This window comes from Streptomyces sp. NPDC104581 (assembly GCF_055583685.1).
This window is the reverse complement of sequence record NZ_JBVJNN010000003.1, coordinates 230749-286409: the sequence shown is the minus strand read 5'-3', so window position 1 is coordinate 286409 and position 55661 is coordinate 230749. Positions and strand designations below refer to the sequence as shown.

Sequence of the window (55661 nt, the reverse complement as noted above, 5' to 3'; positions counted from 1 at the left end):
CTCCCCCCCCCCCCCCCCCCCCCCCCCCCCCCCCCCCCCCCCCCCCCCCCCCCCCCCCCCCCCCCCCCCCCCCCCCCCCCCCCCCCCCCCGAGGCCGTACCACCTCCGCGTCAGCCCCCCAGAATCCCCCGCAGGTCGGCCGCGTTCGACTGCGTCACCTTCCACAGCTCCTGCTGCCTGCCGTGCACGTCGGCCACCGATCCGGCGTGGTCGTTCAGCAGCCCCAGCGCCCGCTCCGTCAGCAGGGCGCCGAGGTTCCGGTCGTGGACCGAGACACCCCACTCCGGCCGGTCGATGTCCTTGAGGAAGTACGCCATCTTCGGGTGCGAGATCAGCGAGATGATCGGGGTGCCGCAGCCGAACGGGATCATTCCCGCGTGGCCGCGCATGCCGATGACCAGCTTCGTACGGGCGTAGGTGTCCCGGATCGCGTCGTTGTCGAAGTCGTACATCGGGATGACCGGCAGCGAGATACCATGCTCGCGCCGCAGGTCGAACGCGATCTTCTCGTCGTCCAGCGAGTGCGCCACGCACAGGACCTCGGTGTGCTCGCCCAGTGCCCGTACGGCCTTGGCCGTCTCGGCCAGGAAGTGCGCGTAGTCGTGGCCGAAGCGCAGCCCCGCCCGGTCGTAGGCGGCGTTGATCATGACGGTGTTCTCGCGCTGCCCGGGGGCCGGGTCGGTCCAGCCGTCGACCAGCTGCCGGGTGACCGTGGTCGGGCAGGGCTGGAAGCGCACCTTGTCGTGGAGCGAGGCCGGCAGCAGCGCGCGGACCTTCTCGATCGAGCCGTGGTTGCGGAGCGCGAAGAACGCGCTGCGCTCGACCAGTTGGCGCAGGGACGAGTGGAAGCGCCCGGCCCGGTAGGACTGGCCGTCGAAGGCGTTGAAGCCGACCGCGTACACCACGATCGGCACGTCGATGCCGTTCAGGTTCTCGTCGGGGACGTTCCACTGCCAGGCGCTGTTGCCGTTCGGCGCGGTGTCCGGGATGAAGAGTCCGCCGCCGCCGATGACCAGCCCGCGCCGCTCGTTGACGCGGGCGAGCGCGGCCTTGTCGAAGAGGCGGTGGGCGTGGATCGAGTGCCAGCGGCGCGGCCCCGTCTCGGTGTCGGCGCCGCCGTTCGGGCCGGTGCTGGTGCCGACCGCGAGCCGTACGGACTCCGGCAGGAGCTTGTCACCGGCGTTGCCCTGCTGCGGCATGTAGAAGGCCACATGGGCGAGTTGGTCGCCGGGCGCGCCCTCGCGGGGGGCGGGCAGGTCGTGGTCCCGGGTCCGCAGCCGCATCAGCCGGTTGGACCGGTGCGTGGGGTCGACGGCCAGCCCCTCCATCGCGTACGCGTGCGCCGTCGCGTCGTCGCCATGGATCCAGGCGATCTGCGCGAGCCGCCCGAAGGACGTCGCGGCGCGGCCGGGCGAACCCGCCGCGAGGTGCAGCTGGACCCTGGCCTCGTCGTACCGGGAGACGCTCATCAGCGCGTGTCCCAGCACCTCGTGCGGCCAGGCGTCGTCGACCGGGATGTGCACGCGGGAGAGGATGTCGGCGGCCTCCTGGAAGCCGCCCGCGTTGATGTGCGCGTGCGCGACCTTGCGGGCGCTCTCGACGTCCCCGGTGCGCGCGACGTGCTCGGTGCCGTACTTGACCACCAGGTCGTGGTGCATCGTGCCGGAGACCGCCATGTACGCGGCGTAGAACTCCGCGTCCGACAGCTCGAACTCCCGCCAGCGGTCCTCGGCCTGGGTGTATCCGGCCTCGCCGCCCTGCCACGGCTTGTGGCGACCGGTGAAGTGCAGGATCGCGGTGTCGTCGGGGACCGGCTTGTCGCCGGAGAGCCGGCGCTTGACGAAGTTGTAGCGCGAGTCGAGCTGGACGAAGTCGCCGTCGAGCACCGAGTTGAGGATGCCCTGGTCGTGCTTGTCCAGCTCGTAGTCACCGCTGCGTCCGGTGGCGTCGATCCTCGCGCAGAACTCGTCGCTCAGGTACTCGCGCTGGATGACCAGCAGTCCGCTGTTGAGCTTGTGCTGCCCGTAGAAGAACTGCGGTACGGCGGCGAGACCCTCGCGGAGCCGGAGCAGTTCGGAGAGGTCACCGAGGACCACCATGTCGGTGTCGAGGGTGATGATCGTGTCGTAGTCGCGCAGCCGGAAGACGTCGAGGATGAAGTAGGCCTTGCGGACCAGGTAGTTGTTTTGGTCACCCTTCTCGTAGCTGTCGTAGCGCGCGGCGTCGACGCGGTGGAAGCGGATCCTGGGGTGCAGCGCGCGTATCGAGGCGACCGACTGGGGCCGCAGGTCGTCGTGGAGGACGACGAAGTCCTCGCACACACCCGGGTTGGACAGCGCGAGGCTGCGCAGCAGGGCGAGGAAGCCGGGCAGGTAGTTCTCGTCGACGAAGGACGCGAAGGCGAGACGTCGTTTGCCGGTCAGGGCGTTGGCGGACAGCGGCGCGGTGGCGGCCGCCGCGGCGGCGGGGCCGGCCGGGGCGTGGGGGGTGGCGGTCATCGCAGGGAGATCCTCGTGTCGGTCACGCTCCGGGCGCGTGCCATGACCCACGCCTTTTCGCTGGTGTACTCGTGCACGGACGTGATGGGCATCCGCATCGCCTCCTTGAGGCGGTAGGCACCGCTCTCGTAGAAGTCGAAGCCGATCAGGTCGAGCTTCGGGCTGACGTCCAGGAAGTCCAGCAGCCAGAGCATGTTGAAGCCGCTGGTCGGGATGGCGGGCCACTCCTCGTTGCCGACCCGGCCGATGTTGCGCAGCGGCCAGCGCAGTGACTCGTCGTTGACGTACGTCTGGGCGCCGGGCACGAGCCGGTTGCGCAGCGAGTTCTTCCAGTCGTTGGAGAGCCCGCCGAAGATCAGCCGGGTGGTGACCTGCTGGTCCCAGTTGAAGCCGTGCTTGTGGATGGAGGCGTGGATGTCGGTGCGCCTGCCGGTGGCCGCCGCGTCGATCCGGTACGAGTTGAAGCGGACCACCAGGTCGTAGGCGTCGATCTCGGCCCCGAGCGAACCGCGCCCGACGCTCTGGGAGTTGGCGATCAGACAGATGGACTTGCCCGCGATCTGGTTGCGGAACTCACCGAGGGTCAGCCACCGCACATCGCCGAAGGTGGGGTCGGGGACCGGGCCGCGCTGCCGGCGCAGGCGCATCTCGCCGTAGAGCGCGGCCAGCCGGCGGGTCTCCTCGACCGCTCCGCCGCCCGCGAGCCGCAGGTCGAGGTACTGCCCGATGGAGACCTGGAGGTCCGTCACGGGGCTGCCGTCGCCGCGCATCGCGAGCAGCGCGCCGATCAGCCGCGCCTCGGCGCCGGCGGTGTCTCCCGCCGCGTGCAGTTCGACGCCCTCGGCCCAGATGTCGGTGGCGGGGCCGTCCGCGTACACCGCCGCCTGCGGGCAGCCTCGTTCGAGCAGCCGCAGGATCTCGTCCTGCTTCTCGCCACCGCTGCGCAGTCCGGCGATGCGGGGTGCGACACCGAACCCGTCCTCCTCGGTGAGGGCGAGGTAGCGCTCGTACGCGGCGATGGTCGCCGGCTCGTCGCCCATGGCCTCCAGCGTGCGGGCGCGCAGCCGCCAGCCGGCGCGGGAGTTCTTGCGCTGGGTCAGGACGGCGTCGCTGATGAGCAGCGAGAGCCGCAGCTCGTCGTCGTAGCCGCACTCCAGTGCCTTGTTGCCGACGGCCAGCAGCGCGTCCAGCAGTTCACCGCTCAGCGAGCCGGTGCCCCCGGTGACCACCTTCTTGGCCGCGCGCCGGATGAGCGGCGTCGCGGCGGCGGCGGGGGCGCTGTCGCCGGCTTCGGCGGCGTGGGCGGCCAGTACGAGGCGCAGCTTCTCGGCGAGTTCGGCGCGCTTGCGGTCGAGGCCGGCGACCAGCTTCCCGCTGTGCACGGCGCAGGCACGCAGACACACGTCCAGCTCGGTCGGCGTGACCCGGTCCCCCCGGCCCGGGATCTGCCCCGCCCCGTCGGGAGGCCCGGCCGGGCCGTCCCCGTCGCGCGGCCTGAGCCATCGGTTGCGGACCTTCGTCATGGTGCTCCCAGCGTCTGTCTGCCCCGCGATCAGGTTGCGGGTCGGCGACAGGCTAGGAAACCCGCGCGACGGGAAGGTGAACTGACCGCGTCGGCGGATGGAACGCCGGGAGCCCGAAAAACGGTTGCGGGGGAGGTGCCGTGGTGGGGAGGGTGCGGGGCCGGACCCGCCCCTGCGCGGGTGACCGCGGTCGCCCCGCAGCCGTCCTGGAAGGACTCCCCAGTGTCTCGTCATGACGCCGCATCCGCCCCCGTCACCGTCCGTGAGGTCCCCCTGGCGGACGCCGGCTCCGGTCCGTACGGCATCGCGGCGGGCCCGGACGGCGCGCTCTGGGTGACGCTGGTGCACAGCGGCTCGATCGCCCGCCTCGGACCGGACGGCGGGGTGACCCGGTACGAGGTGGCGGGCCCGGACCCGTCGGCCGCCCGCCCGATGGTGATCACACCGGGCCCGGACGGCGCCCTGTGGTTCACGCTCAACGAGGCGAACGCAGTCGGCCGTCTCACCGTCGACGGGGAGGGCTCGTCGTACGCCGTACCGACGCCCGGCAGCGGGCCGTACGGCATCACGCCCGGACCGGACGGCGCGCTCTGGTTCACCTCGATGAACACCGACCGGATCGACCGTGTCACGGTCGACGGGGTGATCACCGAGTTCCCGCTGCCCGTCGGGGGCGGCTACCCCTCCGCGATCACGGCGGGCCCGGACGGCGCGCTCTGGTTCACGCTCAACCAGGCGAACGCGGTCGGCCGCGTCACCGTGGCCGGGGACGTCACCCTGCACGCCCTGCCGACCCCGGGCGCCGGCCCGGTCGGGATCACGTCCGACGGCGAGGCGCTGTGGTTCGTCGAGATTGTCGCGGGGCAGATCGGCCGGATCTCCGTGACGGGCGGGGTGTCGGAGTTCCCACTGCCGGACCGGGCGGCCAGGCCCCACGCGATCACCGCCGTGGGCGCGGGCGACTGCTGGTTCACGGAGTGGGGCACGGGCCGCGTGGGCCGTGTCACCGGGGAGGGCGGGATCGCGGTGCACGACCTGCCGTCGCCGTCCTCTGAGCCGCACGGCATCACGGTGGGCGCGGACGGCTCGCTGTGGGTGGCGCTGGAGACGGGCGCGGTGGCGCGGGTGGGGAGCTGAGGTCCACCCCGGAGGAACGAGGGCCGGGCCCCGGCTCTACCTCAGGTCGGACGTCCCGGTCATCCCGTGGCCGGACGCCCGCCGGACTTCGCGGTCCTAGTTTGGGAGCACGCCGGAACGCTCCGGAGGGCGCCGGGCCGGTCCCGCCGGCCGCGGGCGCCGCCACCCCGCTCACCGGTTCCGGACCCGCTGACGTCCTTGAGGAGGATGTTCCATGTCCGGAATCTCCGTGCGTGCCGCCCTGGTGTCCCTCGGCGGCGCCGCCGTCGTCGCCGGTGTGGCGGTGGCCGGTATGGCGGCGGCCACCGCGCCCTCCCGGCCGGCGGTGGAGAACGCGTCGGCGCGGTTCGTGGCACCGTCGGGCGACTCGTGGGGCGCGTTCGCCTTCGCCGCGGACGTGGCCGACGACTCGGGCATCGAGAACCTCACGGTGCTGGCGTGGCCGAAGTCCTCGGGCCCCGGCGTGACGGCGGAGGAGATGGAGCACGTCGAGGAGGCCGCGGTCTGCGAGCGCGTCGACGACGAGAAGTCCACGTGCGGCTACACGCTGCGGATCACGGATCGGGAGGCGGCGGAGATGGAGAGGGGCGAGTGGACGGTCTCCGCGCTGCTCACGGCGCGGGACGGCGGGAAGAGGTTCGTGCCCGAGGCCGCGACCGCCACTCTCGACTTCTGACGGGCGGTCACCGCCGGCTGTCCACGCCCGTCGCCGAACGGACGAACCACCCGCGCGAGTTGGCGCGCGGGCACCGCGCCCGGCGGGCCGGCCGTCCGTCGTTCCCCCCGGTGAGGGGCCCGGGCGGCGGCGTTTGGTGCGTCCGAATGAGGTCCTCACGGCACTCGTGGTCGTGGCGCGTCGCTGCCGGGCCCACCCGGTCGGCTGACATTAAGGTGCGAGCGCGGGGAGGGGACCCAGCCGCGTTTCGGCGCACCGGACGACAGCCTAAGAGGACCCATGGCCGTAGAGATTCCACCCCTGATCAAGCCCTCGAATTTCAGGCAACGGGCAACTCTCGGAGGCGAGTGCCTGGCAGAGTTCCTCGGCACGTTCGTACTCATCGCCTTCGGTACCGGTGTCGTGGCGATGGCCGTCGCGGCCCTGCCCGGATCGGGCCGCACGGCGGGACCCACCACCTTCTTCATCAGCTCGGGTGACTGGCTGCTCATCACCTGGGGCTGGGCGATGGCCGTGGTCTTCGGGGTGTACGTCGCCGGCGGTGTCAGCGGGGCGCACATCAACCCGGCGGTGACCCTGGCCTTCGCGGTACGCCGCAAGTTCGCCTGGGCGAAGGTCCTCCCCTACATGGGGTCGCAGCTCGCCGGGGCGTTCGTCGGAGCCGCGCTCGTCTACTGGGTGTACGGCGACGCGATCAACGCCTTCGACGCCGCGATGAAGGGCCCGAAGACCAACGGTCACACGCTCGCGTCGTTCTCCATCTTCGGCACGTTCCCGGCGCCGTACTTCAACGGCGGCATCTGGGGGCCGCTGCTCGACCAGATCGTCGGCACCGCGTTCCTGGTGATGTTCATCGTCGCCGTCGTCGACCTGCGCAACACGGCCGTGAAGGCCAACCTCGGTCCGCTGATCATCGGGTTCGCCGTCGCGGCGATCGGCATGTCCTACGGCGCGAACGCCGGCTACGCGATCAACCCGGCCCGTGACCTCGGCCCGCGCCTGCTCACCTGGGCCGCAGGCTGGGGGGATCTGGCGATGCCCGGCTCGCTGGCCGGGGCGTTCAGCGACTACTGGTGGATCCCCATCGTCGGCCCGCTGATCGGCGGCGTGATCGGTGTGCTGCTGTACGACCTGTTCATCGGCGATGTCCTGCACATCAGGGCGCAGCGCGCCATCCCCCAGGAGGTGGGCGACACCCGGCCCGAGAAGGGCACGGACGAGCCCTAGGTGGTGTCTTCGGAGTCCCGCCCGGCCCGCGCCGCGGGCGGACGGCGCTCCTGTGAAGACACGACCTGGAACGACCACGCCGATCGGGCGGGTACGGACGGGAGGACCCCGTCCGTACCCGCCCGTCGGTCTTGCTAAGGGCTGTCCCGTGATCCCCGGTGGATCAGCGCGTGGCGTCAGATGCGGTGCGTCGCAAGGCGGAGGGTCGTCCTCATACTGGGCGTATGCGGGCGATCCGACAACGCGGCGAGGCGCCGTAGCTGTCGTCGCGCGCCCGCCGGGGATTACGGGACAGCCCTTAGAACACCTCGGCCGGCTCGTACGCGCCCCACACCTCCCGCAGGGCGTCGCACACCTCGCCCACCGTCGCCCGCGCCCCGAGCGCCCGCTTCATCGGGTGGAGCACGTTGTCCGTCTCCCCCTCCGCCGCCCGCCGCAGCTCCGACAGCGCCGCGTCGACCTCACCCTGGTCGCGCTCCGCGCGCAGCGTGGCCAGCCGGGCCGCCTGCCGGGCCTCGATCGCGGGGTCGACGCGCAGCGGTTCGTACGGCTCCTCCTCGTCCAGCCGGTAGCGGTTGACGCCGACGACGACGCGCTCCCCGCTCTCCGTCGCGCGCGCCACGGCGTACGCGCTCCGCTCGATCTCGCCTTTCTGGAAGCCGCGTTCGACGGCCTCGGCCGCGCCGCCGAGTTCCTCGACGCGGGCCATCAGGGCCAGTGCCGCCGCCTCCACGTCGTCCGTCATCCTCTCCACGGCGTACGAGCCGGCGAACGGGTCGACGGTCGCGGTGACATCGGTCTCGTACGCGAGCACCTGCTGGGTACGCAGCGCGAGGCGCGCCGACTTGTCCGTCGGCAGCGCGATCGCCTCGTCGAAGGAGTTCGTGTGCAGCGACTGCGTACCGCCGAGGACGGCGGCCAGCCCCTGCACCGCGACGCGAACGAGGTTCACCTCGGGCTGCTGCGCCGTGAGCTGCACGCCCGCCGTCTGCGTGTGGAAGCGGAGCATCAGTGACCTGGGATTGCGCGCGCCGAATTCCTCGCGCATCACCCTGGCCCAAATGCGGCGCGCGGCACGGAATTTGGCCACTTCTTCGAGAATCGTCGTACGCGCGACGAAGAAGAAGGAGAGCCGGGGCGCGAAGTCGTCCACGTCCATTCCGGCGGCGAGGGCCGTACGGACGTATTCGATACCGTCGGCCAGCGTGAACGCGATCTCCTGCGCGGGTGTCGCCCCGGCCTCCGCCATGTGATAGCCGGAGATCGAGATCGTGTTCCAGCGGGGCAGCTCCGTCCGGCAGTACCGGAAGATGTCCGCGATCAGCCGCAGTGAGGGTTTCGGCGGGAAGATGTAGGTGCCGCGCGCGATGTACTCCTTGAGCACGTCGTTCTGCACGGTGCCGGTGAGCGCCGCCGCGGGTACGCCCCGCTCCTCGGCGACCAGTTGGTAGAGCAGCAGCAGGAGTGCGGCCGGCGCGTTGATCGTCATCGACGTGGAGACCCGGTCGAGCGGGATCCCGTCGAAGAGGATCCGCATGTCGTCGATGGAGTCGATCGCGACGCCGACCCTGCCGACCTCGCCGCTCGCGATCGGCGCGTCGCTGTCGTGGCCCATCTGGGTGGGCAGGTCGAAGGCGACGGAGAGGCCGGTGGTGCCGTGGGCGATCAGCTGCCGGTAACGGGCGTTGGACTCGGCGGCGGTGCCGAAGCCCGCGTACTGGCGCATGGTCCACGGGCGGCCGGTGTACATCGACGGGTACACCCCGCGGGTGTACGGGTACGAGCCCGGGTCGCCGAGCCGCTCGGCCGGGTCCCAGCCGGACAGCGCCGCGGGGCCGTAGACCGGCTCGATCGGCAGACCGCTCTCCGTCCGCCGTACCGCCGCTTGCTCACCGGGCCCCTGCGCCATCCGCTCCGCCTCCGCCGCTCCGCTCGGGGTTGTCGTCGCGTCCATCATGCGGGCGCCGAAGGCACCGCGACATGAGCCTCACGGAGTGTCGGGCCCGCTTCCGGCGGGGATTCGGCGGACCGCTTCCGGTTTCGGCCTTCCGGCTAATGCGTGGTTGCGCGGGACGGCGTCCGTCAGGAAAGCTCATCCGTCGAGACGTGCTTTCCTTTCGCGCCTCCCGGGGTGAAATTCCGCTGCCCGGAAGTTTTTACGCGAAGACCTGCCCGACCCGGGCAACCGGAACGGCTCCTGAGAAGTCTCAGGAGTTGCGTGCCGACTGAACGGACCGGCACGGCCGCTCGACACGACCGTTCTGTACGACCGCCCGGCACGACGACCGTTCGCCGTGCTCGCCGTACTCGCCATCGGACAGCTCAGTGGCAGACAGGGGGACGAAGTTGCCCACATCATCAACGCGACCGGGGACGCGCGCGCGTACGTCCGCACTCCGCGCCGCGGTCGCCACGGGCGCCGTGCTCGCGGTCACCGCCGGCTGTTCGGCGCAGGTGGTGACCGATCCGGCGGGCGCCGCCGACGACAGGAAGGGCAGCGGCGCCGGGGTGCGGATCGAGCCGGCCGCACCCGCGTCCAGCAGCCCCCCGGAGAAACCGGCCGCCGCGTCGAAGCCGCCGGCCACACCGTCCGCGGCGCCGTCGAGAACGGCGGCCGAGAAGCCCGCGCCGCCGAAGCCGGAGATCCTGCTGGCGACCGGCTCCGAGGGCGACCGGGTACGGGAACTCCAGGCCAGGCTCCGCCAGATCGCCCACTTCGACCGCGCCCCCACCGGCTACTACGGCACGGTCACGGCCGAGGCGGTCTCGTCCTTCCAGGCCAAGCGCGGCCTGCCGCGCACCGGCGCGACGGACACCGTCACCTGGGGGCGGCTGCTCGGGATGACGAAGAAGCCGACGCCCGCCCAGCTGCGCCCGCCCGCCGCCGAGAAGCCCAAGCCGCCGAAACCGGACGAGCGGTGCATGACGGGCAGGGTGCTGTGCATCAGCAAGACCAGCCGGTCGCTGTCCTGGATGATCGACGGCAAGGTGATGTCGACGATGGACGTGCGGTTCGGCTCGCAGTACACACCGACGCGCGAGGGCGTGTTCAAGGTGGGCTGGAAGTCCCGGGACCATGTCTCGACGCTGTACGACACCCCGATGCCGTACGCGATGTTCTTCAGCGGCGGCCAGGCGGTGCACTACTCGGCGGACTTCGCGGCCAACGGCTACAGCGGGGCCTCGCACGGATGCGTCAACGTACGTGACAAGAAGAAGATCGCCTCGCTCTTCGACCAGGTGCGGACCGGCGACAAGGTCGTCGTCTACTGGTAGCGGGCCGGCGCGGCGGACCGTCGAAGCGCACCCGTGCGGGAGTTGAGGGGTTTCACGCCAAAACGGGGGCGACCCGGGGGACGGGGTTGACGGCGGGGATGAGAGGCGCGGGCGGGACCGGGGGAACGTATCCCGCCCGCGCCAACTGTGCGTCGAGCCGAAGGTACGGGGGGAACCCCGGCTCTGACGCGGCCGATGACCAGTCGGCTCACTCTCTACTGCGTCGCCGGGTGAAAAAACGTCACACCCGGATCCGAGGGGCCGATCGTGGCCGAAAATCGCGGTCGACTACGGGGCGGAGAGGCCGGGCCCGGAGTCCGGGGCGGGCGTCGGCGCGGGCGGTCCGCCCGCGCCGGTGTCCGGGTCCGGCCCGCTGTCCGGGCCGGGGGCGGAGCCGGTGTCCGCCTCGTCGTCCGCGCCGACGCCGGGCGTCGCCGGGAGCAGGGGCGGCGGGTTCACGTCATCGGTCCCACCGGCGCCACTGGCACCGGAAGTCGGCGGCGGCATCCCGATCGTCTCGCCGTAGTCACCGCCCGGCCATCCGCTCGGCGGCGCCGACGAGCCACCGTTGCCGAAGCCGCCGGTCCCGCCGTTTCCGCCGCCGATCCCACCACCGGTCCCGCCGCCGTGGGGCGGACCTCCCTCGGAGGGGCCGCCGATCTGCGGGCCGTTGCCGCCGCTGTTGCCGTTGCCGGGCGCGCCCTCGTTGTGGCCGTCGTCGCCCGGGTCGTCGACCAGCAGCTGCGCGCAGTAGCGGGTGACGGCGTGCGGCCCCTTGGCCGCGCTCTCCAGGAGCTTCTTCTTTCCGGGGGCGATGGTGCCGTTGCGGTACTCGTGGCACGCCTGGACGAGCTTGGCGTACCACTTCTCGCCGTCGCCGTTCTTCCAGCCGTTGCCCGAGGACGTCTGGCCCTGCTCTCCCTCGCGCCGGTGCGCGGGACCGCCCGCCGTGTCCTCTCCGGTGGCGGAGCCGGAGGCGCCGGGGACCCCGGGGCCCGCGTCCGTACTGCCCGGCAGATCCTCCGGGGTGGCCGGGGGGAGGCTGTCGCTCGGCGTGTCGGACACCAGGGGCGACGGTGTCACCACGCCCGAGACGGAGTTCGTCGGCTGTGGCGAGCTCTCACCGGCGGAGGGTGCGTACAGATAACCGGCTCCGGCGGCCACACCGCTGAGCGCGCATCCGGCCATGGCCGCGGCCAGTCCCAGCCGCAGCGGGCGGCCGAAGCGCGGGACCCGCTCCCCGCCGCGCCCGGAACCGAGCCGTACGGTCCCGATGCCGTCGGCGGGGTCGACGGCCCTGCCCCGGCCGGAGGAAACGGTTCGGCCCGCCGTTCCGACGGACTGCCGGAAGGCGGCGAGCGCGGCGGCCTCACCGGGCAGTTCGCCCGAGGCCCCGGCCCGGTACGCGCCGTTGGCCGTGACCGCCTCGGCCTTCGCGTCGGCCGTCCGTCCCGCGTACGCGGCGTACGCGATCTCCTCCAGCACCCTGGCAAGCCGGTCGGCCTGCGCCTGGGCGTGCATGTCGGCGGTCTCGACCTGCCGGCCGCGCAGCAGAAGCTCCGCGACGCCGTGGTCGAGCCACGTCTCACGCTCGTGCCCCATCACATGTCCTTCTGCGTCCCCGGCGGCGAATGCGTCACACCGGCGGGCTCGGGAGCTCCGGGGTGCCGACCGCGCTGAGGCGGTACGGATCGCAGCTCCAGGCCGTTCGCCGCGCCGCCGCGCGCGGTGCGGTCGGCACTGTCCGGACCCGCCGGTTCCTCACCGTACTCCGGGTCCTCCGGATCGTCCGCGCCGAGGAGCTCGGCCAGCCGCTTGAGGCCGCGGTGCGCCGCCGTCCGTACGGCTCCGGGCCGCTTGCCGAGCGTGCGCGCGGCGCTCTTCGCGTCGAGCCCGACCACGACGCGCAGCACGACGGCCTCGGCCTGGTCCTGCGGCAGTTGGGCGATCAGCGCCATCGTCGAACCGGTCGACAGGGCCTCCATGGCCTCGTCTGCGGTGTCCGAATCGGCCGCCTTGCCCGCCAGCTCCGTCTCGTCGCTCCCGGACGCCGGGCGCCTGCCCCGCATCCGTATGTGGTCCAGGGCGCGGTTCCTGGCTATCCGCGCGGTCCAGCCGCGGAAGCGGTCGGCGTCGCCACTGAAGCGTTCGAGGTCCCTGGCTATCTGAAGCCATGCCTCGGAAGCCACGTCCTCGGCATCAGGCTCGCCGACGAGCGTTCGTATGTAGGCCAACAACCGCGGGTGCACGGCGCGGTACACAGTCCGGAACGCGTCCTCGTTCCCGTCCTGTGCCGCGAGCACCGCGGCGGTGAGCTCCGCGTCGTCCCCCAGCACTCCACTCAACCCGTCCTGAATCGCAGCTGGTCACTGCCGCGCGCCCCCACGCGCTCCTGCACGCTACGGCCTCTCGGATGTCCAAGTCCATAATTTGTACAACCGGCAACAACCTGCCTTCCGGCCTCGGTGTGACAGAAAACGCTCTCCCGGCGCTGACATGAGTACGGGGCCGCGAAGCGTCCCCGCCGGACGGCGACCGGGGCCTCTCCTGTGGGGGGTGGCGGCCCCGGTCGTCCTCTCCACCCCGCCGCCTGAGCAGGAAGGCGCGGAGTGCGGGCCGTTGGACGGCCGACGCGTGACCGGCCCGGCCGGGTGTCCTCCTCCCCGGCCGGTGAGCCCGGGTCACGCCTGTGTGACGTGCGTCACGATCCGGCTCCGATCCTCCGGGACGGTGCCCGACCGTGCCGGGGAGCCGGAAGGCGAGAGCCGGGCTCAGGAATGGGCGACGGCCAGTTTGTAGACGCTCACCTGCCCGTGGTTGGAGCTGCCGCACGGGGAGGAGTTGCCGCAGTTGGCCTGGGTGTAGGCACCGGCCTTGAAGTAGTTCCCGGACGCCGTGTGCGAGATGGTCGTCTGGAGGACGCCGTTGTAGTAGGCCCTGATCTTGCCGCCGCCGACGACGAACTTGCCCTCGTAGACGGTGTTCAGCGCGTAGTCGCCGGTCACCAGCTTGTGGTGGGTGTCGTCGCCCTTGGTGACGTAGAGGCTGGTGCCCTCCAGGCGGAACGTCGTGACGTCGTCGTCGCCGTCGTGGATCTGAGCGCCGACGACGTGCGGCTTGCCGGCGGGGAGCTTGTTGAACGCCTCGCGGAAGGTCAGGGTGTGCGTGCCGGACGTGGCGGACCACGCGGCGTTCGATGTGCCGTCACCGGTCATCTCGCGCAGTTCGGAGCGCGGGTAGCCGGATCCCGACGTGGTCACCCCGTTGACGGCGGCACGGAACTGCACACCGGTGCAGGCGGAGTTCACCCTGAACCACGGGTCCGAGGAGAAGGTGTCCAGCGCCGGCTGCTTGACCTCGGTCGGCGACTCCTCCGCCCCCGTCGGCAGGGTGACCTTCCAGTTGGCCAGGTCGAGCTGTTGGGCGGGGTGGTCGCAGGGGGCGACCGCGGTGGCGGTGCCCGCCGTGACGAGGGAGGCGGCCAGCGCGCAGAGCGTGGCCAGGCCCGTTGCGGTGATCTCGCGAATACGGCTCATGCGTCCAGTATCCGGCCCCAACTCCGTTGCCGGAAGCAGCAGTTGACAGCCACAGCCGTTGTGCGACGTTCCGCCGGGAAGTCCGGGACATCGGCGGGAACGGCACAAGGCCCGGGATTGCGGGCTCTGGTGAGGGGAAGCCGGTGTGCACGAACAGCCCGAACCGCTCCCCACACGATTGAGCTGATGACGCATGACCGACCTCATCCCCCCTCCCGGCGAGAAGACCCGCACCGGCGCGAGGCACACACAGGCCGACGCGATCCGGCCGCCGGCGGGTGAACCCGCCACGCCCCCGCGCAAGACGGTGCTGGAACAGTGGGGCGGCACATCGGGAATGATCTACATGACGCTCCCGGTCGTCGCGTTCGTCGTCGCGAACTCGCTCCTCGGCCTCAACGGCGCCATCGTCACCGCCATCGGCGTCGCGCTGGCCATCACAGCCGTCCGCCTCATCCGCAAGGAGTCCCTCGCCCCCGCCCTCAACGGCCTCTCCGGCGTCGCCGTCGCGGCCGGCATCTCCTGGTGGACCGGATCCGCCAAGGACTACTTCCTGGTGGGCATCTGGCTGAGCCTGGCGGGCGCCGTCCTGTTCGTCGCCTCCGTCCTCGTACGCCGCCCGCTGGCCGGCCTGCTCTGGAACGCCATCAGGGGCCAGGACAACACCTGGCGCGAGGACAAGGTCTCCCGCCGCTACTACGACGTCGCCACCCTCGCCCTGGCCGCCGTCTTCGCCTCCCGCTTCGTCGTCCAGCAGTGGCTCTACGACTCCGACGAGACGGGCTGGCTCGGCTTCGCCAAGATCGCCATGGGCTACCCCCTGCTCGGCCTCGCCCTCCTCGTCGTCGCCTGGGCGGCCCGCCGCTCCAACCAGCGTCTCCAGGCCCTCGCACAGTCGGCGGGCACCGGCCGGCACCACGCCGGGACCGCCGCGAACACCTACCGCTGACAACCGCTCGTGCGTCGCCCCACCGCGCCGGCCGGCCGGCCCCCCGTGGGCCGGTACCGGCCCACGGCGCGGCGGGCGGCCTCACCGCGGCGTGCCACCGCTCCCGCGGGGTGTCCTGGTCACGTGCCCGGTTCCGCCGGACAGGCGCGGTCGCCGGCCGGCCGCTCCCCGGTGGTCAGGAACCCGGTCGTGATGTCCTTGGCGCAGGCGTTGGCGCCGAAGGGGTAGACGCCGTGACCGCCCTGGTCGACCGTCACCATCGCGGCCCGCCGCCCGAAGGCTTCGCGGAGCGTCCGCGCGCCGGACAGCGGGGTCCCCGGGTCCCGCTCGTTCTGGACCATGAGCACATTCGACGGTCCCCGGTCGTCGATCCGCACCGGCGGCTCGATGCCCTGGCGCGGCCAGAACGCGCACGGCGTGATGTTCCCGGTGGACCCGCCCAGCATCGGATACCGTTCCCGGTCGGCCGCGGCGGCACGCCGGTAGTCCCGGACGTCCCGCGGCCAGGAGGAGTCCGCGCAGATGACATGGTGGCGACCGGCCGGGGAGTTGTCGGTGTCACCCGGCTGCGGGCCGATCGGCAGCGGCCTGCCCTGGTCGAGCGCCTGCCAGGCCTTCGCCAGTGTGGGGAGGTTCGCCTCGGCGAAGAGGTACTCCAGCGAGATGCCGCGGAACAGTGTGCCGTCGACGCCGCCGACCGGCTCGGCGTCCAGACGCGCGGCGATCCGCTCGAACGTCTCGGCCACCTGCCGCGGTGTGGTGCCCAGTTCGTAGGCGGGGTGCGCGGCCACGTACGCGGCGAAGTCGGGGAAGCGGTCCGCCAGCCCCCGGGCCAGCGCGCGGAAGGCCGCGACGTCGTAGCCGCCGGCGCCGAGGCTGCTGTCGAGGACGATCCGGTCACCGTTCCGGGGGAACATCGTCGCGTAGACCGCGCCGAGTGAGGTGCCGTAGGAGGCACCGAGGTACGAGAGGCCGGGCTCACCCAGCGCGGCACGGATCCTGTCCATGTCGCGCGCCGTGTTCGCGGTGGTGGTGTGCGGCAGCATCCACGCGCTCCGGGAGGTGGCGCACTGCCGCGCGATCTTCCGCGCGTAGGCGGCCTCCTCCGTGACGTCGGCCGCCGTACGCGCGTAGGCGGGGAAGTTGCCCCGCTTCTGCTGATCCGGCGTCAGGTCGCAGGTGACCGGTGTGCTCTCGCCGACGCCGCGCGGATCGAACCCGATCACGTCGTAGGCGTCGAGCACCTTCCGCGGCAGTCCGGCATCCGCGAGAAGCGCCGGATAGGTGAGCCCGGAGGCACCGGGGCCGCCCGGATTCGTCAGCAGCACGCCACGGCGCTCGGACGGCTTCCCGCTCGCCAGCTTGGAGACCGCGATCCGGATCTTCCGGCCCTCCGGCTTCCGGTAGTCCAGCGGAACCCTGAGCGTGGCGCACTTCAGACGGGCACCGGCCCCCGGTGCCCCGGAGCCCTGGTCCCCCTCCTTCTGGGGGCACGGGCTCCACTTCAGGGAGTCCGACGCGACGGCCTTCTCCGGGGACGGGGAGGTGCAGGCCGCGGTGGTGGCGGCCACGGCGGTGACGGCGAGGATGAGGGACAGGGTCGTCTTCGGCGAGTACGGCATGGCACGAGCCTGGTCCGCCGGCCCGCGCCGCCGCGTCCCCCTGACGGGCGGAACGGACTCCGACCACGGGCGGGGCCGCGATTCGACTCCGGTAGGGGGTGTCTCAGCCTCCGGTCCGAGGTGGCCGGGGTGGTCCGCCGGGGACAATGGCCCGAATGGAGACAGACCCCGCCCCTCGCCTCGCGGCACGTCAGCAGGTCTGGCGACTGGGAGCAGCCGCCGCTCTCGGCGTACCGGTCTGGCTGGCCACCGGCTTGTCGATGCACTACGGGGAGCTGACCGGCTCCCGTTCCTGGTTCCTCATCGGTGACCCGCTGGTGGCTCTCAGCTGTCTGACCGCGCTGTGGTGGCGGCGGCGGTCACCCCTGGCCGTCGCCGTGGCGGTCACGCTCGTCTCGTCCCTCTCGGCCCTCGCCATCGGCGCGGCGGTGCTGGCCCTGACGTCGGTCGCCACCCGGCGCCGCCCGCTGGAGACCGGGGCCGTCGTACTGGCTCATCTCGTCTCGTCCCTGATCGCCCCCGCCGCCTACACGGTCATCGAACAGCCGGGCATGTACTGGGTGGGGTTCGTGTTCCCCCTGCTCACGGCCGGGATCGCGGTGGCCGTGGGCACAGCCGTCGGCGCCCGGCGAGCCGAGGTGCGGTCCCTGCGGGAGCGGGCGGAGAGCGCGGAGCGCGAGCAGGCCGCCCGCGCGGCGCAGGCACGGACCATGGAGCGCAACCGGATCGCCGTCGAGATGCACGACGTACTCGCCCATCGCATCTCCATGGTCGCCATGCAGGCGGGAGTGCTCGGTCACCGCGGCGACCTCACGGCCGAGGACACCGAGGTGCTGATCCGCGGCATCGCCGACAGCTCCCATCAGGCACTGGAGGAACTCCGCGATGTCCTCGGCGTGTTGAGGACGGACTCGGAGCGGCCGGAGGCGGCCCGGCCCTCCCTCGGCCGCGTCGCGGACCTCGTCGGCGACGCCGGCTCCCTCGGGCTGGATGTCACCCTCGTCGACTCCGTGGCGGAAGCGCCCCCGGAGAGCGTCGGCCGGACCTGCTACCGGATCGTCCAGGAAGGGCTGACCAACGCCGCCAAGCACGCCCCGGGCGCACACGTACGCCTCACCCTCGAAGGAAGTCCGGGCCGTACGCTGGACATCAGCGTCCACAACTCGCCCGCCACCGCGCCACCCGTGGAGACACCCGCATCGGGATTCGGTCTCCTCGGCCTCACCGAACGCGTCACCCTGCTCGGAGGGGAACTCGTCCATCACCCCACACCAGGGAACGGATACCTCCTCACCGCACGACTGCCCTGGCCCGGGGCCGGCCACGAGAGGAGCGTCTGAGTGGAGAGCCGGCGGGAGCGGGTGCGGGTCGTCATCGCCGACGACGAGGAACTCGTACGGATGTCACTGCGGCTCATCATCGAAGGCGAACCGGACCTGACCGTCGTGGCGGAGGCCACCGACGGCGACACCGCCGTCGCCGCGGTGGACCGCCACCAGCCGGACGTCGTCCTGATGGACATTCGGATGCCCGGACGTGACGGCATCGACGCGACCCGTCAGCTCCTCGGCCGGCCCGCGCCCCCACGGGTGCTCATGCTGACCACGTTCGACTCCGACGCCCTGGTGATCGGTGCGCTGCGCGCGGGAGCGCTCGGGTTCATCCACAAGGACACCCTGCCTCCGCGGATCCTCGACGCGGTACGAACGGTCGCGGACGGCGGATCCGTCCTCTCCCCCGCTGCCACGGCACGGGTCGTCGCCGCGGCCACCGCGCCGGACTCCCCGCACGTCCGCGGAGCCGCCCGCGAATCGGCCCGGGCCAGGTTGTCCGCGCTGAGCGCACGGGAGAGGGAAACGGCCGGAGCCATCGCGGAAGGTCTGGACAACCGGGACATCGCGCAGCGGCTGGGCATCAGCGTCGCCACCGTCAAGGCGCACACGAGCAGCCTGTTCGCCAAACTGCACGTCCGCAACCGCGTACAGATCGCACTTCTCGTACGCGACGCGGAGCACTAGGGTCCGTCGATCAGCGGGTTCGCGCTCGGCGCGAGACGACGGCGCGGAGCACTCGCCGGCCCTCCGTCGACAGGTCGAGCGCCTGGCGCAGACCCGCCGTGCCGTCCGTCTCGCCCAGGATCTCCAGGATCTGGATCTGGCGCCGCAGTTCACCGGAGACCAGCGGACCGGCGACGAACGGCCCGATGCCGGGCTCGCCGCCGGGTCCGTCGGCCACTCCCGTACGGCAGCGCCGCACCCAGTCGCTGTACGCGCCGCTCTCGACGGTGCCGGGAGCGCCGGTGACCCGGTCGCCCACCACGTCGAACTGCTGGTGGATCTCCAGCGCCACGACCGAGCAGGTGTCGGACCAGCCGCGCAGTGGCTCGGCCGCCCACTCGGAGGGCGCGGCGGCGAGCATCTTCCGTACGAGGACGGCCGTTTCGTCGCTGATGACGGCGGCCTCCATCGCCTCCCTGGCCACCGCGAGCCGCGGGGCCCAGGTCTCCTCCCCGCCGGCGATACCGGACCAGAGGGGGCGCAGCACCTCACCCTCGTCGGCGAGCAGGGGCAGGCAGCGGTCGAGGCAGGCGACCCCGCTCGCGGCGAGTCCCCGTTCATCCGCCCGAACAATCAGTTCCACCAGGCTCATTCACGCCTCCCGTCACGGGCAGAATACTGCTCCTTACAGCGCCCAGCGGCTGGAATACGTCACTGATGGCTCAGACTTGGGGGTCGGTACGCGAGGAAGACCCACGCGGAAGCCGTTATGTCGCGAATGACGGACCGCGCCGATCAAGCCGTGCGCGGTTGACGCCCGCCCCTCACCCGGTCGCCTTGTCGGCCAGCGCCTTGAACTGCGCCCAGGAGAGATCCGGCTTCACCGGGTTCCACACCTTCTGCGACATCGCCGCCAGGGGCAGCCGGATGCCGGCGGCCACCTGGGCCGGTGTCTGCGCGTTCGCGATGTCGCCCCAGACGGCGAACCGCGCGCCGAGGATCTGCTTCGAGTACTTCTCGGGCACGGGTGTCGTCCCGCGCAGCACCAGCGGGGTCCACTGCTCGTAGATCCGCCGGCCGGTGGGGTACACGAAGTCGTTCGGCTGGCCGAGTACGTAGTAGAGGAACTCGTCGTTGAGGTTCACCACGGGACGGCCCTCGCGCAGATAGTCCAGCGGGGGCCGGGCGCCGATCTCCTTGCCGGTCCAGTAGTCGACCTGGAGGTTCCGGTCGGCCTTGACGACGCCCCCGGCGAAGAAGCCGTCGTTCCACGCCTGGATCTCCTTCTTCCGGGGCCGGACCACGGCGGCGCGGTCGTTCATCCAGCCGGTCGCGAGGTCCTGGACCTTGGCGTCGGGGCCGTACTTCTTCCTGGCGGCGGCGGCCAGTTGGGGGAAGGACGCCTGGGGGTCGCTGACCACGAGCGCCTGGTACTCGTCGGCACCGATGTGCCAGTAGGGCCCCGGGAAGAGGGTGTCGTACTCGCGCAGCAGATCGTCCACGATCTTCGCGGCGGCGGGCTGCGAGATGTCGATGGCGCCCCGGGTGGTCTTCCCGTTCACGTCCCGGAGTTGCAGCTCGGGGTGGGGTGCCATGACGGCGCCCAGATGCCCGGGTGAGTCGATCTCGGGGATGATGTCGATGTGCAGCCGCCCGGCGAGCGCGATGATCCCCCGGACCTCGGCCTTGGTGAGGTGCTGCTCGGAGACGATCTCGGGGTGCGTGTCGGAGGCGATACGGAAACCCTGGTCGTCGGAGAAGTGCAGGCCGAGCTGGTTGAGTTTGAGGTCGGCCATCTCGCGCAGCCGGTCCTCGATCCAGCCGGCGGTGTAGTACTTGCGCGCGATGTCCAGATTGAGTCCGCGCTGCGGCCGGTCGGGCCGGTCCTGTACGACGCCCTCGGGTATCGCCCCGTCCGCGCGCACCGACTGCTTGACGGTGCGGGTGCCGTAGAAGACCCCGGCCTCGTCGGGCCCGGCGATCCTGACGCGCCCGTCGCGTGTGGTGAGGGTGTACGACTCGGGGCCCGCCTGCTTGCCCGACTCCAGGGCCAGCTCGATGTCGCCGGCCCCGGCCGCGACGGCGCCCCGGTAGTCGATCTTCAGCTCCTTGGCGAGGAGCTGCCCCTCGTCGGCCAGCTTCCCGCTGTTCTCCGCGATCACGACGGCGCTGTCCCCGGAGGGTCGCCAGCCGGGTCCGCGGGCCGCTTCGAACTTCCGTACGGAGGGCACGACGTCCGGCGCCTCGGACAGCGGGCCGGTGCCCGAGGGGCTGGGTGCGGCCGGGCGGGTGTCGGAGCGGGCCGACGACGCCTCGGACCGGGGGCCGTCCGGCGGTGCGGTGGCCGATCCCGCCGGTGCGCTGTGGTCGGGCGGGGTGGCGTCGGGCCAGGCCACCACCGTGAGGGTGACCGCTGCCGCCACTGTCGCGGCGCCGCCCACCAGTGTCGCTGGGGAGTTCCACCTCATCCGTGATCATCCCTTGCGTGGTGAGAGAGGAAGGAAGTAGGGCGAACGTCCCATGTCCCTGTCCATCGCGCGAGCCGGGGGTGTCCCGTCCGGGTGAAATTCGCGCATCTGTCGGGCACCCGTCACCCGCCGTCGATAGCGTTGTGAAACATCCGTCTCACCCTTGTCTCCCTTCACTTCCGCCACCGCGGCCGGTCGTCTCCGGCCACTCCCGCCAGGAGCCCACGCTGTCCAGCGATTCCCCCGCCGGCCTGGCACGCTTCAACACCGCCCCGGCCGACACCGTCGAGCACGCCCTGCTGGCCTGCTGCCGAAACCGCCGCTGGGCCCGCCGGCTCACCGACCACCGCCCGTACCCGACCGTCGACGCGCTCCTGGCCGCTGCCGACGAGGCGAGCTACGACCTGTCCCGGACGGATCTCACCGAAGCGCTCTCCGACGAGTCGTCGGCCGACCCGCACCACGCGGCGCCGCTCGCCGCCAGGACCGCGCTGCGGGCGGCGCACGCCGCGTACGAGAGCAGTTTCGGCCACGCCTTCGTCATCAGTCTCGACGATTTCCGCCCCGAGGAGCGGCTGAACCAGGTGCTGAGCGGAATCCGTAAGAGGCTCACCCACGATCCCGACGAGGAGCGTGCCGTCGCCGCCGACGAACTGCGCCGCCTCGCCCGCTCCCGGGTCGCGCGTCTCGTGGCCGACGGACCGCCCGCACCCCGTGTTTCGCAGGAATCCGGCGACTCAGGCCGTCCGGATAGCCCGTCCGTGGCTGTTTGACTGCCTGTTTGATCACACCGATGGGCCCCCGGGCGATCGAGCCGACAAAGCGTCGCTACGATGGCCGGGGCCGGTGGACCGTACCCGGCCGGGCGCGACCGACACCACTGTGCTTCATCGAGTAGAAGATGGCGGCCGGCCCCTATCACCGCTCCCGGAGGGCTTTTCCGTGCCGGCTGGAACGCTGTACCGCGGCCGGGAAGGAATGTGGTCATGGGTGGCTCATCGAGTCACCGGCGTCACCATCTTCTTCTTCCTGTTCGTCCATGTGGTGGACACCGCACTCGTCCGCGTCTCCCCCGAGGCCTACGACGACGTCGTGTCGGCCTACAAGACGCCCATCGTCGGCCTGATGGAGTACGGCCTCGTGGCCGCCGTCCTCTTCCACGCTCTCAACGGCCTGCGCGTCATCGCCGTGGACTTCTGGTCCAAGGGCCCGCGCTACCAGAAGCAGATGCTCTGGAGCGTCGTGGGTGTCTGGCTCGTCCTGATGCTGGGCGCCGTCTACCCCGTGCTCGGCCATGCCGCTCGCGAACTCTGGGGGAACTGACCCGATGTCCGCAGACACCACCGCGACCGGTTCCACCGCCGCGATCAGTCCCGTCGAGGGCGTCGGCGTCTACGACGCCGACAACCCGGCGCCGCTCATCGAGCCGCCACGCAAGCGCACCGCGAAGACCCCCAGGTCGACGCGCGGCAACTTCGAGATGGCCGCCTGGCTGTTCATGCGCCTGTCCGGCGTCGTCCTCGTCGTCCTGGTCATCGGCCACCTGCTCATCCAGCTCGTGCTGGACGGCGGCGTCAGCAAGATCGGCTTCGCGTTCGTGGCCGGCCGCTGGGCGTCCCCGTTCTGGCAGGCGTGGGATCTGCTGATGCTGTGGCTGGCGATGCTGCACGGTGCCAACGGCATGCGCACGATCATCAACGACTACGCGGAGCGTGCCAACACGCGCCTGTGGCTCAAGGGTCTGCTGTACACCGCCACGGTGTTCACCGTCCTCCTGGGCACGCTGGTGATCTTCACCTTCGACCCGAACATCCGCTGAAGCCGGGGCTGACGAGAGCAATGAAGATCCATAAGTACGACACCGTCATCGTCGGCGCCGGCGGCGCCGGTATGCGCGCGGCCATCGAGTCGACCAAGCGCAGCCGCACCGCCGTGCTGACGAAGCTGTACCCCACCAGGTCCCACACGGGCGCCGCGCAGGGCGGAATGGCCGCCGCGCTCGCCAACGTGGAGGAGGACAACTGGGAGTGGCACACCTTCGACACGATCAAGGGCGGCGACTACCTGGTCGACCAGGACGCCGCGGAGATCCTGGCGAAGGAGGCCATCGACGCGGTCCTGGACCTGGAGAAGATGGGTCTGCCGTTCAACAGGACGCCGGGCGGCACCATCGACCAGCGCCGCTTCGGCGGCCACTCCCGCAACCACGGCGAGGCCCCGGTCCGCCGGTCCTGCTACGCGGCCGACCGCACCGGCCACATGATCCTCCAGACGCTCTACCAGAACTGCGTCAAGGAGGGCGTGGAGTTCTTCAACGAGTTCTACGTCCTCGACCAGCTGATCGTGGAGATCGACGGCGTCAAGACGTCGGCGGGAGTGGTCGCCTACGAGCTGGCCACCGGCGAGATCCATGTCTTCCAGGCGAAGTCGGTCATCTACGCGTCCGGCGGCACCGGCAAGTTCTTCAAGGTGACGTCCAACGCGCACACGCTCACCGGTGACGGCCAGGCGGCCTGCTACCGGCGCGGACTGCCGCTGGAGGACATGGAGTTCTTCCAGTTCCACCCGACGGGCATCTGGCGCATGGGCATCCTCCTGACCGAGGGCGCCCGCGGCGAGGGCGGCATCCTGCGCAACAAGGACGGTGAGCGCTTCATGGAGAAGTACGCGCCCGTCATGAAGGACCTCGCCTCGCGTGACGTCGTCTCGCGGTCGATCTACACGGAGATCCGTGAGGGCCGCGGCTGCGGTCCCGAGGGCGACCACGTCTATCTCGACCTGACGCACCTGCCGCCGGAGCAGCTGGACGCCAAGCTCCCGGACATCACCGAGTTCGCCCGTACGTACCTGGGCATCGAGCCGTACACGGACCCCATCCCGATCCAGCCCACCGCGCACTACGCGATGGGCGGCATCCCGACCAACGTCGAGGGCGAGGTCCTGCGCGACAACACGACGGTCGTGCCCGGTCTGTACGCGGCCGGCGAGGTCGCGTGCGTGTCGGTGCACGGCGCCAACCGGCTCGGCACCAACTCGCTGCTCGACATCAATGTCTTCGGCAAGCGCTCCGGGATCGCCGCCGCCGAGTACGCGGCCAAGCACGAGCACGCCGAACTCCCGGAGAACCCGGCCGAACTGGTCGAGACGCAGATCCGGCGGCTGCGCGAGTCGACCGGCGACGAGCGCGTGGCGGTCATCCGCCGTGAGCTCCAGGAGACCATGGACGCCAACGTCATGGTCTTCCGCACCGAGGAGACGATTCTGGCGGCTGTGGAGAAGATCGGCGAGCTGCGCGGGCGCTATCTGAACGTGTCCATCCAGGACAAGGGCCGGCGCTTCAACACGGACCTGCTGGAGGCCGTCGAGCTGGGCAACCTGCTCGACCTGGCCGAGGTGATGGCCGTGTCGGCGCTCGCCCGCAAGGAGTCGCGCGGCGGTCACTACCGCGAGGACTTCCCCAACCGGGACGACGTGAACTTCATGCGCCACACCATGGCGTACCGCGAGGTCGGCGACGACGGCACGGAGTCCATCCGTCTCGACTACAAGCCGGTCGTCCAGACCCGCTACCAGCCGATGGAGCGTAAGTACTGATGGCAACTCCCCTACTGGACAAGGTCGAGGACGCGACCCCGGCGTCGCCGTACATCACGGTCACGCTGCGGATCCGCCGCTTCAACCCGGAGATCTCCGACGAGTCCCGCTGGGAGGACTTCTCGATCGAGATCGACCCCAAGGAGCGGGTGCTCGACGCCCTCCACAAGATCAAGTGGGACATCGACGGCTCGCTGACGTTCCGGCGCTCCTGCGCGCACGGGATCTGCGGCTCGGACGCGATGCGGATCAACGGCAAGAACCGGCTGGCGTGCAAGACGCTGATCAAGGACATCACGTCGTTCGACAAGAAGACGGGCGCCGCGAAGCCCATCACGGTCGAGGCCATAAAGGGGCTCACGGTCCTCAAGGACCTGATCGTGGACATGGAGCCGTTCTTCCAGGCGTACCGCGACGTGATGCCGTTCCTGGTCACCAGCGGCAACGAGCCGACGCGTGAGCGGCTCCAGTCGGCGGAGGACCGCGAGCGGTTCGACGACACCACCAAGTGCATCCTCTGCGCGGCGTGCACGTCGTCGTGCCCGGTGTTCTGGAACGACGGGCAGTACTTCGGCCCGGCGGCGATCGTCAACGCGCACCGGTTCATCTTCGACTCGCGTGACGAGGCGGGCGAGCAGCGCCTGGAGATCCTCAACGACAAGGACGGCGTGTGGCGTTGCCGCACGACGTTCAACTGCACGGACGCCTGCCCGCGCGGTATCGAGGTCACCAAGGCGATCCAGGAAGTGAAGCGCGCGCTGATCACCCGGCGTTTCTGAGCGCCGCGCGCCCGTGTACCGGGCGAGGGCCCGTTTCCGTACAAAGCCGTAACGGCCCGTACGGAGCGGGCCCTTTCTGTGCCAGGATTCGGTCAGACCAGTGACAGGGGAAGCGGGGAGACATGAGCCAGCCGAATCCGAACCCGAATCCGGAGGGGGACGGCGCCTACGGATGGGGCCCCACCCAGCCGGGATACGGCTATCCCAACCCGGCCCCGGGATACGGCTATCCGGGTCCAGGTCAGGGCTACGACCCGACGATGGCCGGCCAGCACATGCCCGCCGCGCAGGCGGGCGGCGGCGCGCCTCTGGTGTCGATCGGCGACATCACCGTCATGAACCACGGGATCGTGACACCCTCCGGCACGCTGCCGCTGCGCGGCGCGGTGTGGAACGCGACGGACATGTCGCGCACGGAGGAGAAGATCCCGACGCACGCCATCATCCTGGCGGTCATCTTCTTCCTGTTCTGTCTGCTCGGTCTGCTCTTCCTCCTGATGAAGGAGCGTAAGACGACCGGCTTCATCCAGGTGATGGTGACCAGCGGCGGCAAGCACCACTCGACGATGGTCCAGGCCACCGGACCGGACTCGTTCCAGCAGGTCATGGGGCAGGTCGCGTACGCCAGGTCACTCAGCAGCATGTGACGGGAGGGGCGCCGCCGTACCGGCTCCGCTGCCGGGGGCTCCGGTGCCCTCGGGCCAGACCGTCACCGCGCGTCGGCGGTAGCCGTCCTGCTCGGCCTCCTCTACGGAGAACGTGACGGCCTGGCCCGCCACCGGCTCGACACCGGTCTCACCCGCGACGGCCGAGAAGTGCGCCCAGACGTCCTCGCGGAAGTTGGCGGCGTCCAGCACGCCCCACCCCTCCTCCTCGTGCCACGCGCGCACCCGGCCGGCCAGCGGTACGCCGAAGTGGTGGTGCAGGGCCAGCACGTCACGTTCGTCGTCCTCGTCGAGCGCGTACCCGGTGTGCGAGGCGATCTGGAACTCGGGGGTGCCGCAGCCGACCCGGCGGCCCCGGACCCGCCCGCTGCCGGTCAGCGAACCCACCGGATAGGGCAGCCCGCCGGGGCCGTACACCTCGGTACCCCGCTCGTCCGTGCGCGCGGTGCCCAGGTCCACCGCGTGGACGTCGACCAGCCGGCCGCCGTCGTCCACCAGCACGTGGTTGTACGGACCGTCGTCGCGGAACAGCCGGAAGCCGTGGTCTCCCATCGTGCGCCCGTAGTGGGCCAGGCTCTCGGCGCGCACGACGATGTCCAGGTCCTCGTGGGGGCGGGTCTGTTCGCAGAGCAGGGCGTCCACGCCCCAGCCGCCGTCGAGCCACACCTCGATGCCCGCCCGGTCGAGCAGGTCCAGGACGCCCAGCACATCCTCCGCACTCATCATGGTCCCGACTCTGACCGATGGGGCGGTGGCCCGCAGCGTATTTCCGTGCGCGCGGCGTCGCGCCTCCACCGTTCGGTCAGACCGGGCGCGAGGGGGAGGCGGCCTCCGAGGGGCTGAGTGTCAGATCGTGGACGAGGGGTTCGCCGCCGACCTCGATGCGCCGGGTCCACGGCTCGTGCCCCCGTGACACCGCGCCCAGCAGACAGGCGCCGCCGGCGGGGGCGCTCAGGATGTACGAACCGTCGGCGAGCGTCGCCACCCGGTCGAGCCGTACGCCGCCGGGTGAGACCAGGGTCAGCACGGCACCGGCGACGGGCGCGCCGTCCTCCGTCCGGACGAAGCCGTACACGACGGTGGCGCCGGAGACGCTCGCCTCCTCGGGAGGCTCCGCCCGCGCCGGCGAGGCGGCCTCGGGGGCCCCGGCGGCCGGGGGCGGGAGCCGCCCGCCGAGTCTGCGCGGCAGCCCCCGCGCCAGGACCACGAGCTTGTGCCGGCGGCACCGCCGTGCCCATGCCTCCACAGTCCGTTCCCTCCGCTCGTGACGTGCCCGTTCCCTTCTCCCGCGGGTCGGGCCGGAACTCCAGAATCGGGTGGGCACACCGGTCCGGGCGCGTGCGCGGAGGTGACTCTCAAGGAACTCCAAGGAGGCACGGGCCGGGCGGCGAGGGCACGTGCGGATACTGGTGCCATGACTGCTGGAGCTGTGACCGCCGGAGACCCGACGGACGCACCGGCGACCGTGCTCCTGGTCGAGGACGAGCCGAGCATCGCCGACGTCCTGACCATCGCCCTGCGCTACCACCGGTTCGAGGTGCTGGCGGCGGGCTCGGTACGGGAGGCGGCGGAGGCCGTACGGCGCGCGCGCCCGGACGTCGCGCTGCTCGACGTGATGCTCCCGGACGGCGACGGCCGGGACATCGCGCGCCAACTGAGGCTGTCGCACCCGGAGATGGCGGTGCTCTTCCTCACCGCGCGGGACGCGCCCGCGGAGATCGTCGGCGGACTCTCCCTCGGTGACGACTACATCACCAAACCGTTCAACGTGGACGAGGTGGTCGCCAGGCTCCGGGCGGTGCTGCGCCGGACCCGCCCGGCCGACCGGCTCGCCGTCCGGCCGCCGCTGCGGTACGGCGATCTGGAGCTGGACGAGGCGACGTACACGGTGCGCAGGGCGGGCCGCACGGTGGAGCTGACCCCGACCGAGTACGCGCTGCTGCGGTTCCTGGTGCGCAACGCCGGTGCGGTGGTGACCAAGGAGCAGTTGCTGCGGCACGTCTGGCGGTACGAGCACGCGGCCGAGTCCACGGTGGTGGAGACCTACATCAGCTATCTGCGGCGCAAACTCGACGTGCACGGACCGCCGTTGATCGTGACGAGACGCGGGGTCGGCTACGGCATCGCGGGGCCGGACCCCTCGTGACCCCGCTCCCCCGGGTGCGCCCCCGGAGGCCTTTCCGGATGCCCTTCCGGGGGCCCAGGCACCGTACGCGCTCGCTGCGTTCGAAGCTCACGCTGGTCAATGTGGTGCTGCTGGCGCTGGGCATCACGATCGCGACCGCGGTCAGTCTCTTCGGGCTGCGGCACTATCTGCTGGACTCCATCGACTCCGAACTGACCACGTCGCGCGACGGGTTGCGGCGCACCGAACTGACGATCAGGCAGATCGAGTCGCTCAGCTCGCTCGCGGCGATAGTGGAGAAGGTCTCGCCCAGCAGGCCGGGCACGGGCTCTCTGCCGGCACCCGACTCCGTCTTCGTGGCGGTCGACGCGCACGGCAGGGCGCTGAAGTTCGCCGGTGTCGTACCGAGCGAGCGGCAGCGTGAACTCGCCCGTACCGTCACCGACCCGACCGCCCTGAGCGAGGAGCGGGGCGTGCGCGAGGTGCGGGTGGGCGGCGACCCGTACCGGGTGGTGGGGGCCCGGCTCGGCGACGGCTCCACGGTGCTGATCTCGACGTCGACCAAGGCCGTGCACGAGAGCCTGCTGCTCGCGTTCAAGCTCGACGCCGCCGCCGGCGGGCTGCTGCTGGTCCTGCTCGCGCTGATCACCCTGGTGAACGCGAACCGTACGCTGCGCCCGCTCGGTGACATGGTCGAGACGGCGACGGCCATCGCCGAGGGCGATCTGACCCGCCGGGTGCCGGGCCGCCACGACCCGGTCACCGAGACGGAGCAGTTGCGGCTCGCCCTCAACGCCATGCTCCAGCAGGTCGAGTCCGCGTACGTGACGCGTGAGCGCAGCGCGGCGCAGCTGCGGCGGTTCGTCGCCGACGCGTCGCACGAGCTGCGTACGCCGCTGTCCGCGATCCGGGGCTATCTCCAGCTGTCCCAGAAGGGAATGCTCAGCGGAGAGGCGGAGCACGCCCGCGCGCTGGCGCGGATGACCGACGAGGCGGACCGGATGGCCCGGCTCGTCGACGAGCTGCTCACCCTGGCCCGGCTCGACCAGCGGCCGGTGCTGCGGCTGCGACCGGTGGATCTGAGCAGGCTGGTCCGCGACGCGACCGACGATCTGCGGGCGCAGCAGCCGGACCGGCCGCTCGACGTGGCGGCGGCGGGCGCGGTGCTCGTCCGGGCGGACGAGTCCGGACTCCGGCAGGTCATCGGCAATCTGCTGATGAACGTGCGTGTCCACACGCACGCGGACGTGCCGGTCCGGGTGGAGCTGGGGTGTTCGGAGGCGGGTGAGGTGCGGCTGTGCGTCCGCGACGAGGGGCCGGGGATGAGCGGCGAGGACGCGGACCGGATATTCGACCGTTTCTTCCGGGCCGGGAGCGGCGGTGCGGGCAGCGGGCTCGGGATGGCGATCGTGCAGGCGGTGGTGCGCTCCCACGGCGGCGCGGTGTCGGTACGGACGGCTCCGGGGACGGGCCTGACGGTGACGGTCACGCTGCCGCGGGCCCGGCCGGCGGCTCTCACGCCTGGCGGGACGCCAGCTGCACGACCGTGACGTCCGCGGGCGCCCCGACCCGCACCGGCGGGCCCCACGCCCCGGCCCCGCGCGTCACGTAGAGCGCGGTGTCGCCGTACCGCTCAAGACCGGCCAGGGTCGGGTTGGCCGCCTGCGCGATGTAGTTCACCGGCCACATCTGGCCGCCGTGGGTGTGTCCCGAGAGCTGGAGGTCGATGCCGTGCTCGACCGCGTCGTGGATGACGACGGGCTGGTGCGCGAGGAGCACGGACGCCCTCGCCGGGTCACGGCCGTCGAGCGCCTTCCGGAAGTCGGGGCCCTCGCCCTCCTCCTCGCCCGCGATGTCGTTGACGCCCACGAGATCGAACCCGGCGATCTCCACGCGGGCGTTCTCCAGCGGGTGCAGGCCCAACTCCCTTACGTGGTCGACCCATTCGGCCGCGTCACCGAAGTACTCGTGGTTCCCGGTGACGAAGTACGAGCCGTGCTTCGCCCGCAGCCCGGCCAGCGGCTCGGCCGCCGGCCCCAGGTCGGCGACGGTCCCGTCGACCAGGTCACCGACGACGGCGACGAGGTCGGGGTTGGTGGAGTTGATGGTGTCCACGATGCGCTGCGCGTGGGCCCTGCCCAGCAGCGGGCCGAGGTGGATGTCGCTGACGACGGCTATCCGGTAGCCGTGGGCGGCGCGCGGCAGCTTGGCGAGGGGCACGGTGACGCGCTTCACAGTGGGGCCGGAGAGCACGTTCACCGTGCCGTGTCCGACGGTGGCGAGCGCGGCGGCGGCCGCGGCGCCGCCGACGACACGGGAGACGAAGAGGCGCCGCGAGGGGCCGGGGGCCGGGGCCGCGGGGTCCGCGGAGGCAGCGGGGTCTTCCGGGGCGGCGGGGTCCGGCTCCGTGCCCTTGTCCGTGTCGGGGCCGGAGGCGGCCGGCGCGTTCGCCGGCGCGGGCCCTCCGACGGTCGCCGGCTCCTCGACGGCCACGGTCTCCGGGGTGCCGCGGCCCGCCGCCCGCCGGTCGAGCACCCGGCGCAGCACGGGCCGTACGGCCTCGCCCACCAGCAGTGCCAGCAGCAGATACAGCAGGGTCGCCAGCCACATGTACGCGGGCCAGCCGAGGACCTGCTTCAGCGCGAACGGCGTCTCGGCGCGGCCCACCCCGACACCGGCGACGGTCAGGACCGGCAGCAGGATCATCACCGCGGTGCCCGCCCTGCGGGCCGTACCGCCCGCCACTGTCGTGTCGCGGACCAGGCGCCGCCATATGTAGTAATGCGCGCCCGCCACCAGCGTGATGGCGACGAGTGCCATCAGAACAACCACGACGATCACAAGCCGGTCCCCTTTTATCCCTGTCGCTGTCTCTGTACTACGTGCTCGTCGCCGGGTTCGTTCCTGGGCTCGTGAGGGGAATCACCGCGCGTCTCGTGGCGCCGGGCGCGGACTCCGCGGAACCCCACCGCCCCAACTCCCGTCCCCAGAAGGAAGGACGTAATGGCGAGCAGCAGATGCACCCAGAAGTAGCCCGTGGGATCACCGGCGTCGTCGAAGGCGAGTCCGCTGCCGTCCTGCCACAGATTCTTGACGAAGGTGATCCAGATGAACCAGCTCCACACCCCGAAGGCGAGCAGGAACCAGGACACGGGGCGGCTGAGCTTCATGGATCCAGTATCGCCGGAGGCCGTGCCACCGCTTCGCCGGGGGCTGCCCGACGAGGGCCGATGGCCGGAAAGTGGTCTGTCCCAGCGGTGGAAGCGGCGGGTCCGGCCGCCGGTGTTCGGATCGACTGTCAGGCCATGTACGTTTCCGACCGTGTCCGCATTGAAAAAGACCGCGTTGACGGTCGTCGCCGCCGCGTTGCTGCCCCTTCTGACCGCCGCTCCCGTCCTGGCGGACGACGCGGACGCGGACAAGCCCGAGGACAGGCGGCCGAAGCCGCCGGCGGCGATGTCGACGGTCGGTGGCACCCTGCTCGGCAAGCCCGGCACCCAGGTGAATCTGGCCCCGGGTGTGCCGGTCCTGCCGAAGAAGCTGACCGGCAGGTCGTGGATCGTGGCGGACGCCGAGAGCGGTGACGTCCTCGCCTCGCACAACGCGCACTGGCGGCTGCCGCCCGCGTCCACGCTGAAGATGCTCTTCGCCGACACGGTCCTGCCCGTGCTGCCGAAGGACCGGTCCCACAAGGTGACGAGCGCCGACCTGGCCGGCGTCGGTGAGGGCAGCAGCCTCGTCGGGGTGAAGGAGGAGAGCACGTACACCGTCCACGACCTGTGGATGGGCGTGTTCCTGCGCTCGGGCAACGACGCCGTGCACGTCCTGTCCGGGATGAACGGCGGCGTCCGCAAGACGGTCGCCGACATGAACAGGCACGCGGCCGAGCTGAAGGCGCTCGACACGAATGTCGTCTCACCGGACGGTTACGACGAGAAGGGGCAGGTCTCCAGCGCGTACGACCTCACGCTGATCGCCCGCTCCGGACTCCAGAAGAAGGACTTCCGGGAGTACTCGTCGACGGTCAGGGTTCAGTTCCCGGGCGAGGAGAAGAAGGCGAAGAAGGGCAAGAAGGCCCCGAAGCGCGAGACCTTCGAGATCCAGAACACCAACCGGCTGCTGACCGGTGACGCGGGCCTGGACCCCTACAAGGGCATCGCCGGCGTCAAGAACGGCAACACCACCGACGCTGGCTCCACCTTCACCGGTGTCGCCGAGCGCGACGGCAAGGTGCTGCTCGTCACGGTCATGAACCCGTCCGGGGAAGAGAGCCTGGCGGTCTATCAGGAGACGGCCCGGCTGCTGGACTGGGGCTTCACCGCCGCGGGGAAGGTCGAGCCGATCGGCGAGCTGGTGAAGCCCGCATCGCCCGGCGACGGCTCCGACAAGGAGGCCGTCGGGGACAAGGAAGCGGGCGGCACGGGCGAATCGGGCGGCGACGGCGGGGCGGACCAGGCTTCGCTGGGCGACAAGGCGTCCGCCTCGTCGGGATCGAGCGGCATGGGGATCGCGGTGGCCATCACGGGCGGCGCCCTGCTGCTGCTGGCGGGGGCCGTGTTCCTGGTGAACCGCCGCTGGCCGCTGCCCGACCTCGTCAAGCGCCTGCCGGGCCGCTGAGGGGCCGCCACCGGCCCTCCGGCGGGGACGGCACCGTCCGGGGCGAGCGGCGTCGGGCGCGGGCGTCATCGGCGCGGCGCGCTCCGGGCCCGCCCCGCCGGTCCGGCAAGATCCAAACGACAGACCCTAGCCGCCGGGGGCGACCGCAGCCGAGTCCGTCGCGTCGTCGTCCGTCCCCGCCGGGCTCCCCTCCTCCGGCGACGGCTCGTCCTTGCTCGGCGTCGCCGTCCAGGCGGCGCAGAACAGCATCAGCTTCGCAGTGAAGTTGATCCACAGCAGCAGCGCGACCGGCACCCCGAACGCGCCGTACAGGCTCTTGCCCGCCACGTCGCGCACATAGCCGCCGAGCAGCAGCTTCAGCAGTTCGAAGCCGATCGCGCCGATCACCGCCGCGACGATCAGCCGGCGCCGCGGCGGATGCACACCGGGCAGCAGCGTCAGCACGTACAGCAGGATGAGGAAGCCCGCGACGGCCGCCACGACGATCGCCGCGATCTGGAGCAGCACACCGCCCACGCCGCCCTCCGCGATGCCGAGCCGGTCGGCGCTCCAGCCGACGGCCGTGGAGCCGAGGGCCGACGCGCCGACCGAGGCGAGCGCGGTGACGCCGAGCCCGACGAGGATGACCGCGTCCTTGGCCTTGAGGACGAAGGGGTTGCCCTCGTCCACGCCGTCCAGCTCCCACACGGCGCGCAGGCACTCCCGCATCGAGCCGACCCAGCCGATCCCGGTGAACAGCAGCAGCGCGCCCGCCACCAGACCGACCGTGCCCGCGTTGGCGACCAGCGCGTTGAGGTCGAGCTGGTCGGAGATGCCGGGCACCTGGTCCTTGAGCTTGTCCTGGAGTTGGTCGAGCCGGTCCTCGCTGAGCAGCGAGGCCCCGATCGCCGCGCTCACGGTGATCAGCGGGAAGAGCGCGAGGAAGCTGATGAAGGTGATCGCCGCCGCGAGCCGGGTCCAGTGCGTCCGGTCGAGGGTCTCGTAGGAGCGCCAGGCGTGCGTCAGCATCAGCCGGGCCACGAGCGGCCCGACGACGGGGAGTTTTTTCAGCCAGTCCATGACGGAGACCTGCCCTCGGATCGGAGAACCAACGGTCGGGTACCCCGGATGCCGATTCTCACGTCAGTGCCCGCCACCGCTCACCCTGCCACCCATTCATACGAGTAAGGCAGTGAATACGGCTTATAGCGCAGAGAACCGCGTTTAGGGCGATACCGTCTCGACCATGTCCGCCGAGATCGCCGAGCCGGGCACCGACGACACCGTCTCCGTCACCGGCGGGGCCGCACCGCCCCCCGGCCCCCGGCCCCGAAGCCCTGCCCCAGCCCGTCCCGGCCGTCATGAGGCTCACCCGCACCCTCGCTGCAAGGAGCACCGCACCATGAAGGACGCCTTCGGCATTCCGCAGTCCCTGCTCGTCCTCGGCGGCACGTCCGAGATCGCGCTCGCCACCGCGCGCCGGCTGATCACGCGTCGCACCCGCACGGTCTGGCTGGCCGGCCGCGCGTCGCCCGCGCTCGACACCGCCGCCGAGCAGCTCCGTACACGGGGCGCGGAGGTGCGCACCGTCGACTTCGACGCGCTCGACCCGGCGTCGCACGCGGAAGTGCTCGGCAAGGTCTTCGCGGAGGGCGACATCGACATGACGCTCCTCGCCTTCGGCGTCCTCGGCGACCAGGCGCACGACGAGGCGGATCCGGTGTCGGCCGTCAGGGTCGCGCAGACGAACTACACGGGCGCGGTCTCGGCCGGTCTGGTGTGCGCGGCGGCGATGCAGACGCAGGGGCACGGTTCGCTGGTGGTGCTGTCGTCGGTGGCCGGTGAGCGGGCGCGGCGCGCCGATTTCATCTACGGGTCGAGCAAGGCGGGTCTCGACGCGTTCGCGCAGGGGCTCGGGGACGCGATGCACGGCACGGGTGTGCATGTGATGGTCGTGCGGCCCGGTTTCGTACGGACGAGGAGGACGGCCGGGCTGGAGGAGACACCGCTGGCGACGACGCCGGAGGCGGTGGCCGTGGCCGTGGAGCTGGGGCTGCGGCGCCGCTCGGAGACGGTGTGGGTGCCGGGAGCGCTGCGGGTGGCGATGTCGGTGCTGCGGCATCTGCCGAGGGCGGTGTTCCGGCGGCTGCCGATCTGAGCCCGGACGGCCGGTCCGTACGGGCCGGTCGGCGGCTACTGACGCAGCGAGGAGGTCGCGGGCAGGTCGGCGGGGGTGCTCTGGGAGGGCACCCCCGTCATCTCCGTACCGCCGCCGAAGACGTACTCGTGCAGCATCCGCCAGACGCCGTCGGGGCCCTGCTCGTAGAGGCCGAAGGACGTGCAGCTCCAGCGGGCGGAGTAGTCGGCCAGCTCCTCGTACGCCCGGTCCATGGCCTCCTCGGAGATGCCGTGCGCCACCGTCACATGGGGGTGGTACGGGAACTGGAGTTCACGCACCAGCGGCCCGGACGCCTCCCTGACCCGCTTCTGGAGCCAGGTGCACGCCGAGCCGCCCTCGACGACCTGGACGAAGACCACCGGCGACAGCGGGCGGAAGGTGCCCGTGCCGTAGAGCCGCATGGGGAAGGGCCGGCCCGCCGCGGCGACCGAGGCGAGGTGCGCCTCGATGGTGGGCAGCGCCGCGGCGTCGACCGCCGTCGGTGGCAGGAGCGTGACATGAGTGGGAATGCCGTGCGCGGCCAGGTCGCCGAAGCCCGCGCGGCACTCCTGGAGCAGGCTGCCGTACGGCTCCGGGACCGCGATCGAAACGCCGAGCGTTACGGTCCCCACGTCGTTCTCCTCAGTCCGTGTGTCTGCCGGTCGTGCGGTGTGGCGGTGGCGCGGTGTGGCGGTGGTGCTTCGTGCGTGCGGGACGGCTCCGGCCGATTCCGTCCCTGCGCCAGTGTGGCGCTCGCACCGTTCTTCTGGCCAGGGTCCTTGGTCAGCAGTACGCGGACGGCGCGAATGCGGTATGGCGTCGTCCGCGTCCGGCCGGGGCGGGCGGACCGTCGGCCGCGTCCGCCCCGGTGCCCCCTCAGTGCTTCGCGGGCAGGAAGCCGATCCGGTCGTACGCCTGGGCGAGCGTCTCCGCGGCGACCGTGCGGGCCTTCTCCGCGCCCTCCGCCAGGATCGAGTCCAGCGTCTCCGGGTCGTCCAGATATTCCTGGGCGCGGCTGCGGAACGGTGTGACGAAGTCGACCATCGCGTCGGCCAGGTCCACCTTCAGCGCGCCGTAGCCCTTGCCGTCGTACTTCTTCTCCAGATCGGGGATGCTCGCGCCGGTGAGGGTGGAGTAGATCGTCAGGAGATTGCTGATGCCCGGCTTCTCGGCGGCGTCGAAGCGGATCTCGGTGCCCGTGTCGGTGACGGCGCTCTTGATCTTCTTCGCGGTGACCTTGGGGTCGTCCAGCAGGTTGACCAGGCCCTTCGGCGTGGAGGCCGACTTGCTCATCTTGATCGACGGGTCCTGGAGGTCGTAGATCTTCGCGACCTCCCTGACGATGTGCGGCTTCGGGATCGTGAAGGTGCTCCCGAAGCGGGTGTTGAAGCGCTCGGCGAGGTCACGTGTCAGCTCGACGTGCTGGCGCTGGTCCTCGCCGACCGGGACGGAGTCCGCCTGGTAGAGCAGGATGTCGGCGACCTGGAGGATCGGATACGTGAAGAGTCCGACCGTGGCGCGGTCGGCGCCCTGTCTGGCGGACTTGTCTTTGAACTGCGTCATCCGGGACGCCTCGCCGAAGCCCGTCAGACAGTTCATCACCCAGCCGAGCTGGGCGTGTTCGGGTACATGACTCTGGATGAACAGCGTGCAGCGCTGGGGGTCGAGACCGGCGGCGAGGAGCTGCGCGGCGGCGAGCCTGGTGTTGGCGCGCAGGTCGGCGGGCTCCTGCGGCATGGTGATCGCGTGCAGGTCCACGACCGCGTAGAACGCGTCGTGGGTTTCTTGCAGCGCCACATACTGCCGGATGGCACCGAGGTAGTTCCCGAGGTGGAACGAGCCTGCGGTGGGCTGGATACCGGAGAGCGCGCGAGGACGAGTGACCATGCCTCCCATTCTCTCAGGTGGGGCCGCCAGGTCGGGACAGGCTGGGAACCGATCCGGGGTGAGCGGTGCGTCAAAGGAGTGAGGAGACGGGAGGGAGGGCCCGGGGCGGTCCCGCGCCGGCTGCTGCCGGACGTGTGATCCGACCCGACCCGCCTGCGGGGTTGTCTCCCCGGGCACGCCGGGGGCAAGGTTTCTTCGTCCACACTGGCGAGTGACGACAGAAACAGGGGCGCCACCGCGTCCTGACCGGATGGCTTGGCTCGACCGAACGGAGAACCCGTGGGTACGACGGAGAGCGCCATCGCCTCTGCGGAGGCGCACAGCGCGCACAACTACCACCCGCTGCCCGTGGTCGTCGCCTCGGCGGACGGCGCGTGGATGACCGACGTCGAGGGGCGGCGCTTCCTCGACCTGCTCGCCGGCTACTCGGCGCTGAACTTCGGCCACGGCAATCGGCGTCTGATCGACGCCGCCAAGGCCCAGCTGGAGCGGGTGACGCTCACCTCGCGGGCGTTCCACCACGACCGGTTCGCCGAATTCTGCACCCGGTTGGCCGAGTTGTGCGGCATGGAGATGGTGCTGCCGATGAACACGGGCGCGGAGGCGGTGGAGACCGCCGTGAAGACGGCCCGCAAATGGGGCTACCGGACGAAGGGCGTGCCGGACGGCACCGCCAAGATCATCGTCGCGGCGGACAACTTCCACGGCCGTACGACCACGATCATCAGCTTCTCCACCGACCAGGAGGCCCGTGCGGACTACGGGCCCTACACGCCGGGCTTCGAGATCGTGCCGTACGGGGATCTCGCCGCGCTCGACGCCGCGATGACCGACGACACCGTCGCCGTCCTGCTGGAGCCCATCCAGGGCGAGGCGGGGGTGCTGGTGCCGCCGCCGGGCTATCTCGCGGGCGTGCGTGAGCTGACCCGGTCGCGGAACGTGCTGTTCATCGCGGACGAGATCCAGTCCGGCCTGGGCCGGACCGGCAGGACCTTCGCCAGTGAGCACGAGGGCGTGGTGCCCGACATGTACGTGCTGGGCAAGGCGCTCGGCGGCGGCGTGGTGCCGGTGTCGGCCGTGGTGTCGTCGAGCGAGATCCTCGGGGTGTTCCGGCCCGGGGAGCACGGTTCGACGTTCGGCGGGAATCCGCTGGCCTGCGCGGTGGCCCTTGAGGTCATCGCCATGCTGCGCACGGGCGAGTACCAGCAGCGGGCGGCGGAGCTCGGTGAGCACCTCCACCATGAGCTGGGGCTGATGGCGACCGGTGGCGCGGTGGAGGCGGTGCGCGGCCGGGGGCTCTGGGCGGGGGTGGACATCTCCCCGTCGTACGGCACGGGCCGGGAGATCTCCGAGAAGCTGATGGGGCGGGGGGTGCTGGTGAAGGACACCCATGGGTCGACGATCCGGATCGCCCCGCCGCTGGTGATCAGCAAGGAGGATCTGGACTGGGGCCTGGAGCAGCTGCGGGCGGTCCTGGCCCGGTAGCCGCCGGGCCGCGCGGCCTACAGGATGACGTGCGGGAGGAAGCGGGCGTACTCGTCCGTGATCAGGCCCGACGACTCCCGGATGCCGAGGCCGGCCGCCTCGTTCTCGACGACCCAGGCGCCGAGGACGACGCGGTTGCCGTCGAAGTCGGGCAGGGGCGCCAACGCCTGGTAGCAGCAGGCTTCCTGGCGCACCACCGGCGGGTGACCGGGCTCGTGGACGGTGACTCCGGCGCCCTCCCGGCCGAGCAGGGGCTTGGAGACATAACCGCCGTCGATGGCGAGTCCGCGGGGCCCGTCGAGGTAGGCGGGCAGCAGGTTCGGGTGGTCCGGGTTGAGCTCCCAGAGGATCGCCAGCAGCGCCTTGTTGGAGAGCAGCATCTTCCAGGCGGGCTCTATCCAGCAGGTGCTGCCGGTGCCGCCCCCGTTGTCGAGGGTGTCGAGCACCTGGGGGCCGAAGCGGTCCGTGGTCAGCCACTCCCACGGATACAGCTTGAAGCAGCTGCGGATGAAGCGCAGCCGGTGGTCGACGAAGCGGCCGGACAGCTTGTCCCAGCCGATCTGTTCGACGGACAGTGCCTCGGTCTCGAGACCCGCCTGCTGGGCCGTCTCACGCAGATAGGCGACGGTCATCAGGTCCTCGCCCAGCTCGTCACCGTCGGAGTGCGCGAAGTGCAGGGGACCCGGCGGAAGGAGATGTGCCTGGCGGCGCCAGGCGTCGACGAGCCGTTCGTGCAGGGAGTTCCACTGGTCGGCGCCGGGGAAGCGCTCCTCCATCCAGAACCACTGCGGGCTGGCGGCCTCGACCAGGGACGTGGGGGTGTCGGCGTTGTACTCCAGCATCTTGGCCGGCCCCGTGCCGTCGTAGCGGAGGTCGAACCGGCCGTAGACGGAGGGCAGTTCGTCTCGCCGGTGCCAGGACTCGGCTATCAGCGAGGCCAGCCGGGGGTCGGTGACGCCGAGATCGGCGAAGCGGTCGTTCTTCACGATGTGCTCGGCGGCGGCGAGGCACATGGCGTGCAGTTCCTCGACGACGGCTTCGAGAGCCTCGACCTCGGGGAGGGAGAAGACGTAGTAGGCGCTCTCGTCCCAGTACGGACGCAGGGAGTCGTCCGGATGACGGGTGAGCGGATAGACGAGCCCCTGCTCCTCGACCGTCCGCTGCCAGCCGGGGCGTGGCTCGATGGTCCGACGCTGCATCATCGTGCGCCGGCGCCGCTCAGCCGCCGCCGGTGGACGAGCAGCCGAAGCCGCCGCGGTCGACCGCCGACTTGTCGAAGCTGCCGCCCTGGACACGGCCTTTGCTGCTCTTGCCGCCGTAGTAGTACGAGCCGTTGCCGTCACCGTCGCAGTCAGATTTGGACAGCTCCTCGTAGGTGTTCCGGTCGGCGCAGCGCCTGTCCGGTTCCGAACTGCAGGAGGTGATCGTCAGTGCGAGTATTCCCATGCCGCCGAGCACCACCGTGCTCGACCGCAACCTGCGTTGTCCTACGGCGGCCATCGCCCCGTCCTCCCCCGTCTGCCGGTCGATCCTTCGACCCGTCAATCCCGTGCTCGCCGCACACATTAGATGCCCGGCGGCCGCACCGGACAGGCCGGTCCCCGAACTCTCCTCAACTGGTGCCCATTTGCGCCCTTGGGAGTCGTGCCGAAATCGTTTTCGCCGCGGTCGGCCGCTCGGGCAGGATGCACGGATCCGCCCCGCGCACGAGGAGACCGGTCCGCCATGCCCGACGTTCCCGCCCCGCCCGCCGATCCGACGGTCGTCCATCCGATTCCCGGCCGGCCCCGGGTGGTGCTGCTGAAGCCGTTGATCACCTCGGAGCTGATCGAGGCCGGGGACTTCTCGTACTACGACGACCCGGACGAGCCGACGGCGTTCGAGACCCGGAACGTGCTCTACCACTACGGGCCGGAGAAGCTGGTCATCGGGAAGTACTGCGCGCTGGGCGAGGGGACGCGGTTCATCATGAACGGCGCCAACCACCGGATGGACGGCCCGTCGACGTTCCCCTTCCCGATCATGGGCGGTTCCTGGAGCGAGCACTTCGACCTGATCACCGGACTGCCCGGCCGGGGCGACACGGTGGTGGGCAACGACGTCTGGTTCGGGTACCGGAGCACGGTCATGCCCGGTGTGCGGATCGGCCACGGGGCGGTGATCGCCGCGGGCGCGGTCGTGGTGGACGACGTACCGGACTACGGCATCGTCGGTGGCAATCCGGCCGGACTCATCCGCCGCCGCTACGACGACGCCGATGTTGGCCGGCTGCTGGCGATCGCCTGGTGGGACTGGCCCGTCGAGCATCTCACCGCGCATCTGCGCACGGTCATGTCGGGCGGCGTCGACGCGCTGGAGGCGGTCGCCCCGGCGCGGACGGACTGAGCCCCGGTCCGGCGGACCTCCCCGCGGGCCGGGCGGGGGTCACGGCAGTACGCGGCAGAGCGCGTCCAGCGCACCGGCCCAGGCGCTGTCCGTCGGCGCGCCGTAGCCGACGACCAGCGCCTCGCGCCCCGGTGGGGCGGACGGGTGCCGGAAGGCGGAGAGGCCCTGGATCGCCAGGCCCTGCCAGGCCGCCGCCTGGATCACGCCGCGTTCGTCGGTGCCGGGCGGGAGTTCGACCACGGCGTGCAGCCCGGCGGCGATACCGGTGACCCGTGACTCCGGCGCGTGTTCGGCCAGCGCCTCCACCAGCTGGTCGCGCCGGCGGCGGTAGCGCAGCCGCATGGACCGCACATGGCGGTCGTACGCGCCGGAGGTGATGAACTCGGCCAGGGTGAGCTGGTCGACGGCGCTCGGCACCGCCGCGACCTCGCCCTTGGCCTCGATCACCTCCCCCACCAGCGCCCCGGGCAGCACCATCCACGCCAGCCGCAGCCCCGGAGCCAGGGACTTGCTCGCCGTGCCCAGGTACACCACCCGCTCCGGGTCCAGGCCCTGGAGCGCGCCGACGGGCTGGCGGTCGTAGCGGAACTCGCCGTCGTAGTCGTCCTCCAGGATCAGCCCGCCCGCACCGCGCGCCCAGTCCACCACCGCCGCGCGCCGGTCCGGATGGAGCGCGGCCCCGGTCGGGAACTGGTGCGCCGGGGTCGTCAGCACCGCGTCGGTGCCGCGCAACCCGCCCGCGCCGGACGTCAGCTCCTCGGTGCGGGTGCCGAGTCCGTCGATCGGCAGCGCGGGGGTGCGCAGCCCGGCGGCGGCCAGGATGTCGCGGTGGAAGCCGAGCCCGTACGACTCGACGGCCACCGCGCGGGCCGCCTTCGCACCGCCCCTCGCTCCGGCCCTCCCCCGGCGGGCCGCGAGTACCTGGGCCATCAGCGTCAGGCCGTGGACGAACCCCGAGCAGAGGACGACCCGCCCGGGGTCGGCGTACACCCCCCGTGTCCGGGCCAGATAGTCGGCGAGAACGGTACGCAGCTCGACGCGCCCGCGCTGGTCCCCGTAGTCGAACGCGTCGTACGGCGCCGCCGCCAGTGCCCGGCGGGCCGAGGCGAGCCATTCACCGCGCGGGAAGGAGCTGAGGTCGGGCGAGCCCGCCCGCAGATTGTGGGCGGGCCCCCGGCCGCTCGGCCGGGCCGGCGGACCGCTCGGTGTACGCGTGCGCGGCGCGGCCCGCCGGGCGACCCGCGTCCCCGAGCCCTGTCGCGCCGTCAGCCAGCCCTCGGCGACGAGTTCGGCGTAGGCGTCGGCGACGGTGTTGCGCGCGACGCCCAGGTCGGCGGCGAGCGTACGGGACGAGGGCAGCCGGGTGCCCGGGGCCAGCCGCCCGGTGCGGACGGCTTCGCGCAGGGCGTCCATCAGCCCCGTGCGGAGTCCGGGACCGCGCAGCTCCAGATGGAGGTCGGTGCCGACGGTGACCGCGGTGACCTGCCGCCGCGCACCGGCCGGCCCCGCGCTGTCCGGCTCCTCGGCGCTCGTCTCATTGGCCCAGGAATCCATCATGGAAATGGACCATACCGCTGTGCCACCGGACGCGTAGCGTCGTCTCCATGACGACGAACGAGAGCGAGCACGGGCACGACCGTGTCCCCGAGCACGAGCCGCGCCTGGAGTGGGCGAAGCTCGCGCCCGAGGTCTCCAGGGCGATGTACGGCTTCGAGAAGGCGGTCCGGCAGGGGATCGACCCCGTGCTGTACGAGCTGGTGAAGATCCGCGCCTCGCAGATCAACCACTGCGCGTTCTGCCTCGACATGCACACGAAGGAGGCGCTGGCCGCCGGGGAGTCGGTGGAGCGGATCGTCCAGCTCGGCGCCTGGCAGGAGTCCCGCCACTTCTACTCGCCGAGGGAGGTCGCGGCGATCGAGCTCACCGAGGCGGTCACCGTCCTGACGGACGGTTTCGTACCGGACGAGGTGTACGAGCGGGCGGCGGCGCACTTCGACGGGACCGAACTCGCCCATCTGATCGCCGCGATCACGGTCATCAACTCGTGGAACCGCTTCGCGGTCACGTGCCGGATGGCCCCCGGTCACTACACGCCGGTGGCGCGCGGGAAGTGAGCCCTCCGGACACGCCCCGCGTCGTGTCCGGCACGACACGCACGGGACCACCGCCGCATCCGCCTCCTCAGCCGGGACACGAATCAGCCATGACGCTCGCGACCGCCTTCCGCACCCTGCACCACGACCGCGCCGCCGATGACCCGCTCGTCCTGCCGGGGCCGTGGGACGCGGGCAGCGCCCGCGCCTACGCGGAGGCCGGGTTCCCGGCGCTCGCCACGCCGAGCGCGGGGGTCGCCGCCTCGCTCGGTTACGAGGACGGCGCCACCCCGCCGGACGAGATGTTCGCCGCGGTGGCCCGTATCGTCCGGGCCGTCTCCGGCGGCGAGGCGGCGGTGCCCGTCACCGCCGACATCGAGGACGGCTACGGACTCGCCCCGGCCGAGCTGGTCGCCCGGCTCCTCGACACGGGCGCCGTGGGCTGCAATCTGGAGGACTCCGCCGGCGGCCGTCTCAAGCACCCCCGGCGGCACGCCGACTGGCTGGCCGAGGTCCGGGCGGCGGCCGGGGACCGGCTGTTCCTCAACGCCCGCGTCGACACCTTCATCCGCGGGACGGGCGACCCGGCGGAGGCGATCGCCCGCGCGGGGCTGTACGTGGCGGCCGGCGCGGACTGCGTGTACCCGATCGGCGCCCCGCGCGAGGCGATCCCGGCGCTGCGGGCCGGGATCGACGGCCCGGTCAACGTCGGGGCCGCGCCGGGCGGCGCGGCCGAGCTGTCGGAGCTGGGCAGGCTCGGCGCGACACGTATCACGTTCGGGCCGGGGCTCCAGCGGCAGGCGATGGCGGCGGTACGGGAGGGCGCGGCGCGGCTGCGCGCCTGAGCCGCCCCTCCCCGCGCCCCCGCCGACGACCGCGCTCCCGCCCCCCGCGCCGGCCGCGGCCACGAATCACCCATCTCGGGCAGTGGTCTTGAGGGAGCGCTCTCCAGCGCTCCCGCACCGCAACTCCCCTTGATACGGCGCTACTTGACCGGGCTTGCCGCAGCTATTGACACCCCTGCGACCCGCTCTTACGTTCAGCGCCAGAGAGCGCTCTCTAACGTGATCAAGGAACCCCCCGATTCCTCGGATTGGAGTGCCGTGCTCCACAGAAGACCCTCCCCCAGCCCCGGAAACCCCCGCACCCTCAGCCTCCTGCGCACCGGACTGGCGTCCTGGCGCCGACGCGTCGTCGCCCTCGCCCTCGTCGCGCTCACCGCCTCCCTGCTCCAGGCCAACATGAGCAGCGCGAGCACCGGAACGGCCGCCGCCGAGAAGGCCCGGTCCGGCACCGAGGGCGCGGCCGTCGTCCGCGTGGCCGAGTTCCTCGCCGAGTGTCCGTACAGCCACCGCCTCCCGGACGACCCGATCGTCTTCCCCGGGCTGCCCGGCGCCTCGCACATGCACAGCTTCTTCGGCAACGACACGACGAACGCCCGTTCCGACGTCAACAGCCTGGCGCGGGGCCGCACCACCTGCGCGCCGAAGGAGGACCTCTCGTCGTACTGGGTCCCGACCCTGTACGACGGCACGAAGGAGGTCGAGCCGACCGGCACCACCTTCTACTACCTGGGTGAGGGCGTCAGGGACGACATCATCGCCCAGACCCAGTCGCTGCCGTACGGACTGCGGATCGTGGCGGGCAACGCCAAGGCGACCGGTCCCAACGACAACACACAGGCGCGCTGGTCGTGTCTGCACCACGGCGAGGTCAACCCGTCCACCGACTTCGTCAACTGCCCGGCGGGCGCCATGCTGGAGTCGTATCTGGACTTCCCGCAGTGCTGGAACGGCCGGGACCTCGACTCGGCCGACCACAAGAGCCATATGTCGTACCCGGTGGCGGGCGCCTGCCCGTCGACCCACCCGGTGCCGGTGCCGAAGCTGCGGCAGGTGCTGAGGTATCCCGTCAACGGCGATCCGGCGCGGTTCAAGCTCGCCTCGGGCCGTGGCTACACGATGCACGGCGACTTCTTCAACGTCTGGCCGGCGGCGGAGATGGAGCGGCGGGTACGTGACTGCATCCGTCCCATCATCAAGTGCGGTGCGGACGGCCGGCCTTCCTGAGCGGACCTGCCCGGTCCCTGCCCGGGGCCACCCGGCCCGGGCAGGGACCGACGGCGCCCCCACACTTCCCCCACCGGAGGACTCCCCATGAAGGCGGTACGCGGTACGGCGGCGGCGCTCCTCGCCCTCCTGGTGGTGACGGGCTGCTCGTCCTCGTCCACCCCCTCGGCGGCCGGCGAACCGCCCGCGGCCTCGGCTCCCGTACGGCCGAGCCCTGCCGGCCCCCTCCCCGGTGCGACCGACGCGGCGTGGATCCAGCTCATGACCCCCATGAACGAGGGCGCGGTCGAACTGCTGACGATGGCCGCCGACCGGGCGGACGACCCCCGGCTGCGCAGTTGGGCGGGCGATCTGGCCACCGCGCACCGCGCCGAACTCGCCCGGATGCGCCCGCTGTTGAAAGAGCTGGGCCTGCCCTCCACCAATGTGCACGAGGGCCATGAGATGCCGGGCATGGTGACACCCGGCGATCTCACGCGGGCGCGTGCCGCCGAGGGCGCGGCCTTCGAGAAGGTCTTCGTCGTCCAGATCCGCGAACATCTGGAGCACTCCGCCAAGGTGTCGCGCTCCGAGGTCGGCGCGGGCAGCGAGGCGGCGGCCAGGAAGCTCGCCGCCGCGCTGGTCGAGGCGCGGCGGGGTGAACTCGCCGGTCTGAGAGGCATCACCGCGTAGCGCCGCCCAGGGCGGTCCGGGGACCCCGTCGGGGCGCCGAGTACCAACCGGTATAAAGACTGCATGACTGCCGACGCCTCCCCGCCCGCGCGACCGACCCTGGAGGACGTGGCCGCCGTGGCAGGCGTCTCACGCGCCACGGTGTCGCGTGTGATCAACGGGGCGCCGACGGTGGATCCCGCGCTGCGCACGATCGTCGAGGAGGCCATCGCCACCACGCACTACGTGCCGAACCGCGCCGCGCGCGCCCTGGTGACCCGCCGCACGGACTCGATCGCGCTGGTGGTCTCCGAGCAGGAACGGCGGACGGTGGCCGAGCCGTTCGTGGGCCGGATGTTCTCGGACCCGTACTTCGGCCGGGTCGTCGGCGGGCTGCTCGACGTGCTGCGGCCGGCCGGTGTCCAGATGGTGCTGATGCTGGCCGACGACGCCGCCTCCCGCGACCAGTTGCTGTCGTATCTGCGCCAGGGCCATGTCGACGGCATCGTCCTGATCTCCTCGCACGCCGGGGATCCGCTGCCCCGGCTGGTCCACGAGACGCGGCTGCCCGCCGTGCTGGCCGGCCGGCCCGGACAGCCCTCGCCGCTCACCTATGTCGAGGCGGACCAGGCCGCGGGCGCGCGGCTGGCGGCCGGGCATCTGGCCGGGCTGGGGCGGCGCAGGATCGGTACGGTGGCGGGGCCGCAGGACATGCCGGCGGGGCAGGAACGGCTCGCGGGGTTCCGGGCGGCCATGGCCACGTACGGGATCGAGGACGTGGCGGTCGCCGAGGGCGACTTCACCCATACGGGCGGCGCGGCGGCGATGCGGCGGCTGCTGGCCGAACACCCGGACCTGGACGGGGTGTTCATCGCGTCCGACCTGATGGCGCTGGGCGCGCTGCCGGTGCTGCTCCGGGCGGGCAGACAGGTGCCCGACGACGTGGCCGTGGTGGGCTTCGACGACAGCAGCGCGGCGCTGACGTGCGATCCGGCGCTGACGACGGTGCGTCAGCCGGTCGAGGAGATGTCGGCGGAGATGGCCAGGCTGCTGCTGAAGCAGATCGCGGCGCCGGGCGGTCCGCCGCCCTCGATGATCTTCACGCCGACACTGGTGGTGCGGGATTCCGCGTGACGCGCGCCGACGCGTCGCTCCCCCGGCTCCGGTCGGCGTTCGACCGTCGCCGTTCGGCGGTCGCCGGTCAGGCGCTTCGGCCGTGCCGCTCCCGGTCCTCCAGCGCGGCGGCCTCCTGCGAGAGCCGTACGGCCTGGAGGAGGCTCAGCCCCGGCTCGGCCTCACGCAGCGCCTTCACCGCCTGTACGGAGTCGGCGCGCCCCTTCACACCGGCCTCGGCCATCTTCCGGCGCGCCCAGTTCCCGCGCAGTTCGGCGTCGGTGGCCTCCCTGGCGGCGGCGAGCAGCGCCGCGGCACGCTCCAGCCCCGGCCGCTCCTCGGGTCCCGCGGTCTTCAGTGCCTGGTCCACGGCCGCGGCGACCTCGTCGGCCTCGCGCACGACCAGTACCGTGAACTCGTCCTTCTCCTGCCCGAACAGCTTCATCTTCGGATACTGGCCGTCCCCGGCTCGCGATCTCAAGAGAGTTGAGCCAGTTCTGAGGTACGCGCACGCCGGACGGCCCGGAGTCGCGGAGCGCTCCGGGCCGTCCGTGCGGGTTCGGCGTGTCACTTCTTGGGGAGCCACGCCTCCCAGGTCGACTTGTTCGCCTCGACCCACTTCTCGGCCGCGTCGGGGCCGCTCATCTTGTCCTTCGCGATCGCCTTGGCGACCTCGTTCTGCGCCTCGGTGGACCACTTGAAGTTCTTGATGAACTCGGCGGCGTCACCGCCGTCCTTCGCGAAGTCCGCGTTGAGGTACTTCTGGAGCGGGGTGTTGGCGTACGCGCAGTCGGTCGCGGTCTCCGGGACGTTGCAGCCCTCCTCGTACGCGGGCAGCTTCACCTCGACCAGGTCGATGTCCGCGTTGAGCCACTGCGGGTCCCACCAGTAGGTGATGAAGGGCTCCTTGTCGCGGTACTTCTGCTGGATCTCCTTGATCTGGGCGGCCTCGTTGCCCGTCTCCTTGATCTTGAGGTTCAGCTTGAGGTTCTTGACCAGGTGCTCGTCGTACGTCGTGTACGAGGGGGCCGCGCCGAGGAACTCGCCCTGGTCGCCGCTGTTCGCGGACTTGAGGTCCTTGACGAACTTGTTGAGGTTCTTCGCGTCCAGGACCTCGGGGTTGGCGTCCGCGTAGTACTTGGGGACGAACCATCCGATGTGCCCGACGACACCGAGGTCGCCGCCCTTGACGATGGTCTTCTTGTCCTCGACGTAGAGCTTCTCCTTCTTCGGGGAGCCGCCCCAGTCCTCCAGGATCGCGTCGGCCTTGCCGTTGTTGAGCGCGTCGAAGGCGACCGGCTCGTCGAGCTGCTGGAGCTCGACCTTCACGTCCAGCTCCTGTTCCATGATCACCTTGGCGACCTCGGCGTTGGCGCGGGCGCCGACCCAGGAGGGCACGGTCAGGGTGATCTCGTCGGACGCCGATTTCGGCTCCGTCTCGGCGGCGCACGCGCCGAGCGCGAGCATGGAGAGCGCGCCGGTTCCGGCGATCAGGGTGGTGCGTATCCGCTTGCTGTGGGTCACGTCGTTGTTCTCTCTGTCGCGGGATCGGTTGTGGATTCGGTCGTGGTGCCGGCGGGGGTTGTCTTCGGGGCCCTGGTCCGCGGCGTTCACACCAGGGCGCGTTCCTTCGCCGCCGTGCTCGGCTGCGAGATCCGGTCCAGCAGCAGCCCCAGGCAGACGATCGCGATGCCGGCCGTCATGCCGAGGCCGAGATCGCCCTTGGCCAGACCCCTCACCACGTCGACACCGAGCGCGCCGCCGCCGATCATGCCGCCGATGACGACGATCGCCAGGACCAGCACCACGCCCTGGTTGACGGCGAGTTGGAGTGCGGGCCGGGCCAGCGGCAGCTGCACCTGGCGCAGTTGCTGCCCCGTACCGGCGCCCAGTGAGCGCGCCGCCTCCAGCGCGGAGGGGTCGATCTGGCGGATGCCCTGGGTGGTGATGCGTACGACGGCGGGCAGCGCGTAGACGACGGCCGCGGCGACGGCCGCCGTACGGCCACCGCTGAACAGCGCGATCACCGGGATCAGATAGATGAACTGCGGCATCGTCTGCATGATGTCGAGCACCGGCCTGATCATCCGTTCGACCCGGGCGACGCGGGCGGCGAGGATGCCGATGGCGAAGCCGAGCAGCAGGGTCACCACGAGCGCGGCGAGGACCTGCGAGAGCGTGTCGAGCGAGCGGTCCCAGAGTCCCATCGCGCCGATCGCGCCCAGCGACAGGACCACCGTGACGACGGCGCGCCAGCCGGTGCGCAGCGCGAGCACACCGGCCACGAGGAGCAGCGCCCACCAGGGCGTGGCCAGCAGCGCGTCGCGCACCGGGTTGATGACCCAGTTCGCGAAGCCCTCGGACCAGGTGAGGGTGCCGCCCAGCACCGGTACGCCGGAGCCGAGTTCGCGCTCGATCCAGTCGACGACGGTGTTGACGGGTTCACTGATCGCGACGGTCCAGCCCTCCGGCCACTCCTTGCGGCCGAGTACGGCTCCGAGCACCGCGCCGCCGGCGACGGCGGCCACGATGCCGGGCCACAGGACCCACCACGCGGCGGGGCGCCCGGTGTCGGGGTCCTCCAGCTGTTCGCCGGCCGCCGCGGTCGTACGGTCCAGCCAGATCGCCAGCAGGACGACGGCGATCCCGGCGGGCAGCGCGAGTCCGACGTCGACGGTGGAGAGCGCCGTGAAGATCTCGTCGCCGAGTCCGCCGGCGCCGATCATCGAGGCGAGGACGACCATCGACAGGCACATCATGATCGTCTGGTTGAGGCCGAGGAGCATCTGTTTGCGGGCGAGCGGGAGCCGTGCCGTCGCCAGCCGCTGCCAGGAGCTCGCGCCCAGCGAGGCGGAGGCCTCCAGTGCGGCGGCGTCCGCGCCGCGCAGGCCGAGTGCGGTGAGCCGGGCCATCGGCGGGGCCGCGTAGATGACCGTCGCCACGAAGACCGACGGGATGCCGATGTCGAAGAGGAGCACGAACGGCAGCAGGTACGAGAAGGCGGGCAGCACCTGCATGGTGTCGAACACCGGCCGCAGTACGCGCTGGCAGCGGTCGGAGAGGCCGGCGGCGAGCCCGAGGAGCGCGCCGACGATCGCGGAGACGGTGACGGCGACGACCATCAGGGCCAGCGTCTCCATCGCCGGTTCCCACATGCCGAGCAGCCCGATCACCACGAAGGTGGCGAGCGCGGTGGCGGCGGTGCGCAGCGAGCGGCGGCGCAGGCCGGCGCCGCCGGCGTACCAGGCGATCAGGACGGCGGCGACGGTCACGCCGATGAAGCCGAGGCTCTCCAGGACGCCGAGGACGCCGTCGACCGAGCTCTCGGCGGTGTTGCTGATGTGGAGGAGGAAGTAGAGGAAGAGGGGGTGGGTGGTGCGGTTGTCGACGAGCCAGCGGTTGAGGTCGTCGAGGGGCGAGCGTACGTCGACGGTCAGATCGGCCGGCCAGGCTCCGCTGCCGGTGACGGCGGCGGACACGATCGCGATGAGGACGGCGGCGACGAGGAGCATCGCGCGGGGGTTGCCGGCGAGGCGGGCCCACGGGCCGGGGGCGGCCGGGCCGGATGCGCCGGCCTTCGCCGTACGGACGTCGTCCACGGCGCCCGCGTCCCGGGGGCCCTGCCCGGTCTTCTGGAACACCGGATTGGGAGCGGCGCTCATACCGCCGCCACCTCCTTGGGTTCCGCCTCGTCGTCCAGGCCCGCGACGACGGCGAGGAGTTCCTCGTATCCGACGACGCCGAGCGTCCGGCCGTTCTCCACGACCCTGCAATTGGCGCCGCTGCGGGCGACGGCCTCGATCGCGTCCGAGACCAGGGTGTCGGGCTTCAGGGCGACACCCGACTCGCCCTCGCCGTCCCGCGCGGGGCGCATGGCGCGGCGTACGGAGATGACCTGCTCGCGCGGGACGTCGCGGACGAAGTCGCGGACGTATCCGTCGGCCGGGTTGGCGACGATCTCCTCCGGGGTGCCGAGCTGCACGATCCCGCCGTCGCGCATCAGCGCGATGCGGTCGCCGAGCCGCAGCGCCTCGTTGAGGTCGTGGGTGATGAAGACCATCGTGCGGCCCTCCTCCCGGTGCAGCCGGATGACCTCCTCCTGCATGTCGCGGCGGATGAGCGGGTCGAGCGCGCTGAACGGCTCGTCGAACAGCAGCACCTGGGGGTCGACCGCGAGTGCGCGGGCGAGTCCGACGCGCTGCTGCTGGCCGCCGGAGAGCTGGCCGGGGCGCCGGTCCTCAAGCCCCGCGAGGCCAACCTTGCCGACGATGTCCGCCGCCCTGGCGCGCCGCTCGGGGCGGCTCAGGCCCTGGATTTCGAGGCCGTAGGCGACGTTGTCGAGCACGGAACGGTGCGGCAGCAGGCCGAAGTGCTGGAAGACCATCGCGGCGCGGTGCCTGCGCAGCTCGCGCAGCCGGGTCTTGTCCATGGCGATGACGTCCTCACCGTCCATGGACAGCTGCCCGCTGGTCGGCTCGATGAGCCGGGTCAGACAGCGCACGAGGGTCGACTTCCCGGAGCCGGAGAGGCCCATGACGACGAAGACCTCCCCCTTGCGGACGTCGAAGGAGACGTCACGGACGGCGGCGGTGCAGCCGGTGCGTGCCCTCAACTCCTCGGCGGACAGCGCCGCGTACTGGCTGTTCCCCGGTATCCGTTCGGCCTTGGGTCCGAAGACCTTCCAGAGATCGCGTACGGAGAAGACCGGTTCGGTGGCGGTCATCACGCATCACCTCCCGGTGCGGTTGTGTCAGCGGCTGGGCCCGCTGTGCCGTTGGTCGTACGTGTGGTGGCGGCCGGTGCCGTGCCGGCCGGTGCGGTGACTGGCGGTGCGGTGACTGGCGGTGCGGTGGCTGCCGCGGCTGCCCGGGTGAGCAGTTCGGCGCACTTCTCGCCGACCATCAGGACGCCGATCATCGGGTTCACGGCCGGCATGGTGGGGAAGACGGAGGCGTCCGCGATCCGGATGCCGGTGAGTCCACGGACCGTCAGGTCCGGTGCCACCACGGCCTGTTCGTCGTTCGCCGCGCCCATCCGGCAGGTGCCGGCCGGGTGGTAGACCGTGTGGGCGCACTTGCGCGCGTACTCGCTCAGCTCCTCGTCCGAGGTGATGTCCGGGCCCGGACAGACCTCGCGGGTCAGCCAGCCGGCGAGCGGCTCGGCGGCGGCGACCTGCCGGGCGATCCGGATCCCGTCCACGAGGGTGCGGCCGTCGTAGTCGTCCTCGTCGGTGAAGTAGCGGAAGTCCAGGGCCGGTTTGACCTCGGGGTCGGCGCTGGTGAGGAAGAGACGGCCGCGGCTGCGGGGTTTGGGGATGTTGGGTGTCATCGAGACGCCGTGCGCGGGGCGTTCGTACCCGAGGCGCTCGGGATTGTCCGTGAACGGGATCTGGTAGAAGTGGAACATCAGGTCGGGGCCGGCGCTCTCCGGGTCGCGCCGGACGAAGAGGCCCGCGTCGGAGTCCATCGCCGAGTTCTCGGGGATCGGCCCGTCGGTCTCCCAGACGATGACCGACTCGGGGTGGTCGAGCAGGTTCTCGCCGACGCCCGGCAGATCGTGGGTGACGGGGATGCCGAGCGCCTCCAGGTCGGCGCGCGGCCCGATTCCGGAGTGCAGGAGCAGGCGGGGTGTGTCGACCGCGCCGGCGCAGACGAGGACTTCGCGCCGGGCGCGCACGGAGGACTCGGTGCCGTCGGCGGCCCGTACGCGTACGCCGGTCGCGTGCGTGCCGTCGAACTCCAGCCGGTACGCCCAGGTCTCCAGCAGCAGCCGCAGGTTGGGCCGGTCCAGGAACGGGTGGAGATAGGCCACCGAGGCGGAGGACCGCTTGTTGTCCTCGGGATGGTAGGCGAGGTCGAAGAACCCGGCGCCTTCGTGGAAGGGCTTCTTGTTGAAGCCCTCCACGCGCGGGACACCGAGCGCCGACCGCGCGGCGTCGACGAAGTCGCGGGCGATCGGGTTACGGTCCCGCTCGTCGACCGGCACGATGTTGTTGCGCAGCCGCCCGAAGTACGGCTCCATGGATGCCGCGTCCCAGCCCTCGGCGCCGGCCGCCGCCCACTCGTCCCAGTCGGACGGCAGCGGGCGGAAGGCGATCAGCGTGTTGTGCGAGGAGCAGCCGCCGAGGACCCGGGCCCTGCTGTGCCGGATGTGGGAATTGCCGCGTGGCTGCTCCGTGGTCGGGTAGTCGTAGTCCAGCTCGCCGCCGAGCAGCCCCATCCAGCGGCGGAGCGTCAGCACGTCGGGCCGGTCGATGTCGGACGGCCCTCCCTCGATGACGGCGACGGTGACGTCGGGGTCCTCGGTGAGCCGGGAGGCGATCACCGATCCCGCGGTGCCGCCTCCGACGACGACGTAGTCGTATGCGGCGTCGTGTTCGGCCATGGGTGTCGTCTACTCCACTTCCTGGGGTGCTTCAAGGTTCTTCCGCGTGCCGGGGCGTAATGAGTCCGAGGCGTAACCCGGCCTGCTCGTAGAGCGGTTGGCGGGCGCCGGGCGCCGGCCGGTCAGCCGGCGAACCAGCGCACCGGCCGTGGCGCGAGGTTCTGGTAGATGTGCTTGGCCTCGCGGTACTCGGCGAGCCCGGCGGGCCCCAGCTCGCGCCCGATGCCGGACTTGCCGAAGCCGCCCCACTCGGCCTGTGGCAGATAGGGGTGGAAGTCGTTGATCCAGACGGTGCCGTGCCGCAGCCGCCCGGCGACGCGCCGCGCGCGTCCCGGGTCCGCCGTCCAGACGCCGCCGGCCAGCCCGTAGTCCGTGTCGTTGGCGAGCGCGACGGCCTCGTCCTCCGTACGGAAGGTCTCGACGGTCAGTACGGGGCCGAAGACCTCCTCGCGGACCACCCGCATCCCGCGGTGGCACTGGTCGAGGACGGTCGGCTCGTAGAAGTACCCGGCGGCGGGCCGCTGTTCGGCCGGTTCGGGCCGCCTGCCGCCGGCCCGCAGCACGGCGCCGTCGGCCAGGGCGGACGCGACGTACTCCTCGGTCTTCGCCAACTGCCCCGCCGATACGAGGGGTCCGCACTCGACGCCCTCGCCGGTGCCCCGGCCGAGCCGGATCCTCGTGGCACGGCGGGCGAGTTCGGCGACGAAGCGCTCGCGCAGCGACTCCTCAACGATGAGCCGCGAACCGGCGGAGCAGACCTGGCCGCTGTGGATGAAGGCGGCGTTCAGGGCCTGGTCGACGGCGGTGTCGAAACCCTCGTCGGTGGCGCAGGAGTCGGCGAAGACGACGTTCGGGTTCTTCCCGCCCAGCTCCAGCGCGACCTTCTTCACGCCGGGCGCGGCGGCCCGCATCACCTTCGTACCGCTGGCCAGTCCGCCGGTGAACGAGACGAGGTCCACGTCGGGGTGCTCGGCCATGCGGGCGCCGACGGGATCTCCGGCGCCGGTCACGAGATTGGCGACGCCCGGCGGCAGCCCGGCCTCGGCGAGCAGGGCCAGCAGCGCGACGGTGCTCAGCGGGGTGATCTCGCTCGGCTTGACGACAAAGGTATTGCCCGCGGCCAGCGCCGGGGCAATCTTCCAACTCGCCTGTAGAAGCGGATAGTTCCATGGAGTGATGAGCGCGCAGACACCGACGGGTTCGTGCACGACGACGCTGTGGATCTCCGGGGAACCGGCGTCCACGACCCGGCCCCCGCTCTCGTTCATGACCAGGTCGGCGAAGTAGTCGAAGGCGTCGGCGACGCAGTCGACGTCCACCCTCCCCTCCTCGACGGTCTTGCCCGCGTCCCGGCTCTCCAGCGCCCCGAGGGTCTCCCGGTCCCGTCGCAGCAGTCCGGCGACCCGCCGCAGCAGCGCGGCCCGTTCGGCGACGGCCGTGCCCGGCCAGGCCCCCGCACCGTTGTCGAAGGCGGCGCGTGCGGCGTCGACGGCCGCGTCGACATCCTCGGAGCCGCCCTCGGACACCACCGCGAACGGCTCGGCGTCGGCGGGGTCGAGGATCTCGCGTGTGGCACCGGAGGCGGCTCCGCGCCACTCCCCGTCCACAAAGATGGTCTGCTGTGCCGACACGTCGCGTTTGGCCTTCCGTTCCTGATATGCGCCATCACCAGCAGTACTGGCGATATGGGCGCCTGCCCCGGAAAGCGGAAAGCATGCGTGTTCGATGGCCGAAAGTGTTCAGGGTCACGCAGGGCGGGGCTCCCGTGCCCCGGGGACGCAGCACGAAGGCCCCTCGCCGGGGGAAGCGAGGGGCCTTCGAGTTCCGGGTCACGGCGGCTCGGACCGCCGTGAGGTCGGTCAGACGACCGACTTGGTGCCGTCGACCGCGGCGGAGCGGCCGAAGATGCTGACCGCCTGGTAGTACGTCCACGCCGTACCGTCGCAGGAGGTCTTCGTCGCGCCCGAGTAGTTGGCGCAGACCCGCTTCAGGTCGGAGTAGAACGCGTTGTCCAGCCGCGCCTTGTTGGCGCTGAAGGTGCCGGCCGCCTTGTAGTTGCGGTAGCCGAAGTCGTGGCGCGCGCAGGACGTCTGGAACGGGAAACCGAAGGGGTTGTCCGGCGAGGACGAGCAGTAGTCCGTGGACCAGTCGAAGCCGTACGCGGACCAGGCGCCCTGGTTGTTGCGCGCCGAGACCCACGAGTTGTAGCTGGCGGCGCTGGTCTGCGTCCAACTGCTCAGCACCTGGGGCTTGTCGGCCGGTGCGGCAGCGGCGGAGCTCGCCGACATCAGGGTGGCGGGCAGGGCGAGAGCGAGAGCGGCGAGCGGCATCGCCAGACGTCGGCGCATGTCGGAAACCTCCGGTGGGGAGACAGGTTGACGCTCCGCGTCGGGTGACACGGGGCTTCCCTCAGAGCGAGCGGCGCGGTCGCCGCACGGGTCTACGCGCGATGACCGACGCCGGAATGGTCCCCCAGAAGTGGCGAGATGTAACCATGCTCATGACGAAACAACTGGAAAACAGGGGCCGAACTCATCGACATTCGGCGCAACTTGGGGTTCGTCGGGCACCACCCCCTACTCATCGGGGTCCGGCCGGTGGCCGGTTCGTCCGCTTTCCTTCGCGGGCCGCTCGGCCTGCTGCCGTCTCAGCTTCCAGGCGGCCCTTCTCGCCTCCTCCTTCTCCATCAGCCGTCTGATCTCCTTCACCTCCTCGTGCAGTTCGAAGGACGCGTCCTCGTCCTCGTCCTCCTCGTCCAGCCGCCCCTG

General features: G+C 71.5%; 51 protein-coding genes (1 of these 51 running past the window's edge). 24 read left to right on the top strand and 27 right to left on the bottom strand.

What is annotated here, in order from left to right:
- Positions 1 to 110 precede the first annotated feature (110 nt).
- Together ACZ61E_RS04540 and ACZ61E_RS04535 are read right to left on the bottom strand one after the other, a co-directional pair.
- Positions 111 to 2498 carry a glycosyltransferase gene (locus ACZ61E_RS04540; protein WP_469697510.1) on the bottom strand — a complete coding sequence of 796 codons (2388 nt, stop codon included), beginning with the start codon at positions 2496 to 2498 and terminating at the stop codon, positions 111 to 113.
- Complete coding sequence (locus ACZ61E_RS04535) at positions 2495 to 4021, bottom strand: glycosyltransferase family 29 protein (RefSeq protein ID WP_469697508.1); 1527 nt, start codon at positions 4019 to 4021, stop codon at positions 2495 to 2497. Before ACZ61E_RS04535 ends, ACZ61E_RS04540 begins: the two co-directional genes overlap by 4 nt.
- Positions 4022 to 4243: 222 nt before the next feature.
- Between ACZ61E_RS04535 and ACZ61E_RS04530 the strand changes: the two genes are divergently transcribed.
- From ACZ61E_RS04530 to ACZ61E_RS04520, 3 genes are all read left to right on the top strand, one after another.
- Complete coding sequence (locus ACZ61E_RS04530) at positions 4244 to 5158, top strand: Vgb family protein (RefSeq protein WP_469697506.1); 915 nt, start codon at positions 4244 to 4246, stop codon at positions 5156 to 5158.
- Between the two features lie 214 nt (positions 5159 to 5372).
- A complete protein-coding gene (locus tag ACZ61E_RS04525) occupies positions 5373 to 5834 on the top strand; it encodes a DUF5707 domain-containing protein (protein ID WP_469697504.1) in 462 nt (153 codons plus the stop codon).
- Positions 5835 to 6113: 279 nt separating this feature from the next.
- A complete protein-coding gene (locus ACZ61E_RS04520; RefSeq protein ID WP_469697502.1) occupies positions 6114 to 7061 on the top strand; it encodes an MIP/aquaporin family protein in 948 nt (315 codons plus the stop codon).
- Between the two features lie 298 nt (positions 7062 to 7359).
- On the opposite strand, the gene ACZ61E_RS04515 is transcribed toward ACZ61E_RS04520, so the two are convergent.
- A complete protein-coding gene (locus tag ACZ61E_RS04515) occupies positions 7360 to 8970 on the bottom strand; it encodes an acyl-CoA mutase large subunit family protein (RefSeq protein WP_469697577.1) in 1611 nt (536 codons plus the stop codon).
- 437 nt (positions 8971 to 9407) lie between these two features.
- Here ACZ61E_RS04515 and ACZ61E_RS04510 point away from each other — a divergent pair, with 437 nt between their 5' ends.
- Complete coding sequence (locus ACZ61E_RS04510) at positions 9408 to 10337, top strand: L,D-transpeptidase family protein (RefSeq protein ID WP_469697500.1); 930 nt, start codon at positions 9408 to 9410, stop codon at positions 10335 to 10337.
- Between the two features lie 288 nt (positions 10338 to 10625).
- Here ACZ61E_RS04510 and ACZ61E_RS04505 read toward each other — a convergent pair whose 3' ends face one another.
- The 3 genes from ACZ61E_RS04505 to ACZ61E_RS04495 all read right to left on the bottom strand — a co-directional run bounded on the left by ACZ61E_RS04505 (position 10626) and on the right by ACZ61E_RS04495 (position 13873).
- Positions 10626 to 11939 (bottom strand): hypothetical protein, encoded by a 1314-nt coding sequence (locus tag ACZ61E_RS04505; RefSeq protein ID WP_469697499.1) that lies wholly within the window; start codon positions 11937 to 11939, stop codon positions 10626 to 10628.
- Entirely contained in the window at positions 11939 to 12673 is a 735-nt protein-coding gene (locus ACZ61E_RS04500; RefSeq protein WP_469697576.1) for an RNA polymerase sigma factor, read from the bottom strand. The genes ACZ61E_RS04505 and ACZ61E_RS04500 overlap by 1 nt, the downstream gene beginning before the upstream one ends.
- A gap of 435 nt (positions 12674 to 13108) precedes the next feature.
- Complete coding sequence (locus ACZ61E_RS04495; RefSeq protein WP_469697497.1) at positions 13109 to 13873, bottom strand: polysaccharide lyase family 7 protein; 765 nt, start codon at positions 13871 to 13873, stop codon at positions 13109 to 13111.
- A 193-nt stretch (positions 13874 to 14066) separates the two neighbouring features.
- Here ACZ61E_RS04495 and ACZ61E_RS04490 point away from each other — a divergent pair, with 193 nt between their 5' ends.
- Positions 14067 to 14822, top strand: a complete 756-nt coding sequence (locus tag ACZ61E_RS04490; RefSeq protein WP_469697496.1) for a DUF3159 domain-containing protein — start codon at positions 14067 to 14069, stop codon at positions 14820 to 14822.
- A gap of 119 nt (positions 14823 to 14941) precedes the next feature.
- On the opposite strand, the gene ACZ61E_RS04485 is transcribed toward ACZ61E_RS04490, so the two are convergent.
- Entirely contained in the window at positions 14942 to 16444 is a 1503-nt protein-coding gene (locus ACZ61E_RS04485; protein WP_469697494.1) for an alpha/beta hydrolase, read from the bottom strand.
- A gap of 155 nt (positions 16445 to 16599) precedes the next feature.
- Between ACZ61E_RS04485 and ACZ61E_RS04480 the strand changes: the two genes are divergently transcribed.
- Both ACZ61E_RS04480 and ACZ61E_RS04475 read left to right on the top strand, forming a co-directional pair.
- On the top strand, positions 16600 to 17784 hold the full coding sequence (locus tag ACZ61E_RS04480) for a sensor histidine kinase (RefSeq protein WP_469697492.1): 1185 nt from the start codon (positions 16600 to 16602) through the stop codon (positions 17782 to 17784).
- Positions 17785 to 18462, top strand: coding sequence for a response regulator transcription factor (locus tag ACZ61E_RS04475; RefSeq protein WP_469697490.1), 678 nt, complete (start codon positions 17785 to 17787; stop codon positions 18460 to 18462).
- A gap of 10 nt (positions 18463 to 18472) precedes the next feature.
- On the opposite strand, the gene ACZ61E_RS04470 is transcribed toward ACZ61E_RS04475, so the two are convergent.
- Complete coding sequence (locus ACZ61E_RS04470) at positions 18473 to 19093, bottom strand: hypothetical protein (protein ID WP_469697488.1); 621 nt, start codon at positions 19091 to 19093, stop codon at positions 18473 to 18475.
- Positions 19094 to 19265: 172 nt separating this feature from the next.
- Positions 19266 to 20909, bottom strand: a complete 1644-nt coding sequence (locus ACZ61E_RS04465) for a family 20 glycosylhydrolase (RefSeq protein WP_469697486.1) — start codon at positions 20907 to 20909, stop codon at positions 19266 to 19268.
- A 143-nt stretch (positions 20910 to 21052) separates the two neighbouring features.
- Here ACZ61E_RS04465 and ACZ61E_RS04460 point away from each other — a divergent pair, with 143 nt between their 5' ends.
- The 6 genes from ACZ61E_RS04460 (at position 21053) to ACZ61E_RS04435 (ending at position 25929) form a co-directional block, all read left to right on the top strand.
- Positions 21053 to 21682, top strand: coding sequence for a 2-oxo-4-hydroxy-4-carboxy-5-ureidoimidazoline decarboxylase (locus tag ACZ61E_RS04460; RefSeq protein ID WP_469697484.1), 630 nt, complete (start codon positions 21053 to 21055; stop codon positions 21680 to 21682).
- Positions 21683 to 21851: 169 nt separating this feature from the next.
- Positions 21852 to 22232: a succinate dehydrogenase, cytochrome b556 subunit gene (gene sdhC / locus ACZ61E_RS04455; protein WP_469697482.1), complete on the top strand. Its 381-nt coding sequence runs from the start codon at positions 21852 to 21854 to the stop codon at positions 22230 to 22232.
- A gap of 4 nt (positions 22233 to 22236) precedes the next feature.
- Positions 22237 to 22728, top strand: coding sequence for a succinate dehydrogenase hydrophobic membrane anchor subunit (locus ACZ61E_RS04450; RefSeq protein WP_469697480.1), 492 nt, complete (start codon positions 22237 to 22239; stop codon positions 22726 to 22728).
- A 20-nt stretch (positions 22729 to 22748) separates the two neighbouring features.
- Complete coding sequence (gene sdhA, locus ACZ61E_RS04445; RefSeq protein ID WP_469697478.1) at positions 22749 to 24503, top strand: succinate dehydrogenase flavoprotein subunit; 1755 nt, start codon at positions 22749 to 22751, stop codon at positions 24501 to 24503.
- Positions 24503 to 25282 (top strand): succinate dehydrogenase iron-sulfur subunit, encoded by a 780-nt coding sequence (locus ACZ61E_RS04440; protein ID WP_469697476.1) that lies wholly within the window; start codon positions 24503 to 24505, stop codon positions 25280 to 25282. Before sdhA ends, ACZ61E_RS04440 begins: the two co-directional genes overlap by 1 nt.
- A gap of 122 nt (positions 25283 to 25404) precedes the next feature.
- The gene (locus ACZ61E_RS04435; RefSeq protein WP_469697474.1) at positions 25405 to 25929 is read left to right on the top strand and encodes a hypothetical protein; all 525 of its coding nucleotides are present in this window, start codon (positions 25405 to 25407) and stop codon (positions 25927 to 25929) included.
- On the opposite strand, the gene ACZ61E_RS04430 is transcribed toward ACZ61E_RS04435, so the two are convergent.
- A complete protein-coding gene (locus ACZ61E_RS04430; RefSeq protein ID WP_469697472.1) occupies positions 25912 to 26673 on the bottom strand; it encodes a cold-shock protein in 762 nt (253 codons plus the stop codon). The two genes, ACZ61E_RS04435 and ACZ61E_RS04430, sit on opposite strands and share 18 nt — an antisense overlap.
- Positions 26674 to 26749: 76 nt before the next feature.
- A complete protein-coding gene (locus ACZ61E_RS04425; RefSeq protein WP_469697470.1) occupies positions 26750 to 27193 on the bottom strand; it encodes a carboxypeptidase-like regulatory domain-containing protein in 444 nt (147 codons plus the stop codon).
- 168 nt (positions 27194 to 27361) lie between these two features.
- Between ACZ61E_RS04425 and ACZ61E_RS04420 the strand changes: the two genes are divergently transcribed.
- A complete protein-coding gene (locus ACZ61E_RS04420; protein ID WP_469697468.1) occupies positions 27362 to 28093 on the top strand; it encodes a response regulator transcription factor in 732 nt (243 codons plus the stop codon).
- A 38-nt stretch (positions 28094 to 28131) separates the two neighbouring features.
- The gene (locus ACZ61E_RS04415; RefSeq protein ID WP_469697466.1) at positions 28132 to 29622 is read left to right on the top strand and encodes a sensor histidine kinase; all 1491 of its coding nucleotides are present in this window, start codon (positions 28132 to 28134) and stop codon (positions 29620 to 29622) included.
- On the opposite strand, the gene ACZ61E_RS04410 is transcribed toward ACZ61E_RS04415, so the two are convergent.
- Positions 29588 to 30892, bottom strand: coding sequence for a metallophosphoesterase (locus tag ACZ61E_RS04410; protein ID WP_469697464.1), 1305 nt, complete (start codon positions 30890 to 30892; stop codon positions 29588 to 29590). The two genes, ACZ61E_RS04415 and ACZ61E_RS04410, sit on opposite strands and share 35 nt — an antisense overlap.
- 35 nt (positions 30893 to 30927) lie before the next feature.
- On the bottom strand, positions 30928 to 31242 hold the full coding sequence (locus ACZ61E_RS04405; protein WP_469697463.1) for an SCO4848 family membrane protein: 315 nt from the start codon (positions 31240 to 31242) through the stop codon (positions 30928 to 30930).
- Between the two features lie 151 nt (positions 31243 to 31393).
- Here ACZ61E_RS04405 and ACZ61E_RS04400 point away from each other — a divergent pair, with 151 nt between their 5' ends.
- Complete coding sequence (locus tag ACZ61E_RS04400; RefSeq protein ID WP_469697461.1) at positions 31394 to 32689, top strand: D-alanyl-D-alanine carboxypeptidase family protein; 1296 nt, start codon at positions 31394 to 31396, stop codon at positions 32687 to 32689.
- A 126-nt stretch (positions 32690 to 32815) separates the two neighbouring features.
- Here the strand turns inward: ACZ61E_RS04400 and ACZ61E_RS04395 are convergent, their stop codons facing one another.
- Positions 32816 to 33748: a YihY/virulence factor BrkB family protein gene (locus ACZ61E_RS04395; protein ID WP_469697459.1), complete on the bottom strand. Its 933-nt coding sequence runs from the start codon at positions 33746 to 33748 to the stop codon at positions 32816 to 32818.
- A 322-nt stretch (positions 33749 to 34070) separates the two neighbouring features.
- Between ACZ61E_RS04395 and ACZ61E_RS04390 the strand changes: the two genes are divergently transcribed.
- Positions 34071 to 34826, top strand: coding sequence for a decaprenylphospho-beta-D-erythro-pentofuranosid-2-ulose 2-reductase (locus ACZ61E_RS04390; RefSeq protein ID WP_469697457.1), 756 nt, complete (start codon positions 34071 to 34073; stop codon positions 34824 to 34826).
- 35 nt (positions 34827 to 34861) lie between these two features.
- On the opposite strand, the gene ACZ61E_RS04385 is transcribed toward ACZ61E_RS04390, so the two are convergent.
- The gene (locus ACZ61E_RS04385; protein WP_469697455.1) at positions 34862 to 35458 is read right to left on the bottom strand and encodes a 2'-5' RNA ligase family protein; all 597 of its coding nucleotides are present in this window, start codon (positions 35456 to 35458) and stop codon (positions 34862 to 34864) included.
- Positions 35459 to 35702: 244 nt separating this feature from the next.
- Positions 35703 to 36722 carry a tryptophan--tRNA ligase gene (gene trpS / locus ACZ61E_RS04380; RefSeq protein WP_469697453.1) on the bottom strand — a complete coding sequence of 340 codons (1020 nt, stop codon included), beginning with the start codon at positions 36720 to 36722 and terminating at the stop codon, positions 35703 to 35705.
- Positions 36723 to 36992: 270 nt separating this feature from the next.
- On the opposite strand from trpS, the gene rocD reads away from it, so the two are divergent.
- Positions 36993 to 38198 (top strand): ornithine--oxo-acid transaminase, encoded by a 1206-nt coding sequence (gene rocD, locus ACZ61E_RS04375; RefSeq protein WP_469697451.1) that lies wholly within the window; start codon positions 36993 to 36995, stop codon positions 38196 to 38198.
- Between the two features lie 17 nt (positions 38199 to 38215).
- Here rocD and ACZ61E_RS04370 read toward each other — a convergent pair whose 3' ends face one another.
- Both ACZ61E_RS04370 and ACZ61E_RS04365 read right to left on the bottom strand, forming a co-directional pair.
- On the bottom strand, positions 38216 to 39397 hold the full coding sequence (locus ACZ61E_RS04370; RefSeq protein ID WP_469697575.1) for a glutathionylspermidine synthase family protein: 1182 nt from the start codon (positions 39395 to 39397) through the stop codon (positions 38216 to 38218).
- 19 nt (positions 39398 to 39416) lie between these two features.
- Positions 39417 to 39698, bottom strand: coding sequence for a hypothetical protein (locus ACZ61E_RS04365; protein WP_469697449.1), 282 nt, complete (start codon positions 39696 to 39698; stop codon positions 39417 to 39419).
- A 225-nt stretch (positions 39699 to 39923) separates the two neighbouring features.
- Between ACZ61E_RS04365 and ACZ61E_RS04360 the strand changes: the two genes are divergently transcribed.
- A complete protein-coding gene (locus tag ACZ61E_RS04360) occupies positions 39924 to 40583 on the top strand; it encodes a CatB-related O-acetyltransferase (protein WP_469697447.1) in 660 nt (219 codons plus the stop codon).
- 39 nt (positions 40584 to 40622) lie between these two features.
- Here ACZ61E_RS04360 and pdxR read toward each other — a convergent pair whose 3' ends face one another.
- The gene (pdxR, locus tag ACZ61E_RS04355) at positions 40623 to 41996 is read right to left on the bottom strand and encodes a MocR-like pyridoxine biosynthesis transcription factor PdxR (protein ID WP_469697574.1); all 1374 of its coding nucleotides are present in this window, start codon (positions 41994 to 41996) and stop codon (positions 40623 to 40625) included.
- Between the two features lie 191 nt (positions 41997 to 42187).
- Here pdxR and ACZ61E_RS04350 point away from each other — a divergent pair, with 191 nt between their 5' ends.
- The 5 genes from ACZ61E_RS04350 to ACZ61E_RS04330 all read left to right on the top strand — a co-directional run bounded on the left by ACZ61E_RS04350 (position 42188) and on the right by ACZ61E_RS04330 (position 46530).
- The gene (locus tag ACZ61E_RS04350) at positions 42188 to 42697 is read left to right on the top strand and encodes a carboxymuconolactone decarboxylase family protein (RefSeq protein ID WP_469697445.1); all 510 of its coding nucleotides are present in this window, start codon (positions 42188 to 42190) and stop codon (positions 42695 to 42697) included.
- A gap of 89 nt (positions 42698 to 42786) precedes the next feature.
- Entirely contained in the window at positions 42787 to 43521 is a 735-nt protein-coding gene (locus ACZ61E_RS04345) for an isocitrate lyase/PEP mutase family protein (RefSeq protein WP_469697443.1), read from the top strand.
- A gap of 258 nt (positions 43522 to 43779) precedes the next feature.
- Entirely contained in the window at positions 43780 to 44745 is a 966-nt protein-coding gene (locus ACZ61E_RS04340; protein ID WP_469697441.1) for a DUF1996 domain-containing protein, read from the top strand.
- An 87-nt stretch (positions 44746 to 44832) separates the two neighbouring features.
- Positions 44833 to 45417, top strand: coding sequence for a DUF305 domain-containing protein (locus ACZ61E_RS04335; RefSeq protein ID WP_469697439.1), 585 nt, complete (start codon positions 44833 to 44835; stop codon positions 45415 to 45417).
- Positions 45418 to 45480: 63 nt separating this feature from the next.
- The gene (locus ACZ61E_RS04330) at positions 45481 to 46530 is read left to right on the top strand and encodes a LacI family DNA-binding transcriptional regulator (RefSeq protein WP_469697437.1); all 1050 of its coding nucleotides are present in this window, start codon (positions 45481 to 45483) and stop codon (positions 46528 to 46530) included.
- A gap of 67 nt (positions 46531 to 46597) precedes the next feature.
- Here the strand turns inward: ACZ61E_RS04330 and ACZ61E_RS04325 are convergent, their stop codons facing one another.
- The 8 genes from ACZ61E_RS04325 to ACZ61E_RS04290 all read right to left on the bottom strand — a co-directional run.
- Positions 46598 to 46954 (bottom strand): hypothetical protein, encoded by a 357-nt coding sequence (locus ACZ61E_RS04325; RefSeq protein ID WP_469697435.1) that lies wholly within the window; start codon positions 46952 to 46954, stop codon positions 46598 to 46600.
- A gap of 122 nt (positions 46955 to 47076) precedes the next feature.
- The gene (locus ACZ61E_RS04320) at positions 47077 to 48033 is read right to left on the bottom strand and encodes a glycine betaine ABC transporter substrate-binding protein (protein WP_469697433.1); all 957 of its coding nucleotides are present in this window, start codon (positions 48031 to 48033) and stop codon (positions 47077 to 47079) included.
- 86 nt (positions 48034 to 48119) lie between these two features.
- Positions 48120 to 50171 carry an ABC transporter permease gene (locus tag ACZ61E_RS04315; protein WP_469697431.1) on the bottom strand — a complete coding sequence of 684 codons (2052 nt, stop codon included), beginning with the start codon at positions 50169 to 50171 and terminating at the stop codon, positions 48120 to 48122.
- Positions 50168 to 51232, bottom strand: a complete 1065-nt coding sequence (locus tag ACZ61E_RS04310; RefSeq protein ID WP_469697429.1) for a quaternary amine ABC transporter ATP-binding protein — start codon at positions 51230 to 51232, stop codon at positions 50168 to 50170. Before ACZ61E_RS04310 ends, ACZ61E_RS04315 begins: the two co-directional genes overlap by 4 nt.
- The gene (locus ACZ61E_RS04305; protein ID WP_469697427.1) at positions 51232 to 52893 is read right to left on the bottom strand and encodes a GMC family oxidoreductase; all 1662 of its coding nucleotides are present in this window, start codon (positions 52891 to 52893) and stop codon (positions 51232 to 51234) included. Before ACZ61E_RS04305 ends, ACZ61E_RS04310 begins: the two co-directional genes overlap by 1 nt.
- A gap of 122 nt (positions 52894 to 53015) precedes the next feature.
- The gene (locus tag ACZ61E_RS04300) at positions 53016 to 54524 is read right to left on the bottom strand and encodes an aldehyde dehydrogenase family protein (RefSeq protein WP_469697425.1); all 1509 of its coding nucleotides are present in this window, start codon (positions 54522 to 54524) and stop codon (positions 53016 to 53018) included.
- A gap of 228 nt (positions 54525 to 54752) precedes the next feature.
- A complete protein-coding gene (locus tag ACZ61E_RS04295) occupies positions 54753 to 55241 on the bottom strand; it encodes a phospholipase (RefSeq protein WP_469697423.1) in 489 nt (162 codons plus the stop codon).
- A gap of 228 nt (positions 55242 to 55469) precedes the next feature.
- Positions 55470 to 55661 carry the final stretch of a DUF5954 family protein gene (locus tag ACZ61E_RS04290; protein WP_469697421.1) on the bottom strand. The gene runs 987 nt beyond the window's last position, so 192 of the gene's 1179 nt are visible here — the last part of the coding sequence; the start codon falls outside the window, past its right edge; it ends in the stop codon at positions 55470 to 55472.

Excerpts from the sequence above, each read along its gene's own strand:
- ACZ61E_RS04540 (WP_469697510.1), bottom strand. The coding sequence starts at position 2,498 with ATGACCGCCACCCCCCACGCCCCGGCCGGCCCCGCCGCCGCGGCGGCC.
- ACZ61E_RS04535 (WP_469697508.1), bottom strand. The coding sequence starts at position 4,021 with ATGACGAAGGTCCGCAACCGATGGCTCAGGCCGCGCGACGGGGACGGC.
- ACZ61E_RS04525 (WP_469697504.1), top strand. The coding sequence starts at position 5,373 with ATGTCCGGAATCTCCGTGCGTGCCGCCCTGGTGTCCCTCGGCGGCGCC.
- ACZ61E_RS04520 (WP_469697502.1), top strand. The coding sequence starts at position 6,114 with ATGGCCGTAGAGATTCCACCCCTGATCAAGCCCTCGAATTTCAGGCAA.
- ACZ61E_RS04515 (WP_469697577.1), bottom strand. The coding sequence starts at position 8,970 with ATGGCGCAGGGGCCCGGTGAGCAAGCGGCGGTACGGCGGACGGAGAGC.
- ACZ61E_RS04505 (WP_469697499.1), bottom strand. The coding sequence starts at position 11,939 with ATGGGGCACGAGCGTGAGACGTGGCTCGACCACGGCGTCGCGGAGCTT.
- ACZ61E_RS04495 (WP_469697497.1), bottom strand. The coding sequence starts at position 13,873 with ATGAGCCGTATTCGCGAGATCACCGCAACGGGCCTGGCCACGCTCTGC.
- ACZ61E_RS04490 (WP_469697496.1), top strand. The coding sequence starts at position 14,067 with ATGACCGACCTCATCCCCCCTCCCGGCGAGAAGACCCGCACCGGCGCG.
- ACZ61E_RS04485 (WP_469697494.1), bottom strand. The coding sequence starts at position 16,444 with ATGCCGTACTCGCCGAAGACGACCCTGTCCCTCATCCTCGCCGTCACC.
- ACZ61E_RS04480 (WP_469697492.1), top strand. The coding sequence starts at position 16,600 with ATGGAGACAGACCCCGCCCCTCGCCTCGCGGCACGTCAGCAGGTCTGG.
- ACZ61E_RS04470 (WP_469697488.1), bottom strand. The coding sequence starts at position 19,093 with ATGAGCCTGGTGGAACTGATTGTTCGGGCGGATGAACGGGGACTCGCC.
- ACZ61E_RS04465 (WP_469697486.1), bottom strand. The coding sequence starts at position 20,909 with ATGAGGTGGAACTCCCCAGCGACACTGGTGGGCGGCGCCGCGACAGTG.
- ACZ61E_RS04450 (WP_469697480.1), top strand. The coding sequence starts at position 22,237 with ATGTCCGCAGACACCACCGCGACCGGTTCCACCGCCGCGATCAGTCCC.
- sdhA (WP_469697478.1), top strand. The coding sequence starts at position 22,749 with ATGAAGATCCATAAGTACGACACCGTCATCGTCGGCGCCGGCGGCGCC.
- ACZ61E_RS04440 (WP_469697476.1), top strand. The coding sequence starts at position 24,503 with ATGGCAACTCCCCTACTGGACAAGGTCGAGGACGCGACCCCGGCGTCG.
- ACZ61E_RS04435 (WP_469697474.1), top strand. The coding sequence starts at position 25,405 with ATGAGCCAGCCGAATCCGAACCCGAATCCGGAGGGGGACGGCGCCTAC.
- ACZ61E_RS04430 (WP_469697472.1), bottom strand. The coding sequence starts at position 26,673 with ATGATGAGTGCGGAGGATGTGCTGGGCGTCCTGGACCTGCTCGACCGG.
- ACZ61E_RS04420 (WP_469697468.1), top strand. The coding sequence starts at position 27,362 with ATGACTGCTGGAGCTGTGACCGCCGGAGACCCGACGGACGCACCGGCG.
- ACZ61E_RS04415 (WP_469697466.1), top strand. The coding sequence starts at position 28,132 with ATGCCCTTCCGGGGGCCCAGGCACCGTACGCGCTCGCTGCGTTCGAAG.
- ACZ61E_RS04410 (WP_469697464.1), bottom strand. The coding sequence starts at position 30,892 with ATGGCACTCGTCGCCATCACGCTGGTGGCGGGCGCGCATTACTACATA.
- ACZ61E_RS04405 (WP_469697463.1), bottom strand. The coding sequence starts at position 31,242 with ATGAAGCTCAGCCGCCCCGTGTCCTGGTTCCTGCTCGCCTTCGGGGTG.
- ACZ61E_RS04395 (WP_469697459.1), bottom strand. The coding sequence starts at position 33,748 with ATGGACTGGCTGAAAAAACTCCCCGTCGTCGGGCCGCTCGTGGCCCGG.
- ACZ61E_RS04390 (WP_469697457.1), top strand. The coding sequence starts at position 34,071 with ATGAAGGACGCCTTCGGCATTCCGCAGTCCCTGCTCGTCCTCGGCGGC.
- trpS (WP_469697453.1), bottom strand. The coding sequence starts at position 36,722 with ATGGGAGGCATGGTCACTCGTCCTCGCGCGCTCTCCGGTATCCAGCCC.
- ACZ61E_RS04370 (WP_469697575.1), bottom strand. The coding sequence starts at position 39,397 with ATGCAGCGTCGGACCATCGAGCCACGCCCCGGCTGGCAGCGGACGGTC.
- ACZ61E_RS04365 (WP_469697449.1), bottom strand. The coding sequence starts at position 39,698 with ATGGCCGCCGTAGGACAACGCAGGTTGCGGTCGAGCACGGTGGTGCTC.
- ACZ61E_RS04360 (WP_469697447.1), top strand. The coding sequence starts at position 39,924 with ATGCCCGACGTTCCCGCCCCGCCCGCCGATCCGACGGTCGTCCATCCG.
- pdxR (WP_469697574.1), bottom strand. The coding sequence starts at position 41,996 with ATGGACGCCCTGCGCGAAGCCGTCCGCACCGGGCGGCTGGCCCCGGGC.
- ACZ61E_RS04350 (WP_469697445.1), top strand. The coding sequence starts at position 42,188 with ATGACGACGAACGAGAGCGAGCACGGGCACGACCGTGTCCCCGAGCAC.
- ACZ61E_RS04345 (WP_469697443.1), top strand. The coding sequence starts at position 42,787 with ATGACGCTCGCGACCGCCTTCCGCACCCTGCACCACGACCGCGCCGCC.
- ACZ61E_RS04335 (WP_469697439.1), top strand. The coding sequence starts at position 44,833 with ATGAAGGCGGTACGCGGTACGGCGGCGGCGCTCCTCGCCCTCCTGGTG.
- ACZ61E_RS04330 (WP_469697437.1), top strand. The coding sequence starts at position 45,481 with ATGACTGCCGACGCCTCCCCGCCCGCGCGACCGACCCTGGAGGACGTG.
- ACZ61E_RS04325 (WP_469697435.1), bottom strand. The coding sequence starts at position 46,954 with ATGAAGCTGTTCGGGCAGGAGAAGGACGAGTTCACGGTACTGGTCGTG.
- ACZ61E_RS04315 (WP_469697431.1), bottom strand. The coding sequence starts at position 50,171 with ATGAGCGCCGCTCCCAATCCGGTGTTCCAGAAGACCGGGCAGGGCCCC.
- ACZ61E_RS04310 (WP_469697429.1), bottom strand. The coding sequence starts at position 51,232 with ATGACCGCCACCGAACCGGTCTTCTCCGTACGCGATCTCTGGAAGGTC.
- ACZ61E_RS04305 (WP_469697427.1), bottom strand. The coding sequence starts at position 52,893 with ATGGCCGAACACGACGCCGCATACGACTACGTCGTCGTCGGAGGCGGC.
- ACZ61E_RS04295 (WP_469697423.1), bottom strand. The coding sequence starts at position 55,241 with ATGCGCCGACGTCTGGCGATGCCGCTCGCCGCTCTCGCTCTCGCCCTG.